Source organism: Erwinia mallotivora (genome assembly GCF_000590885.1).
In the GTDB taxonomy this organism is placed as follows: Bacteria; Pseudomonadota; Gammaproteobacteria; order Enterobacterales; family Enterobacteriaceae; genus Erwinia; species Erwinia mallotivora.
Map to the genome: position 1 here is coordinate 230,686 of NZ_JFHN01000053.1, position 57,671 is coordinate 288,356.

The following is a 57,671-nucleotide window of genomic DNA, read 5'->3' on the forward strand; positions in this document are numbered from 1 at the left end:
TCAAAGAAAGTATGGTGACGAGCGGTATAGCCAACGTTTTCCAAATCGTTATGCTTGCCCCCGGCACGCACACAGCGCTGTGAAGTGGTGGCCCGGGAGTAATTACGTTTGTCCTGGCCAAGGAAAACATCCTTGAACTGGTTCATACCGGCGTTGGTGAACAGTAAGGTCGGGTCATTCGTTGGTACGAGGGAGCTACTGGCTACAACCTGATGTCCCTTGCTGTGAAAAAAGTCGAGAAACGCCTGGCGAATCTCCGCAGTGCTCTTGCTCATAAATATCCTGGAATCACGCTAACGAACGTTTCGTGGGGCTGACATACCGGCAGGATTGACCTTTTACCGGTAACGCACGAACAAAAAGTGGTGAATAAGATAAATTTTCTTCGATGGGAAGTAAAATCCCATCGTTACTCAATCATCAAAATTTGAAAAAATGCTACGGATATCTTCGGCAAGAAAACCCTTTGTCATCAGCCAGCGCTGTACTTTTGCTTTTTCCTTCCAGTCTGATGGCAGTGGCAGGCCAAACTTTCGTTCTGCCGCTTCACAGGTTTTGCTGCGCCAGTCTATTTCTGCGCTGGACAACGCGGCAGTCGTTACAGCCTGATCCACGCCCTTCTGGTTCAGTTCCATGCGAATACGCTGCGGGCCGTAGCCTTTACGGCTTCGACCGGCAATATAGCGTTGTGCAAAGTGGCTGTCATCGAGATACCGGTTTTCGTAACACCACGCCACCACCTGATCGATTTGCTCTGGTGAAGGGCTTTCTGATGGATGATCATTGCTGACAGAGAGAGCAGCGCGCTCTGCTGACAATGACAGCTTGCGGCGTAATTCGGCTTCGCTGTGATCACGCATGGCAAGGATACGCATGGCGCGCTCAAGCAAACGGGGAAACGAGCTACGATCTTTTGTTTCAGGCATCTTGCTCCAAAACTTTCAGCTTAATGAAATGGCGAAGGGTAAGATTAACGAGGAACAACGGAAGAAACAAAAAAAGGAACGGGCGAACCGTTCCTTTTCGTCAGACAGGGCGGGAAGAACCGCCCATCAGGCTGCATCAAAAATTTTCATTTGCTTCGCTGATTTCACCCATCTCGCTCTCATCAGCGGTAAAATCAGGTTTACTGTCCGGATTGTTCAACAGCATGGTGCGCAGTTTGGTTTCGATTTCACTGGCCACCGCCGGATTTTCCTTCAGGAAGTTGCCCGCATTAGCTTTACCCTGACCAATCTTGTCACCGTTATAGCTGTACCAGGCACCGGCTTTTTCAATCAGCTTGTGTTTGACACCCAGATCCACCAGCTCGCCCAGTACGTTGATACCTTCACCGTACATAATCTGGAATTCAGCCTGTTTGAATGGCGCGGCGACTTTATTTTTGACCACTTTAACCCGCGTTTCGCTACCGACGACTTCGTCACCTTCTTTTATCGCGCCAATACGACGGATATCCAGACGGACAGAAGCGTAAAACTTCAGAGCGTTACCACCGGTAGTGGTTTCCGGATTACCGAACATCACACCGATTTTCATACGGATCTGGTTAATAAAGATCAGCAGGGTATTCGACTGCTTCAGGTTACCTGCCAGCTTACGCATTGCCTGGCTCATCATACGTGCCGCAAGGCCCATGTGAGAGTCACCGATCTCCCCTTCGATTTCCGCTTTTGGCGTCAGAGCAGCCACGGAGTCGACGATAATCACGTCCACCGCGCCGGAGCGGGCCAACGCATCACAGATTTCCAGCGCCTGCTCACCGGTATCCGGCTGCGAACACAGCAGGTTATCAATATCCACGCCAAGCTTTTTAGCGTAAACCGGATCCAGCGCGTGCTCCGCATCGATAAACGCACAGGTTTTACCTTTACGCTGAGCAGCCGCGATGACCTGTAGAGTCAGCGTGGTTTTACCAGAAGATTCCGGTCCATAGATCTCGACGATACGGCCCATTGGCAGGCCACCCGCGCCCAGCGCAATATCCAGCGACAGAGAACCGGTAGAGATGGTTTCCACATCCATAGTGCGGTCTTCACCCAGGCGCATGATAGAACCTTTACCAAATTGCTTTTCAATCTGGCCGAGTGCGGCTGCCAGTGCTTTTTGCTTGTTTTCGTCAATAGCCATTTCAACTCCTAATCACGCGGGGTAAAGCACACATACGCGGCTTTGTATCACATTCAAGATGACGATGATTATACTGTATAGTCATACAGTATCAAGTTTAATTTTTGAGAAAATGCGCGTACAACGTCTGTAACCCCCAGCCCGTCGCCTGACGGCGCACCGCTTCTCTGTCTCCGGAAAAGATCTGACGCTGTACCTTTGTTTCGCGGTTACGCGCCGCAAAACCAAACCAGACGGTGCCCACAGGTTTGTCATCAGAACCACCATCAGGTCCGGCGATACCACTGACTGAAATTGCAAAGTCGGCATCCGCCTCCACTCGCGCACCTTCAGCCATTTCGCGCACGACCTGCTCACTGACAGCACCGTGGCGCGCCAGCGAATCCGCAGTAACACCAATCATCTGCTGTTTAGCCTGATTACTGTAGGTGACAAATCCACGTTCAAACCAGCATGAACTGCCGGCAACATCGGTAAGTACCTTGGCAATCCAGCCACCGGTACAGGACTCTGCGGTAGTCAGGGTGGCCTGCATGCGTTGCAACTGTCGGCCAATTTCCGCACTCAATTTCATTAACTCAGCGTCCGTCATCAGCGCTCAATCCCCTAATAAAAGAAACAGCAAGATTAGCACTTTTTCATTTGGGGAAAAGAAGACACTGGCTACTTTGCGGCACGCTTTCCAGTCTTAGTCCAACTTCTGCGCCAGCCTGCGTTAACCCCTTTGTGCCACCATAAACAGGCGGGGAAAAGGCATCAGTATGCGGCCATCATGCTGGATGCGATAAGCCTGCTGCAACTCATGCAGGTAGCTGGCGATGAAAGACTGTTGATCATCTTCTGACAGCGGGGCCAGAAAAGGCCGCAGACCTGTTGCCCGTAACCAGTCCACCAGCGCCTGATGCGAAGGCATAACGTGATAGTAAGTTGTGCGCCAGATGTCCACTGAACAACCGGCTGAGCTGAGCAAATCATAATAATTTTCAGCGCTAAGTAACCGCTTACGCTCAGCCGCTTCCGCACCAATTTTGCTTTGCCAGGCGGGCATTTCACTGACCTTGCGCATCAGACTGTGACAGGGCTGGTCCAGATTATCCGGCATCTGTATTGCCAGCACACCGCGCGGCGAGAGCTGTGTAACCAGATGCGGCAGTAACTGAGCGTGATCGGGCAACCACTGAAGCGAAGCATTGGCGTAAATCAGATCCTGGGGCTTATCAGCATGCCAGCCGCGTATGTCAACCTGCCTGAACTGACAATCAGGCAGGCGTTTTAAAGCCTGTTCGAGCATAGCCTGTGAGCTGTCCACTCCGGTGATCAGCGCATCCGGCCAGGCTTCACGCAACAAAGCAGTACTGTTGCCCGGACCACAACCGAGATCAACAGCAGAATGCACCGTTTTGAGAAGAACGCGATCCAGTAACTCTTTGGCAGGGCGCGTACGTTCAGCCTCAAACTGACGATAGAGATCGGGATTCCAGTCTTTCATCTCTGCCTCACGATATTTATTAACAACATCATTCACTGTAGAAGCCGGCCAGCCACGCAGAAAGAACAATATCGCAACAAGTCGTTCAGGACAGGGAAATCGCTAAAGGCCATCCGTTTTCACGGAATGCGCCTCAGAACCGCCCCGCATCGCGCACGGCTTCACCCAGTTGCCACACCGCCATCGCATAGTGATTGCTGTTGTTATAACGGGTAATTACGTAGAAGTTTGGCAGACCATACCAGTACTGGTAATACTGCCCCATATCGAAACGTAGCAAGCTGACCTGCTGATGACCATTGAGCGGTACCTGAGGTGACAGTCCGGCAGCCGCAAGCTGCGCCGGGGTATAGCGGGTTTTGAAACCGTTTTCCAGCAGTGGTGCCTGCCCGCTGGCCGGAACCGCAATGGTGCCCCCTCTCTGCCAGCCGTGAGCGCTGAAATAATGCGCGACGCTGCCGATAGCATCAACCGGGTCCCAAAGGTTAATGTGCCCGTCGTTGTTAAAATCCACCGCGTACTGTTTAAAGGAAGAAGGCATAAACTGACCGTACCCCATCGCACCGGCGAATGAACCGCGCAAATCGAGCGGATCATCTTTCTCTTCTCTTGCCATCAACAAAAAGGTTTCCAGTTCGCCGCTGAAATATTCAGCCCGGCGCGGATAGGCAAAGGAGAGCGTTGCCAGCGCGTCAATGATTCGGGTTTTGCCCATCACCCTGCCCCAGCGTGTCTCCACACCGATGATGCCAACGATGATTTCAGGCGGCACGCCATACTGCTGCGAGGCACGATTCAGAGCATCCTGATACTGGTTCCAGAACTGCACGCCGTTTTGCACGTTATCCGGCACGATAAATTTGTTGCGGTAACGGATCCATGCGCCGTTTGGACCTGAAGGGGGCTGATAAGCCGGTGCCTGACGGTCCATCAAACGCAGCACCCAGTCCAGACGTTTCGCCTGTGCCAGCACATCATGCAGTTGCTGACGATCAAAATTGTGCTTCCGCACCATTTTCTCGATAAATGCCGCAGTAGCCGGGTTATCAGCGAAATCGCCGTCCAGCGGCGCGACATTATGCGAAGGTTCAAGTAGAAAACCGTTGTCGCCTTTAAAAGGATTACCGTGTGGCTCAGGCTGCGGAAGTGGCTTACTGCTGCTACAGGCTGAAAGCAGGGCCAGTGGAAAAAGGAGTGTGAGCAAATAACGCATTGCATATCCATAGCGCGATAGAAGTAGCCATCATGTTAAAGCATGCTCTGAGCCGATGAAAAGCATATGTTGTGTAAAGGCATTGCACGGGCAGTGTTGTTAATGCTCTGCGGCCACGGTGCGCATCTCATCAGCACCAGCATTGACAATATAAAAATAAAACGTTATTTCAATAATATTATTTAGCCATTTTATTATTCAGGAGGAATGATGACTAAAGAGGCGGCAATACTGTTAGCGCCGGGCTTTGAAGAGGCAGAAGCTTTTATCATTATTGATATTTTGAACCGGCTGAAGGTAAAAGTGACTACCGTTGCCTGTCATACCGGACGTGAGGTGGCCAGTTATCATACTGTCCCGGTTGTGGCTGATGTACTGCTGAGCGACATCCAGCATGAGGAATTTGATGCAGTGGTGATCCCAGGCGGACCAGAAGGCACGGTAAATCTGGCGGCTAATCCACTGGTAAAAGCCTTTATCAGTCGCCATGACGAGGCCGGAAAATGGATAGCGCCGATCTGCTCTGCTGCCGCCCGGGTGCTGGGCGGCAATCATTTGCTGAAAGGGCGACGCTACACCTGTTCGGGTGATCTGTACAAAGCGGTGACCGATGGCGTCTGGAGCCCGGATAATGTCGTGGAAGACGGTAATCTGATCAGTGGCAAAGGGCTGGGTAAAAGTTTTGAGTTTGCCTTTCAGCTGGCGTGGCGTTTAACCGGCGACACCGAAACCGCCGATTTTCAGGCCGATCATATTTATTTTGATTACTGGCGCAGTCATCAGGGAATGAATGCCGGATAAAAACCCACAGCGGGCCTCGCCGCCCGCTGCTCCTGCTCCTGCTCCTGCTCCTGCTTACAGCAGCGTTTGTTCACCATGAAACCAGTGAATCGCGGCCAATCTCCGCAATAGTTTTCGCCCCGGTCAGGGTCATTGCCACCCGCATCTCTTTTTCCATCAGCGACAGCAGATTTATCACCCCCGCTTCACCGCCTGTTGCCAGCGCGTAGACAAATGCTCTCCCCAGCAATACGCCGTCAGCGCCAAGCGCAATCATCCTTACCACATCAAGCCCGGTGCGGATGCCGGAATCCGCCAGAACAGCTATCTCACCTTTCACCGCATCGGCAATTGCCGGAAGCGCTCTGGCTGTGGACAATACGCCATCCAACTGGCGTCCCCCATGATTGGAAACCACAATACCATCCGCCCCAAAACCGATCGCATCCCTGGCATCCTGCGGGTCAAGAATACCTTTAATGATCATCCGCCCCTGCCAGAAGTCGCGGATCCACTCCAGATCCTGCCATGATATTGAGGGATCAAAGTTTGCCCCCAGCCAGCCAATATAATCCTCCAGCGTGGTTGGCTGCCCACGATAAGCCGAGACATTCCCCAGATCATGCGGTTTACCCTTTACGCCAACATCCCATGCCCACTGTGGATGCAGAACCGACTGCAAAATCCGTCGCTGTGTGGCATAAGGGCCACTCATCCCCGAATGCGCATCCCGATAGCGTGCGCCGGGAACCGGCATATCGACGGTAAACACCAGTGTTTTCACCCCTGCCGCCTGCGCACGTTCCAGCACATGTCGCATAAAACCACGATCTTTGAGCACATACAGCTGGAACCATATCGGGCGAGCAATCGCCGGAGCCACCTCTTCCAGAGGACAAACCGACACGGTGGAGAGCGTGAAAGGAATCCCCTTTGCCGTAGCAGCACGGGCAGCCTGTACTTCGCCACGGCGGGCATACATCCCGGTCAGTCCAACCGGAGCCAGTATCAACGGCATCGCCAGTTGTTCATCAAACAGGGTAGTTTCGAGGCTCAGTTGAGACATATTTTTCAGGACTCGCTGACGTAACGCGATATCGGCTAAATCAGCGGTATTACGCCGAAGGGTATGTTCACTGTAGGCACCGCCGTCGAGATAATGAAACAGGAAGGGAGGCAATCTGCGTTTTGCCGCTTTACGGTAGTCCGTTGATGCAGAAATGATCATTCATTGTCACCTGTCTGTAAATATTGGCTGGGATCAGAAAGCCTGTAGCGCAGCGAAATAAATTTCCTGAGCCGTGCGCGACGGCAGCAGGGCTGTGTACAGAAGTGTAGTGGATAATCAGACGGGGTTGAGGCGCAATATTTCGACACTACAAATACGCAACACGTTTGCAATATTTCGCATGACAGATAACAAAAGATACCGGGCTACGGAAGCCGGACGGCTTTAAAAGAAAGGGCATTTAGCGTTATTTTTTTGATGCAAGTCAGGACAATTAAAAAAATCTGAAAAGCCAGATGCATTATTAAAAAAACAGATCGGTTTCTACTACTGGTTGAGAAAGGGTTTAAGCAAAACGAATAAAATACCCGCACTAATTTATATCTGGACATTAAAATGAAAAAAATCACTTTAACAGCGCTGATATCATTACTGATTACCTCAACATCCGCAATGGCAATGGGTGTCAGTATGGAACAAGGTAAAAACTTTACCAATCTTAATGGTGAAATCGGTAAAGACTCAGGCGGCATATTCCTGGAGAGCAACTGGTTGAAAAATACCCAGGATGGTACTCAGGTGGGTTCAGTGGGTACGGGTTATAATCTGGAACTTGGCCCGGTTATGCTGACAGCAGGAGTCAAAGCGGCTTATCTCGGCCCCAAAAAGGGCGATAACGGCGTGGCGTTTCCTGTAGGTGGAGGCGTGAGAATCGCCTTACCTGCTAATTTCGCCCTGTATGGTGAGGGATATTCTGCTCCACGCGGCCTGACTAACAGCGTAAATAACTATGTTGAAGCCAATGGTGGTATCAGCTGGTCACCGCTGGGTCCATTGACCGTGAAAGCCGGATATCGTCACGCCAGCGTGGATGGCAAAAGTGGCCACCAGAATCATACGTTGATTGACGGTCCATTTATTGGTGCCGGTCTGACTTTCTGATTTGAACAACATTGTAGTTTGCTGATTTTGCATATCAGCAGATGCCAGGCATAACAACAATCATCAGCATGACTTTTTATCAGTGATAATTTACTGATACAAACATTGCTATTACGCCCCGATTTCTTTCGGGGCTTTTTTTAATGGCCACAAAAATAAAACCATTAACAAAGAAAAAATCGCGAAACATATTTTGATAAATGCATCCGTAATTATTTACACCGGAGAGAAAAAAAATTTAAAAAGCAGTCAAAACTGGCCGAAATTAACGTCCTGTCGGCGTCGCCAGCAGGCACATTTGCTGTGGCGGATATATCCCGGAAATAGTGCTGTATAGCGGTTATAATCCCCGAAGCTCTGTTTTCTGCACAATTGAACACCCGTTTTTATCCTGAGCTGTATTGCCATCTGTCGACTTATCAACGCCTGCCCTGCCCACATTTCAGGTCCATATTACCCTGCGAGAAATATGTCCTCTAAGCATCCCGGACACCTGTCGTAAAGCCGGTGAGCAGATGGCTTACACGCTCGGGTTTTATCGCTGGTTCTGTGTTTTTCAATAGCATTCTTCCGCATGCGGCATCCCAGAGTGAGACAGGCAGACCTCCCTGACCGCCTCGACGGAGTTCACAATGGCGATCGCCTGGTGAGAAGCGCCACCGAAAACCGTTTAAGGTTGTAAAACATTCGGCAAATGCGTTATAGCTATGAAAGCCCACTCAGGAACATCATTTGCTATTATTGATCAGGAATATCTTATGCTGGCTTTGTGCTTAGATTACTTAAAAGAAAGGATGAATCAGTCTGTCAAAAGTGTGTTTGATTTAGCCGATGACCTGGTGATTGTCTCTCCGCCAGCGGACCTTGATGGCTCAAAGTCACCTGAAAGACAAAATAAGATCCTCATTTTTATCAACAACATCGAAAAAGACACATTTTCAAAAAGTTACCGACCTGAGTTCAACCACACAAACAACAGAAAAGCGGTATCATCGCAGCCGCTTTTTATCACCATGACGGTGACCGTCGCAGCGAACTTTAGTACGAACCATTACTCTGACGGATTAAAAGTGCTATCCCATTTTCTTGCTTTCTTCAATCGCCATAACAGCTTCAATCGTCAGAACTCCCCTGACCTCCCTGAAAATATTGAACAAATTAACATGGAGATGGAATCCATACCGGGTGAACAATTAAACCATTTGTGGGGGATATTCGGCTCACACTATCTGCCTTCGTGCATTTACAGAGTGAGAGCACTGATCCCCGACAGTGAATCAGTTCTGTCTCAGGTAGGTAGCATTCATTTATCCGATACCACGATGGCAAAAAGAGAGAATTAAATGACAGGCTATCAATCAATCTTACTAATTAGCGTTATGCATGAGTATTACAATGCAAACAGCGATGGATTAGCGCCCTTTAAGATTATTCCAGACCGGGAAACAGCAGTGTTACTCCGTCAGTTCGGCATTCTGTTGAAATCAGCGCGGGGATTTACGCAGCTGATTGCTGAAACTGAACGGTTTGAGGATTTGGCGGAGTTGACTGACAAAATCACCCTGAAATTTCATCTTATAAGCACGGCCCCTGCTATCAGAAGCATCACAAAAATGCCCGGGATGTTCAATATTTCAACTGTCCATGCAGAATTTACCGATAGCCCAGCGCTGGATATTAATGCAGAAAACTGGGCTGATATAAACCCGTCGAATACAACCATCGCCAGTAATGATGTTGCCGTCTTTAATAAAAATTTAATCAGCATACTCACTATTACTCTTCCGCAGCGTCACTTAACTCTGGAGAAGAAATCTGTTACGGTCAGATTTAATGCCATCTCGGCCAACTGGAAATACTATATATTTTCGTCGGATGGTAAAAAAAACCTCGGTATTTCTCACTTATTTACCGAGCAGCCGAATGAAAAAATCGCCAATAAAACGGCAAGAGTTTTTTTATCTGACAATCCAATACCCCTGAGGGAAGTTTACACAGAATATTTCTCATTATCAGATGACAAAAAAATCATCATGAAATCCCTGCCCCTCCCTGCTCCGGATAATATTTCAACATTTATCTCCGACGGAATAAAAAAATCCATCGCTCATATTTACATCAACTGATCATGCTGTGGCACCAACTCCTCTGATTACCAGCCTTCATACGTGATGCGGTCTGAACGTTACGGTGAAAAATGGCAGGCCGGCTGAAAACGCACACTGCGCGATCAATACCAGCAAAAGCCAGATGGATTGTTTTTCGACTGCCCCGATTACTGTGGCCATTTTGATGACATGATAAAAGCCCTTAACGCCAGGTTATGATTTTCATCATAAATTTCAATGGGTTAAAAAATTAGCTCCATAAATTCCCGGCTAAACAGCACCTGCACATCCCTGTAAACAGATGGGTAATGATGAAAAATGTGATCTGACTTTTTCGACAACTTCAGTTGATAGTTGACAGAAAACTCAGAAAAAGTTATACAAACACATCAGTATTCTTAATCAGATAGTTCTTAATCTCAGGCCTTTCTTAACAGCGTTTTTTCTGTGTGCTGGCAGTCGGCATGGTTGCAATTCAATTACATGAAGGTCCAAACTATGGGCGTAATGAAAACACCTGGCGTATATATAGTTGAGCAAAATGCATTCCCGAACTCTGTTGTTGAAGTTGCCACTGCGGTTCCCGCATTTATCGGATATACAGAAAAAGCGGATAACGGCGGTAAATCGCTAAGCAATCAGGGATGGCGTATTACTTCGATGTCCGAATATCGTCAATACTTCGGTGGAGAACCCCAGCATTTATTTGAAATAGCCGAAATTGGTAAAACTGCGGATGCTAATACCCGGGAAGCATTTAAGCAGTCGGGAAAAACTTACCAGATTACGCAATCAAATACCCGCCATCATCTTTATTACAGCATGCTATTTTTCTTTCAAAATGGCGGCGGCCCATGTTATATCGTTTCAGTGGGTAATTACTCAGACGATATCGATGCCGGGATATTAAAGGCAGGCATTATGCCTTTAATTAAAGAAGCTGAACCCACCATGCTGCTTATTCCAGAAGCAATACAGCTGGCAGAAGATGATTGTATTAATGTTCAGCAGGCTATGCTTGGGCATTGCGGCGGTAAGATGAAAAACCGCATTGCGATTTTAGATATCTGGAATGGTTACAAAGATCGTCAGCATCCTGATGGTGACTGTATTGAAAACTTCCGTTCTAAACTGGGTACTAATTATCTCGATTATTCATCTGCCTATTACCCGTGGCTGAACACCTCAATCGTGCAGGACAGCGACGTCAGTTTCCTGAACATCAGCAATATCGATAAGCTGGCAGAATTGCTTAACAGCGAAGTTGCTGCGGTGTTCAGTGATTTAGAAGGTCTCACTGAAGAAGAACTCAGCACAGGCGGTAATAAGCTGAGAGCGACACGCAAACAGGCCATGCTTGATGAAATTGCTAAGTTAAGCGGCCAGCTGTCAAGACCTGATGCGGTGCTATTGCATAAGATCCTTTCGAATATGAGTGCGCTGTACCAAACCATCATGGCGGACATCAAATTCCAGCAAAATATCCTGCCACCCTCTGCGGCGATGGCCGGTATTTATACCATGGTCGACAACTCACGCGGCGTATGGAAAGCCCCCGCTAACGTCAGCGTCAACGCGGTTGTCTCGCCAACCGTTAATATCAGCGATGATGAGCAGGAAGATTTAAACGTAACAACTCAGGGTAAATCGATTAACGCTATACGCCCCTTTATCGGTGAAGGTACGTTGGTCTGGGGAGCAAGAACGCTTGATGGCAACAGCCTGGACTGGCGATATATCAACGTCAGACGCACGATGATTATGCTACAGGAGTCAATTAAGCTGGCCTCCAAAGCCTATGTCTTTGAGCCCAATGTCGCCAATACCTGGGTTTCGATGGAAAGTATGCTGGGTAATTTCCTCTACGGTATCTGGAAACGAGGCGGATTAGCCGGTTCAACGCCGGGTGAAGCTTACAATGTGAGCGTCGGTCTGGGTAAGACAATGACCGGAAACGATATCCTGGAAGGTATTTTGCGTATTACCGTGCTGGTGGCGATGGTACGACCGGCTGAATTTATCGAAATCACCTTCCAGCAAAAGATGCAGGAATCGTAGATTCTGTCCTCTGCATGGCATGTGAATAGCATTCAATATTATCGAATATAACCAATTATTCTCAGGAGATACCTATGGCAGATGACGGTTCAGCTCAATCCGAAACAGTATGGCCAATGCCGAAATTTCATTTCGAAGTGAAATGGGATGGTGGCGCTGGCGCTGGCATGGTTTCTGCATTTCAGGAAGTATCCGGTCTTGATTTAGAATCACAACCCATCGAATATCGCGCGGGAAACAGCCCGGTATTTTCCACGATAAAAATGCCCGGATTGATTAAAACCGGCAACGTCACGCTTAAGAAGGGTATTTTTAAAAGTGATAACAAGTTCTACACGTGGTATTCGAAGATCAAGATGAACACCATCGCCCGAACCGCCGTCACCATAAATCTGTTAGATGAAAGCGGGGCGCCAGTGATGAGCTGGAAACTAAAAAATGCCTGGCCGACCAAAGTTACCGGTACCGATTTAAAATCGGACAGTAATGAAGTGGCGGTTGAAACCATTGAACTTGCCCATGAAGGTCTGGAAATCTCCGTTTGATTTCTGTCATTGAGCAAAAACCTATTTCCTGAATACAGAAAGAATCACCATGGAAAGCCAAAAAGGTACGGGTGCAGTACAGGGCGATGGCGACTGGCCCCTTCCCGCTTTCTACTTCAGCGTTTCTGTCAGTGGCTGTGCTGATGACACAGCCTTTCAGGAAGTTTCCGGACTGGAGTTCCAGATAGAAACTGAAGAGTATCGCGAGGGGGGCAATAACCTGGTTTATCATCTGCCCAAAAATATAAAAACCAGCAATTTAACGCTAAAGAGAGCCGTGACGGATAAAACATCCAAATTACTAAGCTGGTGTCTTGGCATTTTGAATGATGAGCTGTCCAAACCGATTGTGACGAAAAGTGTGTCGATAAATTTGTTAAATGAGAAAGGGACAACGTGCAGAAGCTGGACTGCCTCAAATGCCTATCCGGTGAAACTGAAGATGGCCCCTTTTAACTCGACCCAAAATGATATCGCCATTGAAGAGATCGAAATTTGTTTTAATCATTTGAAAAGGAACTTATAACCGTGCCAATAGAAATAAAGCAGCTTGTGATTAAGTCAAAAACAATAAATGACGATAATAAAAACGCGTCTTTCGACTCTGAACGGCCAGATTATAATGCTGAAAAAAACCAGCCAGAGAAAACACTCCCTTATCACTTTATAAAAGCAACTGATACAGTAAGAGAAAGATAAGTGATTTGAATAAAGGGAGTCCATCATGGAAAAAATAACGATAAAATCAATCACCTCTAAAGGAAGTGTTGCGCAAACATTTTCGGCGACGTTGAATCCGGGCAGCATTAAACATAATTTTGGTATCAGCTATACCAACAGAGGTCCACAGCAGCAGGGGGACATTTCACCGACCACCACCTTTAAAGGCTATGACAGCGAAAAACTGGACTTCGAACTGCTCATTGATGGAACAGGGGTAACGGGCAATACCAGCACCAACACCGTGCAGAAGCAGCTTGCCACGCTAAAAAAAGTGACCTACGCCTATAATGGTGAGCAGCATGAACCCTATGCGGTGGTGATATCCTGGGGGACATCCGTCAGCTTTCAGGGACGTCTGACCTCTATCAGTATCAATTACTCTCTGTTTGACTCCTCCGGTAATCCATTGCGAGCGACGGTAGCGCTGAGCTTTGCAAAATATTTAACGCAAAAAGAAAAAAGCGCTTTAAAGAAACAGTCCTCTCCGGACCTGACTCACATTATTGAATTCAGGGCAGGAGATACGCTTCCAATGCTATGTCACAAGATCTATAACGACAGCAGTTACTATATTGAGGTAGCCCGGAAAAATAATTTAGCCAGCGCACGACAGATCAAGCCCGGTACAAAAATTTACTTTCCACCTTTAATTTAAACATCGGGTTAATTATGGCTATATCTCCATTAAGTGATGACAGTACCGGGGTAACCACCTGGACCATTAAAATTGATGGCAAAGCGATTGACAGCGCCATTGGCGTTATCGCTATCCATGTTCGGTACCAGATAAATCATATCGCTACTGCGGAGCTCACCATCAGCGATGGCGATATGCCTTCTCAACGCTTTGATGTCAGCGATGCCGATACCTTTAAACCGGGAGCGACTATTTCTGTTTCTGCTGGCTATGCAAGTGATGAAAAAACAATCTTCGAAGGGATTATTATCAGCCACGGACTAGAAATTACGGCGAATAACAGTTCATTCCTGAATATTGTTTGTAAAGATCAGGCAATAGCAATGACTATTGCTAAACACAGCCAGTGTTTTCTTGCTCAATCTGACAGTAAAATAATCAGCGCGCTGCTGGCTAAATACCCCAACATTACCAGCTCCGTCGGCAGCATTACCGACCCCTGGCCTGAGCTTGTCCAGTTTAACAGCACTGACTGGGACTTTATCCTTACGCGCGCCGAAGCAAATGGCTTTGTGGTCACCAACCAGTGCAATAAGGTGACGGTTGATAAACCTGCAACAAGCACTGCGGCGGCCCTCGTGGTGACCTGGGGCACAGATTTAATCTCGTTCTCGGCAAAAACAGATGCGCGAAACCAACTCAGTTCTGTCACCGCGACCGCGTGGGATTCTGCCAGTCAAAACATGGTAACAGGCTCCGGTTCAGCTCAGTCCATCGCAGGGCAAGGCACCTTCACCAGCGCAGATTTAGCGAAGGTATTGGGCATCAGTGATTACCGGCTACAAACCGCCTCAACCATCAGCACTGATGCTCTGACTCGCTGGGCTAATGGTCATCAGGTAAAAGCCATGCTGAGTAAGGTTCGGGGCAGCGTCACTTTTCAGGGAAACGCCAGCGCCACCATTAACAGCTTACTGGAGCTCTCAGGTGTGGGTGAGCGCTATAACGGTTCACACTATGTTGGTGGCATTCATCACAGTATTGAGAAAGGTCAGTGGATCACCACGGCTGAACTGGGGATGTCGCCGATGTGGTCGGCGGAACATCGTGATATCGCCGCCCCGCCAGCGTCAGGGTACTTACCCCCCGTCGATGGGCTGCAAATCGGCATCGTGACCAAATTAGATGGCGATCCGGATTCCAGTTATCGCATTCAGATAAAACTGCCGACGCTGGATAACGACTCCAGTTTAATCTGGGCGCGATTAGCCAGCTTCTACGGTTCATCAGGCTGCGGAAATTTTTTCATTCCTGAAATCGGTGATGAGATGATTGTGGGCTTTATCAATCAGGACCCCAGCAATCCCGTTATTCTTGGCTCACTGTACAGCAGTAGAAATATAATGCCTGAAGAGATTACGGCCGATAATTATATTAAAACCATCGTAACCAAAAGTAAGATGAAAATTATTTTTGACGATGAAACCAGCATCATGACCTTAATAACACCCAACGGCAACTCTGTGGTGATGAGCGATAAAGACAAATCTGTCACGCTGACCGATCAAAACAGTAATACGATAAGCATGGGTGAAAGCGGTATTGCTATTAACAGCAGTAAAGATATTACTATTACCGCGAAAGGGTCGGTCAGTATTAACTCCACACGCGATACCATCGTTAAAGCGACAGGCGATGCTAACATCTCCGCTTTAAATGTTTCAGCGCAGGCCAATACCGGGTTAACGCTTAAAGGAAATACAACCGCTGAACTTTCCTGTTCAGGAATAACGACCATCAAAGGCACGCTGGTCAAAATTAATTAGCAACGAGCGGAATTGATATATGTCCTTTGCAGCAAGAATTACGGACCTACAGATGTGTCCGATGGCTACCCCGGCGCTTCCCCCTGTTCCTCATGTTGGTGGCCCAATTGCAGGACCGGGTGTCCCGACGGTGTTAATTGGATCGTTACCCGCCGCGGTGCTGGGGGATAGCTGCGTCTGCGTTGGCCCGCCATCTACCATCATCAAAGGTTCTGCCACCGTGCTGATTGGCGGCAAACCTGCGGCAAGAATGGGTGACAGCACCAGTCACGGAGGCACTATCGCGCTGGGGTGCCCCACGGTCATTATTGGCGGTTAATTATCGCCAACGGGATAGCGTGAAATTTATGGCAAACAACAACGCATTTTTAGGAACAGGCTGGGCATTTCCCCCCAGCTTTACCGGGCCTCATCACCAGGTGGTGATGAGTTCTGATATTCAGGATATTGAACAGAGTTTAACCATTCTCCTCTCCACCACGCCTGGGGAGCGCCTGATGACGCCCGATTTCGGCTGCCGGATTAATCATTTTGTCTTTGAGGAGCTCACGCAGACGGTATTAACCCAGCTGACAGCAGAAATTCGCCATGCCATTTTATTTTTCGAATCACGCATTAATGTCGAAGATGTGCATTTTTTACCCGATCCGCTCTCAGGGAAATTACTTATTCAAATTGACTACAGCGTTATTACCACCAACACCCGTAGCAATATGGTTTATCCCTTCTATTTAAACGAAGGCACCTTAATATCGCCGCAGCTACTCCCGTTATCTGACGAGTGGGATATCGCTTAATGACCTCACGGCAACAGCGGCAGGATGAGGCGATAAACTCATCCATGTTTAATCCCCATGAACTCAGCTTTGAGCAATTAGTCGTTTGGGCGTATCAGTTTGCTCAACAGTTGCCGTTCAGAAACCTGGCGGATCAGCCTGACGGTCACTGGGGGAATTTGTTTCAACAAAGTGAAATCGTGGTCTGTGCCGCGATAGCCACCTGTAATACAAAACATATTCAGGCAGAATTTAAGCAAGCCCTGGCACGTGGTGAAAACGTGACCGTCGAGTTTTTACTCATTTTGTTAAAACGGATGCAGGAGTGGTATCAACATCTGCCAGACACCCCGGAAACCGCTTACCAGCTTAAATATCATCTGCTGCATGAATATCAGTATCACCTTTCATTACCGCTAAGCCTGGTGATAACCCGATTACCTGAGCAATTCCGTCACAGCCTGCAATCGCTTGATCCGTTATGGAATCTTGATCAACACACGCTGGATAGCGCATCGCCGGTATTGCAGCACAGCAGCTTTGGTGAACAGATGCGCCACTGCTTTGCCAAAATAGTCTATGTCATTGAACAGATAAAACAGCAAAGCCAGCAGGTATTGCAGGCCGCTTTAATGCATCAGGAAAATAACCCGCAGCAGGCGCTTTATTTTGCCTTCCTGAAGTTGTTCGAACGAGCACAACAGAGCCTGAATCAGTTCACGGAAAAACATCTGCAATTTTATTATCAGCAGGTTTTGCAACAGGATAAGAATCCGCCACCAGAGAATTCGATCTACCTGAAGCTCTCATTAAACAACCGAACCCAGAATACCCTTCTGTTTGAGCAAGGTGCCGGGTTCAGTCCAGGCGATGACCCTGACTTTAAGCCGATCGTTTATCGTAGCCTTTACCCGATTGAAGTCACGGATGCCGAGGTGTCGCACATCTTCAACCTGACCTTACAGCGCGACCCGCTGGTTTCACCCGAAAAGGAATCGGGCCTGGTGTGCGGCGTCAGCGGACAGCGTCTGCGTATAGCAGCAGCTGCCGCCGGGGACAATTTCCCGAAAGAACAGCAATTTAATATATTTAATAACAAGTACAAAACCGAAGACAGCACGCAGCCGATGGGGCTGGTCATCACCGATCCCTTATTTTCGATGCAGCAGGGCAACCGCAGCATCGATATCGTGATTCATCTCAAGGAGGTACGTTCAGGCATTGTTGCCCAGGAATTACTGGCGGTGGATGATGATGATAAAACCAGCGCAGCCCTGACGCGCGTATTCACCCATTTACTCACTCTGCATGCCCATCTGCTGGAAGACTGGTCCGCGCGGATAAGCGCTGTCAGGCTGGCAGAGCAGGTAAAAGCAGAGCAGCTCAGCAGGTTTCGGCATCTCAAACCGTCACAGCGTGTCTGGGGGGCCTGTAAATTATTTTTTCTGCAAATGCTCCAGTTTATATGTTCAACCCCGGACGAAGGGATGCAATATGGCCTTGCCAGGACAGAGCTGCTGTTTCGGGTCATCGGTCAGATAGTCAGCCGACGCGCACTGTACACGGTACCGTGGTTAACCGAATCCGAGAGCGCAGAGGTCCTCAGCGGTTTAAAACCCATTTTTGCAGAAGATTCAACGGCTTACACTACGATAAAAGCGCTGCTCTGCCACTCGGCCACGGCGACTTTTTATCAACTCTTTGAGGGTGTATTCCATATTGAAGCCTCAACCGAAAATGGTTGGGAGGTGCTTGATAATGTGGAAATTTATCCCTGCGCCCCCCACGAGTGTGAAACGGGATTCAGGGTGAAATGTCATGTGGATACCGGCTTTGCGCCCGTCATCTCCCGCCATGCGCATCTGCTGCACAGTGCATCGCTGAGAATAACCCTGAAGCGACAAAGCAACTGCTTTCCCTACGCTATTTTCCGCGATTTTGAATTAGCAAAACTGGCGATGTCGGCACAGGTCAGCGGCGTAACCCGGATGCAATTATTTAACCCTGAGGGGCAAATTGATTCCTCGCAGCCCTTCTTCTTATTTGGTTCCCAGCCTTATCCCGATGCTTATGCGGTGATAGCTAACGAAGAAATTGCCCGGAAAAACCTTAACCAGTTGCTGCTGCACCTTGACTGGGGGAATCTGCCGCGAGGTTCAGATGGCTTCAGCGAATACTATGCTGAATACCCTTATCCCTACACCAACGCCAGTTTCCAGATTCGTGCAGAAATGCTCAGTAACGGGCAGTGGGTTGAACCCGCCCCGACTACCTTACCGTTATTTACGCCAGCCAGCGGCGCACTTCACCATCACAGACATTTTCATTTTCCGCATATCAAAAACGGCTACACGCCGGTGACCCACCCCTGGCCAAAGACGCCCTACAGTAACCAGTCTGGGTTACGTAATGGGTTATTTAAGCTGAAGTTAACCGGCCCGGAGCCGGCATTTGGCCACAAAAGCTACGCCCCGTTGCTGAGTGAGACACTCACTTACAACGTCAGCAAAAAGCATAAAAGAACGCTGCCCGCTCCGCCTTATACGCCGCTGGTCACCCGGATTGCCATCGACTATTCCGCGGAGTCGACCATTGATTTATTAAGCGTCGACGGTCACAGCCAGAGTGAAATTGTGCACCTGCACCCTTTTGGCGAAAACGTCATTTATCCGCCAAAGCAGACTCACCAGCTCCACAGGCCGCGATTCTTTCCGAATTACGAAGAAGACAGCCACTGCTTTATCGGGATCACCGCGACCGAATTATCGGGATATTTAAATATTTTCTTCGTGTTTGACGGTAACTCCCGCCTGCTGACGCCCTTTCCGTCTACCGCTTATCGCTGGTATTACCTGGTGGATAATGAATGGCAGACACTTCATCCACACCAGATTATCCATGACACTACCCTTAACTTTCTTACCACCGGTATTGTCACCTTAGACCTGCCCGATGACATCAACAGGGAACACACCGTGATTCCATCGGGGCTGTTCTGGATCCGTGTCAGCACCAACCGGGGGATCGACCGCTATCCCGACTGTCTGCATGTCGCCACGCACGTTGTAAAGGTCACGGGAAAAGGCGCTCCCCTTGCCGATGACGGTATCACCCCGCTCTCATTTTCTGCATGGCGTAGCACACCACGAAAACCGAATCTGGCGGTGATAGCACAAATTAATGCGATGATAAAAATCCCCGAAACGGAGAGCGATCGGCACTTTCAGATGCGGGTGAGTGAACGCCTGCGTCACAAAGGCAAAGCCTTAACCCCGTGGGATTACGAGCATCTCATTCTGGAAAACTTCCCGGAGGTGGGTGCCGTACACTGTTTCCCTGCCCGCAGCTATTATGCTCTTAAGCAGCAGCCAGGCCGCGTACTGATCATCGTGACCCCGGTCAATACCCATTGCGATCACTCACTCTGTTCGCCAAAGCAGTTAGATTCTTCCTGTCTCCTCACCATTCGCCGTTACCTGTTGGCCGTGTCTCGCCCGCACGTCGAGATTGAAGTCCGTAATCCTGGCTACGAAAAAATCCAGATCAGATGCAAAGTCATCTTAAAAGACGGCGTCAGCCATGGCCCCGCCTTGCGAAGACTGGAATATGCTGTCAAATCACAGCTATGCCCCTGGGCAGCGGATACCCTGAACACCGGGCTGGGATTCTGCTTATCACTTGAGAAGCTCAGCGCCTTTATTCTCAGGCAAAAAGACGTGGTAAGCGTCAGTGCGCTCTCCGCACTGAAAATCAGCATGGATGAAGATGCGGAATACACCCTTCAGGACAGTGCGGCAAACAGTGAACCTGTTCGGGCTGCCTTTCCGTGGTATTTACTGATCCCGGAAGAGCATCAGTACATTCAAATTTCAGCCGATAGCCTTACCCATAAACCCGTTACCGTCGGTATTGGCGAACTGGTTATCGGGGAACAATTTATTGTCGGCACATCAACTCCCTCTCTCCCCGAAGGCGAAAAAAATAATGGCTAAACGTAACCGCAGCACGCTCAAGAACTATTTTCGTCATGGGACCATGCCGTCAGCCGAACATTTTTCAGACCTGATTGATTCATGCGTTAATCACAGTGATGAAGGCTTTATTAAGCCAGCGGAAACGGGCCTTCAGCTCAGGGCATTGGATCAGCAGCATCTGCTGAGCTTTTACCAGCAAAACAGTCCCGATACTCCGCTGTGGCAGGTCGGATTTGCCCCTCAGGGTAGCAATTTACAGATTTTCGCAAACCCCAGTGCAGATATCACCGATGAAAACCCGGCGGAGAGCGAAGCCACCCAGGCGGTCAGTCTCTCAATGACGCCCAAAGGACAGGTGGGGATCAATACCGCCACGCCGCAGCAGACGCTTGATGTCAACGGCACGATCGCCTCGCAGGCCAGAATGGGCAGCGTATTAACAGATACGCCGATCCCCGCCGACGGCGAATGGCACGATATCACCCCCGATCTGGAGGGGTGCCATATGTTGGAAATCGTCGCGGGTATTGGCATCCGCTACAGCGGCCGTTATGCGCTTGTGCATGCCATCGCCATTAATACCTGCGCACCAAACAAGCGTTGGTGGCAGCGCGGAGATAAGAACCCCATTCATCTGACTCAGGCATTCTTTCACTCGTCGGCTGACAAAATCCAGCTGCGCTGGCGGCAACATAACCACCGAGGCACCGTCCGCCCTTACGCATTACAAATTCGCACCACTACGCCATTTGGCGAAGGCCAGACCATCCGCTACCACATTACGCAACTGTGGAATGACCCCTTTATGCAGCAATGCCACTCCACGGCAACGGGGAATAAAGTCAATGATGTCTGAGGCTATTTCCAAACAGCGCCATAATGATAATCCGAACAGCTTCGAACATCTTTATCAGCTTGGCCTGACATACATCCAGCAGATGAGTGGTCGACTCTGGACTGACTACAACACGCACGATCCGGGTATGACGATCCTGGAGCAGGTGTGTTATGCCCTGACCGACCTTATCTACCGCTGTGAGTTTGAGGTGACCGATTATCTCTGTGATCCCTCAGGGAAGATTGATTACCGGGCTCATGGCTTAGCGCTGCCGCAGGATATCCTGCCGGCATACCCGCAGCAGCCAGAAGAATATGAAACATGGTTATTAGCCCGGCTGCCTGAGCTGGATAAAGTGTGGTTACGCCTGGCTGAGCATGCCCCGCAGCTGGGTATTTACACCCTTAATGCGCAGCTCAATCATTTTTACGCGTTAAGCCAGCAGCGTTCAGTGTCAGGTCAGCATTCGGTTTACAGCCAGCAACATGCCGCGGTGGATCATATTCGCCAGGCGTTTCATCGGGTACGGGCAGTGGCAGAAGATTTATCCACCATTGAATTAACCGGGCAACACCCGCTGACGCTCAACGCTGTCATTCACGTCAGTGATGATATCGAGGATGTCACCGGTTTTGCTGCCCGTATCTGCCACCGGATTGGCCTCTGGCTGGAAGCCAATGTGCAAATCACCCCTGCGACGGTGATTAAAGAATCACTGCTGGCTGAAGATGGGGTCCAGAATATCGAGCGGCTGGCGTTTATTCAGTACCGGGATAACGCCGGTTATGCTGAACCTGTGCCGCTTGATGATATTGCGCCGTTTTCATATCTGACCCTGCCGCAACCCTCTGCCCATTCAGGAATTGAGATTATTCAGTTTCAGCACCCGGTTGATATCGACTATGCCGATCTCGCCATTCAAATCGAGCAGATTCAATACCAGCAACGTTTTGCCCGGCTGAACGCGGCCACGCCTGTGGCGCTGCCCGTTGGTCACCACGTTGAGTTCAGCCACTATGAGTCCATTCAAACGCTGTTCCCGAGGAACTATCATTTAGCGCCGGGGATGCCGAATGATTACCATGCGCAACAACAGGCGCAACGGCATCAGCTTCGCAGCTACTTACTGCTGTTTGATCAACTGATGGCTAATTTTTGTGATGACATTGACGGCCTGAATACCCTGTTCTCGCTGTCATTAACGCCTGAGACCACCTATCACGCGCATCTGTTACAGGATGAAGAGTTTTATAATATCGCCAGGCATTACCCGCCGGATGCCGCAACGCGTCTGGATCAGTTACGTGCCCGGCTTGATGATTATCCTGAACGGAAAAATCGCATCTTTGATTATTTGCTCGCCCTGTACAGCGAACGGTTTCCGGCAGGATTACATCGCCAGTTCAACCCCTATTTTCCGGGCCCGATATTAGAAAAACAGCTACTGAAATATAAACAGGCCTTTATGCTGAATATCGTCACTATGACCCGTGAGCGGGGCATGGGTGATAATTTGCTTCAGCCTGAACATCAGGGGGGATATCGTCAGCGCCTTTCGCTGCTGCTGGGACTCCTGCCACAGGCATCCTCACAGGGAAATTGTACCGAGGCTATTACCCGCTACTCACTGAAGCTGGTTGCGGACCCGCTCTACTTCCCCAGCGATGCAGGCAAAAAAGTGTTGTGGTTACTCAGCCCCGGCGCACAGACAAACCTGCTGCCTTTAGCTGATAACCGTTTAACGGAATACCCGAACGAAGAGGATATTCAACATCGTCTGTTAGCCACCTCGCTGTTCCACGAGCGAATGCTGCCGGACGTGCTGATGCGGTTCGGCATTGATAACAGCAGATACCGTCTGCTCCATTGCCCGGAGCATGGTTATTACCAGCTGTTTTTTAACGCCGATATTGCAGGTCCCCGGCAGTGGTTTTATATCGCCAGCCACCCTGACAAACAGACACTCACCGGGCTTTGCCACCTGTTGCAACGTTGGCTGACCGGGCTGAACCAACGCAGCGAAGGGCTTTATGTCGTTGAACCGATTTTACTGCGTACCGGGGACGATAACGCATCGTTGAGCGACTATGCCAACCGGGTAATTGTTGTTTTGCCGGGCTACACCGCGCGCTTCAGCAACGTCAGATTTCGGGAGCGGGCGGAGCAATTAATCATCGAAAACAGCCCGGCGCATCTGCTGACGCAGTGCCTGTGGCTTGATTTCTCCGCGCTTGCCCAATTCGAAACGCTCTACAGCCAGTGGCGGCAGGCAAAATCCAGCGCGCTACAGCATAAAGAACAGCAGCCGGCGTGCGATGCCATTGCCAGGCAGCTGTATCTGTTTCTGCAACGGTCACGCAATGAAACAGATGAGGCGTTGAGTCTGTGAGCCAACTTCACAAAATCAATCACGCCAGCCTCGAATTTAATTTCAGCGGAGTTGCTGATGCAGAAGCCTTTGAGCTACGCGCCGCACAGTGGGTTGTGCAGCAATTCATCCCGGTGATGGAAGCGGTATTTGACGAGGTCTGTCCTGAGCACCAGACCCTGGTTATCGACACGCTGACGCTCGATCTTGGTGTGCTGAGCGCAGGGGCGTTTTACCAACAGGCACCAGAAAGGCTCAAACAGATACTACAAACCACACTGCGCTCACAGCTCCAGATCGCCAGGCAGACACCTCAGAGCAGACCACCGGCTGAACCTCATCACATGCAGGTGCTGAGCCAGCAGCAACAGCGCTGGAACCTGCTCTGGCAATTCCTTCGTACCGGTGCGCTTCCATGGTCTGTTGCAGGCAGGCAATTGCCGGAATCACTGGGGTTGCCGGATATGCTGACCGAGCACTCGGCCCGGCTGATTAACGCACTCAGTACCGCCAGTCGGCCTGAGCAGATAGTTCGACGGCTGGTTGAGCAATTTCCTGCCAGACACATTGCCGCGCTGTTTCCCTCGTTAGCGCCAGCCTGGCAATGGCAGATGATGTCACTGTTATTAACGCACCCGGTCAGCCGCCAGGGAGAATTAACCGATCGGCTGGCACTGGCGTGGTTCAACCGCTTCAGCCAGCTGTTAGCACAACACAACCTGACTCCGCTGCGTGCCGACTGGGAAAAGCTGATTCAGCAGTATGCACCGCAGCTGATTAACGCGCTCCGGCAACGGCACAGCGACAGCCAGCTGCCCTGGTGTCTGGTGCAGGATTTAACGGAAGCTGAGCGTTTGCTGCTGTTAAGCGTATTAACGCCGCAGGAATATCCATTTCTGAGCGCTATTCTGCAAATGCCAGACTGGTGGCAGTTTAAAAGTCGGGCCGATTTAACCTCGCGCGATGTTTACGCCACGCAGGCATCAGGCGCGGAGAAATCCGTCACGCTGTTAGCCACCTCGCAAATCCACCAGCATTTATGGCTGTTCACCCTCCAGTACCTGCTCATCGATCGTGGCAGTGCCTTTAACCGCCAGAGCTACATGGCAGGCCTGGTGACCCGGATGGCAAATGCGCAAAACCAGAAGGCAGAGACGCTGCTGGCATCGTTAATCTCAACGCTGAACAGCATCACCCTCCATAGCGCACTGCGGGAACAGTTATTGCATTTACTCCATGCCATTGCGCCCGTCATTGCTTCACCGACAAGGTTAAACGCGTCCGATAAACAGGAAATCGCTGAAATCAGCCTGGCCGCTGGCGCACCCGCTGACGAGGCACATCTGCCGATCGGTACGCTGCCATTTCTGCATATCAATGAGCTGGTTATGGCGCTCTGTGCCGGTAAAGAAAAACAGCTCCTGCTGCACTGGCCACCACCTTCGCAGCCGTTTGCCGCCTTATTACGCTGGTGTGGTCAACTGGAGTATGTGCGTCGCCATTGGTGTGAAACCTATTCTGATAAAACCTTATCAGCGCTGGTCGGGATACTGGAACCGAGTGCCACGCCTTTAATACGGATCCTCAGGGTGCAACATCGCCTGTTTACACCCCAGCACACCACGGCGATCGGCCGCACAACAACGATGAATTTATGGCGATTCACCTTTGCCTTTCTGATTGTGGAAAGCAGTGGCGCATTTAATCCCAAAAGCTATCTGCGTTATTTAATCCGCCAGATGGCACGCTGGCATCATGTCTCTTATCACCATCAGCTGGCGTCACTGAGCAACAGCGTTATCGATGCCGGTGATTTTTTACTGCACGGCGTCCCCCTGAGCCGTCTGCTTGAGGAGATCGCGCCCTCCGATTCCGCGGAAAAAACCGTTAAGGATGACGCACCATCACCTTCTTTTTTCCGGCTGTCACTCTCACCCTCGCTGATAAGCGGGCTCTCTCTGGCGCAGCTCGCCGACATCGAGCAGATCATTCTCACGCTGCAAAGTGCCCGGCTGATTCAGTGGAATAACCACATTAAGCAATGGCAGCGCGACCACGGGAAACGACTGCCGCTGCTGATTGTCAGTCTGGGAAGCTCGCAGCCCACGATTAAGCGCTGGGTAGCCCATTTTGATGACCCTGCTCTGTTCACATTAACCAGCCTCGTCACTCCACAGGCCACCGAGAGCGTGCGCACGGTGATTACCGGGCGTCAGACCATCGCCCTCGCCCTGAGTCATGGGGCAAATCCACCCGACGCCAGCAACACCAGAACTGCCCTGTGGGAGCTGACGCTGCACTACCTGATAAGCCGCCGGGGAAGTGAATTTAATCACTACCAATATTTGCTGAATATCACTGAACAGCTTTCTGCCCGCTATCAGATTAACGTTGCGCTATTAATTCATGAGTGGCTGCGTCTGAGCGATAGCGGCTTTTTATGGCGTCAGCAGTTAATCGACCTTGTTGAACATCATCAACGGCCGCCGGTCACGGCACCTCAGTTGCTCAGCAGTGTGCAGGCCGACGATCAGACAGTGGCTGTAAGCCAGCAGCAACAAACGCTTTTACAGCACTATGCCGCGATCAACGCGTCGGCAACCGCCATGCAGCTTCAGACATGGAGCCTCCCCCAGCTGACGCGCCTGATACGCATCATGCAGCCGCAATGCAGTGAGCGCCTCACCGCGTTGTTGCCTTTACTGCTTGCGATAGTCAATCAATTTCAATTGGCCCCTCACTGGTTTTACCCACTGCTGCTCAGCCATGACTGTCCTGCCACGCCAGAGCAATGGCTTCAACGGTTGCTACAACAGATAAACAGGCAAAATGCATCACCAGACCGAACGCTCCACCATCAGTTGCAACAGCTGGTGCTCAGCAGTAATGACATTCATCACCCGCTGGCGGAACGCCGGCGATGGACAGAGAACCTTCTGCCAGAAGAAGCGCTGCCTGAAAAATTACAGCTATGGCTGGAAGGTAAAGCCCCGGCTCCGACACAAAGCATCCTGGCAGGCTTATCGCCGCGCGGGCCGCAGCTCCCGCTACTGCAATGGCTACAGCGCACGCTGGCAAACCCACGCCATATGCAATGCTGGCTTGAAGGGCTGTCGGCTGAAACACACCAGGCGATTTTGTTCCCGAGACTGACCAGCACCACCCTCGCATTGCTGGCATTGCGCCAGGCATTTTGTCAGCTCTTTGCCTCGCCAAAACAGGGAGAGGTTTTTTTCTGGCAAACGCTGTATCGCCAGCACTGGCTCAGAGGGATTGCCATGACCGGCGACAGGTTCATGCAGGAAGTACTTATTGAGCTGACACAATTTTGGCGAACTCACGCCGTGCAGGACAACGCATCAGACGACAGGTCGGTTGCTGCGCTGACTGAACGGCTGGTGCCGTTGATATCCTCCACCTCACAGCGAAAAACGTTAGTACAGATAGCCCGTCAGGGGAAACAACACCCGCCGGGAAAAGCCCCCCGGGCGGCACACCTTAATCATCAGCAACCTGAAATCAGACAGCTTGCAGAGGCCATTGATATGACAGACAAAGGCATGAAAAAAAGCACGGAGAATACACGGGAAGAATCGCAGGATAATGCAGAAGTCAGCGCGGATCCCATCGTTATTCACAATGCGGGGCTGGTTCTCGCTTCAGTCTATATTCCGGTGTTATTTCAGAAATTAGCCCTGACCGACGGGCGCAATTTCGTTGACGGTCAGGCACAGTTGCAGGCACTGTTCTGCCTGCAATGGATGACGGATTACACCAACAGCGCGCCTGAATATCAGCTGCTGCTGAATAAGGTGCTCTGCGGGATTGCTCCATCTACCGCTATACCCCAGCAGGTTACCTTGCCGGAAGGGGCAGAAACGCTGATAGAGGGTTTACTCACCGCCATTATTACCCACTGGCGGGCCATAGGAAAAACCAGCATCAGCACGCTGCAAGCCTCTTTTTTTCAACGTGAAGGCATGCTCACCTCCACCCCTGAACACTGGCAGCTTAAAATCTTCCCCGCCCCCTTTGACATGCTGATCGACCAGTTGCCGTGGAGTTTTCAGACCATCAAATACCCATGGATGGATCTCCCCCTTTTTGTTTCATGGCGCTAAGGACAAAAATAATGATGAATCCTGGTTTCAGTCTGCTGTTACTCAGTCGTCAGCCGACACGCTGGTTCGCCGGACGTGTGGCCTGCTGGCTGTTGTGTGGTGGTTTGCTTGGCGCCGTGCCCGCGCATGCTGACACCGCGCAGAACGAGCTGGTCGACAGCGTCCAGCCGGTTAAAACGTGCAGCAAACAGCTAACGTGGAGCGATAAACGCAATCTGGGGAGATCGATACAAACGCAGCTTGCCGCGTTGTATCAGAACAACAGTGATTTTCAGGCCCAGCTGCAAAGAGGGCAACGGCTTAACGATGGCGTCGTCGGTCCCACTACCCGTTACTGGCTGGATTACTTCTGCGGTGAATTTGCCTTTGCCACGCCAGAGACGTCCAATGATCCGCACCAGGTTTTTGTTGAATCATTAATGATTGCGCTAAATCGCGCCGCCGAGCGCAATGCGCTGTATCCAACGTGGCGTACGGCAATTACCCCGCCCGAACTGCTTGGTTTAACCTCCGCGCAGATCGAGCAAAAACTCAGCCCCAATGGCGCAGGCTCTGCTAAAAGTGACGATGGGGCAAAACCGGCGCAGCCGCCTGTAGCGCAGAGGCCCGACAGCGATACCGCCCCCTATTATTACCAACTGACAAAAAAAGACTTCGCCAGCCTGACGTTGCGTCAGACCGTGCTGGCAACCTTTGCAAAACTGGAAAAGCAGCAGTTCGATCAGCGCAGTCAGCTTTATAATCAGCTCAGTGATTTATTTTCTCAGCTGAATATTCCGATTGCCCCACCGCTGAATATCGATAATTTGATTGATTCTTACACCATCGAGAGTTCGCAACCCAGCACGAGCACAAGTACCAGCACCAGCACCAGCACCAGCACCAGCACCAGCACCAGCACCAGCACTAATACCAGTGCCAGTAACAATACCAGTGCCGGCAACAATACCAGTGCCGGTAAAAGTGCCAGCAGTAATGCCAGCACCAGTGCCAGTCCCGGCGCAAGTCAGAATACTCCCGCTGGCGGCAGTGATAGTGAGAAAGATAAGCAAAATCCTGATGACAAAAACGGCGATATCCCTGAACCATCAACCCAGGTCATTGAAACCAACACGCAGAGCGATACACAAACATCGGCACAACAGGTCGTGTGGCAATTAAATCCGCAGGCGTTAAATGACTCCATCCGGGAATTGGGGATCACCGCCCTGTCTGAAGAGGTATTAAAAACGCTGGCACCGTTGCAGGATGAAGTCTTTCCCAGCCTCTATTTATTACAGATCGCGATTAATGAGTCGGGTATCCCGCCAGAGAGTCTTCAGGACAAGGGCGTCTTTACCTTAGCCAGGAAAAGTGGTCCCAGCCCCGCTCGCGCTGTCCCGGTCAACTGGCAGGCGCCGCCGGACTGTGGATGTCAGGACAGTGCTAAATCTATTTTTACCATGGGCACTTTTTATGGTTTCTATCCTTACTGGCAACACCTCGAAACGGGACAATCTATTGATTTCAGTCGCTTAGACCGCATTGGCTATCTTGGTGCAGTAATGAAACCGGAAGGGAGCGGCAATACGCTGGTTCTGCCACAAAACTGGCAGGCCGCCCCCGGATTCAGCCAGTTTATTCAGATTACCCACCGTTACAGGACCAAACTTGATCTGGTCGTCACCACGCCCATGGATCTTTCCCGGGAGCAGCTGGTTGGGCTGTTTACCGATGATATGGTTAAGCAGCTGGTGAAATCCGTGACCACGCCAATGGATAAGTACCTGATTAATAATCTGAAGCCGTGGGTGAGCTTCGGGCTGGAAAGCGTTCCGTCGATGGCAGACGGCATTACGCTGGATATCGACCTGTCCATCCTTGACACGCCGCAAAGCCAGCAGGCTTTTTTCACATTTCTGGACAAGCTTAAGATTGCGCTCCGTCAGAGCTATCACCCGCATGCCAGCAGCAGTGAATCAGATGGCCCTGCTACCGACGGTGATAAATATTATTTAAGCGTAATTGTTCCTGTTAAAGATGTGGTAGAGACAAAAAATGGTTTCTACAGCTTTACCAATTTCGATGCATTATCACAACGCACCAACCTGCTGATCGTCCGGCCGGGTTCACCAGCAACGCTTGATAAAGCCAGTGATGAACTCGATCAAATAAAAGCACTACAGCAATGGTTAAGCAATCAGCCAAATCAACTGGAAGTCCAGCAGGTCTACAAGCGACTGGTCCCGGTGCTGATCAGTGAGGATAACCGTAATCAGCCCTCTGCCCTGACCCAACTGGTCAATCTTTCCAGCTGGACCTTTTTGGGGGCTGGCTACTGGCCGTTACCATTAAGTGACGCCAACGAGAAGCTGATAGATAAAACGTTCTTCCCGGAAACACAGCAATATCCGCAGCCACTTAATCAGCTGACCAACGGCGTCGCCAGCCTGTTGAACTGGGTTTGTGTGCATCGCTGGGAGCTGAGAACCGGATTATTTGTATCATTCCTCTTTATTCTGCTGGTCCTGGTCATCTGTATCTGGTCGTTCCCACTCAGAAAACATTTGAGCCGCTTTCCTTTTGTGGCGCTGACGTCGCTGTCCATCAGCGGACTGATGCTGGTGTTTGTCGCCGACCCTGCGTTTCAGGATTATCAGGGACCTATTCTGCTGATCTTTATGGTGGTGATTGGCTGGATATTATTTGCGGTGCGAATGGTGAGGAAGGAGGGGGATAAGCCTTAATCGTTTTTTCAGACTGGGGATAACTGCTGAAGCCGTTATCCCCCGGTTTGTGTTGCCTTAAATATTCATGGGTATGAAATGAAGTAAAAAGCCTGATTCAATCAGGCCGATAAAAAATTACGCAGAATTTAAAAAGTTAGCCATTAATTCCATGGGATAACAGCACGCTTTTCATAACCTTCTATCCATTTTCTAAAATTCATTATGTCAGATATAACCACGTCAGCATTATACGTTAACTGTCCTCTTTTTTCAGATTCTGACTTCGAAAGTATATCTTGCAATATGACCAGAACAGTGTCCAGATAACTATTCCTTGCTGCTTCTATTTCATCAGGAGACAAATATCCAGGTTCTAAAAATGTATGGCTTATCGCATCTAAGCCCCCCCTGATATTTTCTGCTTTTGCAGTTTCCAGACCACCAATCAACCCTGATTTTCGGCTCTCAGATTTCCTGTCTAAATAAAGACCTCTGAGCGTTTTTTTTATACTTCCAATATGCATTGCATTGTTTTTGATGGTAAAGCTTAGTAATTTTAATCGCTCTTTTGACTTTCCAGCTAACACCAGAGCATCCATCAACGTTTTATATATTTTATCTGGTCTTGAGAGTCTTTGTTCCAGAGCTGATTTGGTCATGGACCAATGACTTTCATTGTTAATCACTGAAAACCGACCGGCATCGGGGGATTCCATTTCTTCTGTTCCCAATATTTTTCAGCCTTCCCATCAATATAGTGAAAGGAGTACTCCAAATCGCGGCTTTTAAAAATAATTGTTGACCCCATTGTAACAGTAGGGTTATCGACAGATAAAGTCTTTGAAATCGCCCCCAGGCTGGTAATTACGAGACCTATTTGCTCCATCACACCAGAGATTCCCGAATCATCTTTTGGTGCATACTTAGGGTCCGCTCCTTTTTTTAGCTGAAAGTCCATATCTATATCTCTCATATTATCTGAAGGTCTTCCCAACCTTCCGTCGTCAGGATGTTTAAGTGTCAGAGCGGACCCACCACCTAAAATAAAATCAAAGTTCTTTAATAGTTTATTTTTAGCAAAGGCACTGGTAAGCAACGCAACAAGATTGGGAATTTGAATTAGTCGACTTCGATGTCTGGGACTGACTGGCTCGCCACCTTTGGATTCATGCTCAGCTTCATGAGCTTTTATCTTCTCCAAATCCAGGCGAAGAGAAGGCTTCTTCGATTTAGCAAACTCTTCCCCCACAGAATTCAGTGCTGTACTGAATCGAGAAGGAATAACGCCAGCTTGATGAGCCATTGCTGCAATCCATCCTGCTTTCTTTTTATCCGTAGTGGTTGAAAGCAAATAATCAAATAGCTGACCGTTATCCATTTCATCCTGGTTTAAATCATCAAATTCCTCCTGTCTATCTTTGAGATTGACGCCTGAGGCCTTAACTCTTTCGAACATATCTTCCATATCTTTTTTAGTCCCTTTCACCATTCCATTCATGAAGTAACCCTGTAAAACATTAAGTTTAGAAACTGAAGGTGCTTTCAGGCTTTCATTTCCTCGGCTGGAGTCAATTTCCTTTAACTGAACCGCCCTTCCGCCCAGCACATCTGCCTCATGCTCCAGCGCCGGACTGTCATTCACCGCCATTCCTGCCACCGAGGTTGTCGCCGAAACCCGTCCCTGCGCCTGCTGCACCACATGCCCCAGCTCATGCGGCAGGTGTTTTTCCTGCCCGGAAGCCAGATGGATATCACTGCCCTGCGCGTAAGCGTGCGCCTGCACGGTGGCAGGTTTTGCAGAGTTATAATGCACCCGCACGTGATCCAGGCTCATGCCGCTGATATTCTCCATACCGCTTTTCAGGTTATCGGGCAGCCCGGTTTTATTTGGCTGTCTTTGAACCGTCTCCGTGCGGTTGTCCTCCAGCGTTGCCGATGCATGACTGACTTTGCGCTGCGAAACCGCCTTGCGGCTTGATTGATGTCGTGCCGTCTTTTTTGAATACATCACGAATCGTCCTCTTTCTTAATTCTGCTAAATCACCTGGTGCGTTCCGGTTATCTGATCTTCGGGCACGGACGCCGCATTCACTCAAAGAATATTTTGTTATCTTTCCTGAATTCCTGACGGATGCTGGCAATGATGTCGTCCTGCGTAACCGTGCGTTCGCCGCGCTGAACGGCGATTAAGGCACACTGGCGCAGCACGTTAATGATTAGCCCGCCGGCAACTTCATAGCGGTCGGCGAGGGCCGCTAAATTGACATCTTCTGCGAGTTCACATGTACCGTTAAAAGCGTTTTGCCAGAGTGTCAGGCGCTCTTTCGGCCCCGGAATAGTAAACTGCACCATGTTCTGAAAGCGCCGGGTAAAAGCTTCATCCATATTGTTTTTCAGGTTGGTGGCAATGATCACCGTGCCGGGGAAATCTTCTATCTTTTGCAGTAAATAACCCGTCAGCTGGTTGGCATGTCTGTCGTTGGACGAACTGCCCTCCGAGCGTTTGCCAAACAGCGCATCCCCTTCATCAAAAAACAGGATCCACTCTTTGTAACTGGCGGCGTCAAATACACGGGACAAATTTTTCTCGGTTTCACCAATATATTTAGAAACCACCATGGATAAATCGACGCGATAGACATCCCGCCCGGTAGCCTTCCCCAGCAGCGCGGCGGTCAGCGTTTTACCTGTCCCTGGCGGGCCGAAGAACACCGCCCGATAGCCCGGCTTCACCTTTTCTGCCAGTTGCCACTCATTCATCAGCGTCTGACCATGTCTGAGCCACGCATGCAGCTCTTCAACTTGTGCCATGACGTCTTTATCCAGCACCAGATCGCCCCATTCCAGTGGAGATTCCAGCAGATGGGCCGGGAAGCTGGCGCTTAATTCCGGACGAAGCCGCTCACCGGTAGTGAAATAGTGCAGCCACTCATCGTTTAACCGATAGATACCGGCCCATTTTGGCACGCCATCATCAACTGACAGCAACTGAGTAACCTGTTCAGCCATCAGCCGATGTTTGTTTGCAAGGATGCCGTGCGCGTGGAGACGCCAGTCAGGGTCATTAGCGCTGATGAGAAAGTTGAGCGTCTGCCCGGTTGGGATAAAACCACTGAAGGCTTTATCGCTGACGCCTCCAAATTCAGTGAAAGGACGATCGATAAGGCTGTTAAGTCCAAAGAAAATATCAAGCGCATCAGGTTTCACACCGGGTGCCATAGCAAGAGCCAGCGCCAGGCGTTCAAAAACAGACAGTTGCCAGTCAATATTTAAATCGGCATAAGGCGTGCCTTTAACCAGTTCCGGCGGCGCAATAGCTGACCAGTGCCGTTCATGCCCCTCTTGTTTGAGATAGCTACAAATAACCTGATTAATGACCTGCGACAGCCACCCCATTTCGCGATAAAGCACAAGAACGTTATCTGCCTGTTGATGATTTTCGACATTTGCTTGTGGGGCCATGGCACATCCTTGAATAAGGAAGCTTTATGATTCAGATTACGTTCAGCCAGTAGCGTATGCAATGATTCATTTATAATCGTTTTTATTCAACAACGCTAAGTACCGTCAGTTACAAACGGTAATCGACATCACCTCACTCACAGTGATGAATAACCTAACAAATAGTCGGTAATATAATGAATTTAAAGGCTTCAGAAAAATGTATCAATACTCAGATATCTGGGCATTTACAGGTAAATATAAGAATGAATCATTAATAATGGTCATAAACAGCTTAAAATAAGGCGTGGAGGGAAGTTGTTAATGCTGACTTAAACCCGCTTTCCAGTGACAGAACTTGTGCAATGATAAAAAAACCTGATGCCGTGTTTTGCACATCAAACATAAATACCCCGATTTGTATCGACATCAGCTTTATCACTTCTCCAGATTTTCATTGTTTCGAGCGTGCTCGAAGAAAGTGGCCTGGCCGCTGGTTTTCCTGTTATACAGACTCCGTTATCATATTCGCCACGTACTCGTGAAAGGACATCCAGGTTGTAGCCCGTGAGGCTACCCCTTAACCCAGAGTAAAATGTGGGATTTCATGAGATTCAGTGAGACATCGTGAGAACTAACAATAATGATAAAATCACTTAACTCTCTAATTTTTAAGATAATGGACATCTCAACACTATGAGTACATTAGAAAACATCGGTACACATACCCCGATGATGCAGCAGTATCTGCGCCTGAAAGCCGAGCACCCGGAAATCCTGCTCTTCTATCGTATGGGGGACTTCTACGAGCTGTTTTATGATGATGCGAAGCGCGCCTCACAGTTACTGGATATTTCGCTGACCAAACGCGGAGCCTCGGCGGGCCAGCCAATTCCGATGGCGGGTGTGCCCTATCATGCGGTGGAGAACTATCTCGCCAGGCTGGTGCAGCTGGGAGAATCCGTCGCCATTTGTGAACAGATCGGTGACCCGGCGCTGAGCAAAGGTCCGGTAGAACGCAAAGTCGTCCGTATTGTGACTCCCGGCACCATCAGCGATGAGGCGCTGTTGCAGGAGCGTCAGGATAATCTGTTAGCGGCTATCTGGCAGGATGCACGTGGCTTTGGCTATGCCACTCTGGATATCAGTTCCGGGCGATTCCGGCTGGCAGAGCCTTCTGATACCGAGACAATGGCAGCAGAACTCCAGCGTACCAATCCGGCAGAACTGCTCTATCCTGAGGATCTTGCCGCCATGTCGCTGATTGAAAACCGTCGGGGGCTGCGTCGCCGTCCTTTATGGGAGTTCGAGATCGATACCGCCCGCCAGCAGCTTAATATGCAGTTTGGCACCCGGGATCTCAGCGGTTTTGGCGTGGAACAGGCCCAGCTGGCGCTGCGTGCCGCAGGCTGTTTGTTACAGTACGTCAAGGATACCCAACGCACTTCTCTTCCTCATATTCGCTCACTGACGATGGAACGCCAGCAGGATAGTATCGTCATGGATGCGGCCACCCGGCGTAATCTGGAGATTACCCAGAATCTGTCCGGTGGCAGCGAAAATACGCTCGCCTCTGTGCTGGACAAAACTGCCACGCCAATGGGCAGCCGTATGTTGAAACGCTGGTTGCATATGCCTGTCCGGGATACCAGCACGATTGTTAATCGTCAGCAGTCGATTGGTTCGCTCCAGGATATTTGCGCAGAACTCTCTCCGCTGCTGCGTCAGATTGGCGATCTGGAGCGGATCCTCGCCAGACTGGCCTTGCGCACTGCCCGCCCACGCGACCTTGCCAGAATGCGCCATGCCTTCCATCAGTTGCCTCAGTTGGATGCAATGTTGCTGGATAGCACCACACCACACCTGCAAACACTGCGTCAGCAGATGGGGCAATTTACTGAACTGCGAGAACTGCTGGAGAAGGCGATCGTTGAAGCGCCGCCTGTACTGGTTCGTGATGGCGGGGTGATTGCGCCGGGTTACAACGCGGAACTGGACGAGTGGCGCGCACTGGCCGATGGCGCAACCGATTATCTGGATCGCCTGGAGATCCGCGAACGGGAAAAGCTCGGGCTGGATACCCTGAAGGTCGGTTTTAATGGTGTGCATGGCTACTATATTCAGGTCAGCCGTGGGCAGAGCCATCTGGTGCCAATTCATTATGTGCGTCGCCAGACGTTGAAAAATGCCGAACGCTACATTATTCCGGAGCTGAAAGAATATGAAGATAAGGTGCTCACCTCCAAAGCAAAAGCACTGACGCTGGAAAAAGCGCTGTACGAAGAGCTTTTCGATCTGCTGCTGCCGCATCTGGAGGCGCTCCAGCTGAGCGCTGCCTCACTGGCTGAACTGGACGTGCTGGCAAATCTCGCAGAGCGTGCCTGGACGCTTAATTACAGCTGCCCGACGCTCACCGACAGGCCTGGCATCAAACTGAGTGGCGGACGTCATCCGGTGGTCGAACAGGTGTTGAAAGAACCGTTTATTGCCAATCCTCTGTCGCTGTCACCTCAGCGCAGAATGCTGGTGATCACCGGTCCAAATATGGGCGGTAAAAGCACCTATATGCGCCAGGCAGCGCTGATTACATTGATGGCCTGTATTGGCAGCTATGTACCGGCTGATGAGGCTCAGGTTGGTCCGGTGGATCGTATCTTCACCCGTGTGGGGGCAGCGGACGATCTCGCCTCTGGCCGTTCAACCTTTATGGTGGAAATGACCGAAACGGCCAATATTCTGCATAATGCGACAGAACACAGTCTGGTGCTGATGGATGAAATTGGTCGTGGCACCTCCACCTACGATGGTTTGTCACTGGCCTGGGCCTGTGCAGAGAGTCTGGCTAATCGTAATAAAGCGATGACGCTGTTTGCTACTCACTACTTTGAACTGACCACGCTGCCGGAGAAAATGGAGGGCGTGGTAAATGTGCATCTGGATGCGGTTGAGCACGGCGATAGCATCGCTTTTATGCACAGTGTTCAGGAAGGGGCAGCCAGTAAAAGTTATGGTCTGGCCGTCGCGGCGCTGGCAGGCGTGCCGAAGGAAGTGATTAAGCGCGCCAGGCAGAAACTAAGAGAGCTTGAGGCTATGTCTGGCAACAGTGCGGCAACCGGGGTGGATGGGTCGCAACTACCGTTGCTGGTGGAGGAAACGTCTCCGGCCGTTGAGGCACTGGAAGCCCTGGATCCTGATTCGCTCTCTCCCCGACAGGCGCTGGAGTGGATTTACCGCCTTAAGTCTCTGGTGTGAAAAAAACTGCGCTGAACCCAGTAAAAAGCCGCCTTTAAGGCGGCTTTAATGTACTGAAAACCTGAGAACAGGCCTCAGCCCGTTTTGTTAACTTCAAATATCCGGACAATCAGGCAGGGCCAAACCCGTTTATGACCACTTTCCGGGGACAGGGTTTTCAGTTAGCAATAAAAAAAGCGGTGATCGTCAGACCACCGCTTTTTGTATCAACAATATAAAATGCCGGTTTACTCGCGGAACAAAGCTTCGATATTCAGCCCCTGTGCCTGCAAAATTTCCCGCAGACGACGAAGACCTTCCACCTGAATCTGACGAACCCGCTCACGGGTCAGACCGATCTCACTCCCCACATCTTCCAGCGTCGCCGCTTCATAGCCTAACAGGCCGAAACGACGTGCCAGCACTTCTCGCTGCTTGGCGTTCAGTTCAAACAACCATTTGACGATGCTCTGCTTCATGTCATCGTCCTGAGTACAGTCTTCCGGACCGTTGTCTTTTTCGTCAGCCAGGATATCGAGCAGTGCTTTGTCAGAATCTCCGCCCAGCGGCGTGTCAACTGAAGTGATGCGTTCGTTGAGACGCAGCATACGGCTGACATCATCAACAGGCTTATCGAGCTGTTCAGCAATCTCTTCTGCGCTTGGCTCATGGTCCAGTTTGTGGGCCAGTTCACGCGCTGTACGCAGATAGACGTTCAACTCTTTAACAATGTGGATTGGCAGACGAATTGTTCGGGTCTGATTCATAATAGCCCGTTCAATGGTCTGACGAATCCACCAGGTCGCATAGGTTGAGAAACGGAACCCTCTCTCAGGGTCAAATTTCTCAACCGCACGAATTAACCCAAGGTTACCTTCCTCAATCAGATCCAGCAAAGCCAGACCACGATTGCTGTAACGACGGGCAATCTTAACAACCAGACGTAAATTACTTTCAATCATGCGGCGACGGGAAGGAACATCACCACGCAAAGCACGACGTGCGAAGAAAACTTCTTCTTCGGCAGTTAGCAGTGGAGAGTAACCAATCTCTCCCAGATATAACTGCGTGGCATCGAGTACACGTTGGGTCGCACCTTGCTGTAGTAGCTCTTCCTCAGCTAAATCGTTATCAGCAGGATCATTTCCGACAAGAGCCTTCTCATCAAAAACTTCAGCTCCGTTTTCGTCGAATTCCGCATCTTCATTTAAATCATTAACTTTTAGCGTATTCTGGCTCATAAGCGGCTCCTACCCGTGATTTCAGGGCAGAACACCAGGGTTCTGCCGGCTTATCGCTGCGGTAAATAACGCAACGGGTTTACGGATTTCCCCTTGTAACGTATTTCAAAGTGTAATCTAACAGAACTGGTGCCTGTACTACCCATGGTCGCTATCTTCTGACCCGATTTTACTTCCTGCTGTTCGCGAACCAGCATTGTATCGTTATGGGCGTAGGCACTCAGGTAGTCATCATTATGTTTGATGATAATCAAATTACCGTAACCGCGTAGCGCATTCCCGGCATACACAACCCGCCCGGAGGCGGTTGACAGGACGGGTTGTCCTCGCGATCCCGCGATATCGATGCCTTTATTTCCGCCTTCGGAAGCAGAGAAGTTATCGATAATCTTCCCATCTGTCGGCCAACGCCAGCTTCCCACAGGGGTTGTGCTGTTTGTTGTGCTACTGACGGTCGGTACAGTAACCGGCGCTGTCGTCGTTGCAACAGTATTGGTGCCGGATGAAGGTAACATTTTGCCTTCACTTGGTTTACCTGAATCCTCAGAATACGTAATAACTGGCTGATGTGCAACCGTTACGCCTCCGATTTGTCCTGGAGAGGATTTAGTGACCACGCCACTGGCTTTATCATCTGCGGCGGTGATGGCATTACCGCCGGTCAGCGTGCCTCCGGAGCCATTACTGACCTGCAATTGCTGACCAACATTCAGGCTGTAAGGCGCAGGGATATTATTTCGCTGGGCTAAATCACGAAAGTCATTACCGGTTATCCAGGCAATATAGAACAAAGTATCGCCATGTTTAACGGTATAAGTCTGACCGCTGTAACTGCCTTTAGGAATGTTGCCGTAGGCGCGGTTGTATACAATGCGTCCGTTTTGAGTAACAACATTTTCATTTTCGCCAGCGGCAACAGGAGCCGTTACCGGCGTACTGACCATTTTAGGCTGGTTGACGGCTATAGAAGGAGGAGGTGAGATGAGTCCGCCGCCGCCGCCTGTTGCTGATTCACTGGCTATGCCAGAATTGCCACCCATGCCTGAACTGCTGTTCATACCGTCATTGTTGCCGCCGCCAACCGAACTGATGGGGGCCTGCGTGCCATTGCTGGAACAACCCGCCAGCCAAAAACTTACCAGTGAAATGGCCGCAATACGGCGCAATTTGAAAACCGGGCTTCCCGTGCTCATTTCCATCCCCCAATACGGCAAAACAGTGTTAACGCGACACCCTGCCCCGCGCCAGCAGTAATAAAAACCTTAACTTACGAGATAGTAACAATATCGCGGGCCGGGTGCCAATTCGCAGATGTATACAATTGCTAACGTCGGTCAGGCCAGATCGCCTTTGACCAGCGGCACAAATCTGACTGGCTCTACGGTTTCCACCACAAACTCATCGCCCTTACGGATGATTCGTTTCAGCTGCTGCTGCTCATCGCCTACGGGCAGCACCATGATGCCCCCTTCAGCTAACTGCGACATCAGCTCCTGGGGGATTTCCGGCGGGGCAGCGGTCACGATGATGGCATCGAAAGGCCCACGAGCCGACCAACCCTGCCAGCCATCGCCGTGGCGGGTAGAGACATTATGCAGATCAAGCTGCTTCAGACGCCGTCTGGCCTGCCATTGCAGCCCTTTAATTCGCTCTACAGAATAGACGTGTTCTACCAGGTGAGCCAGAACGGCGGTCTGATACCCCGAACCGGTGCCAATCTCCAGCACCCGTGAAGTCGGCGTTAAGCCCAGCAGCGAAGTCATTTTAGCGACCATATAGGGCTGGGATATGGTCTGACCAGAACCAATTGGCAGCGCCGTATTTTCCCAGGCTTTATGCTCGAACGCTTCATCAACAAAACGCTCACGCGGCACTTCCTCAATCACTTTTAACAATCGCTCGTCGTCAATACCCTGCTGGCGCAATTGTGCAACCAGCGTTCCGATGCGCCGACTCACCATTTGCCACTGACCTCCACACGCGCCAGCCAGTCAGCCACCACGTTCTGCGCGGCGTGGGCAGTTAAGTCAACATGTAAGGCCGTAACCGAGACATACCCTTCGTCGATGGCGGCAAAATCCGTGTCCGGCCCTGCATCCAGTTTTTCACCCGGAGGGCCAATCCAGTAAAACGTATTGCCTCGCGGATCCAGCTGAGGGATCGCCCGATCGCTGGGATGACGACTGCCACAGCGCGTGACCCGAATCCCCTTAAGCTCGGCGAGAGGAAGATCGGGAACGTTGATATTCAGTATTCGCCCGGTGTGCAGCGGTTCATGCTGTAAGGCGCGCAGGATGGAACAAGTGACGGCAGCGGCGGTGTCGTAATATTGATGACCATTGAGTGAAACGGCAAGCGCAGGCAGGCCCAGATGTCGCCCTTCCATCGCCGCAGCCACCGTGCCTGAATAGATGACGTCATCGCCCATATTGGGGCCGGCATTGATTCCGGACACCACAATATCCGGTTTTGGGGTCATCAGCGTGTTCACCCCGAGCCAGACGCAGTCGGTTGGCGTTCCCTGCTGGACAGCAATATCGCCATCAGGATAGCGAAAGGTGCGAAGCGGCGTTTCCAGAGTCAGAGAGTTGGATGCGCCACTACGGTTCCTGTCTGGCGCTACCACCTGTACATCAGCAAACTCCCGCAGCGCTTCTGCCAGCACCTGAATACCCGGCGCATGAATGCCGTCATCATTACTCAGCAATATTCGCATCTACAACTCAACCCCTTATTCTGATTCTGTTTTTCATCCCGATGTGCTCTGCCGTATCCTGCCGGGCTACCTGGCTTGTTATTGTTGCAGACTGACTGAAGGGCAATTCCAGATAACAGGCCGAAATATTCTATCGCGTGGTGGCGAACAGTGGTAGAAGCAACAGACAGTCGGATATCCTGTTGTTTTTGCTTTAGTGGCATCAACTTCGCAATAACGTTAACGCCATTCGCTTCATTTGGTCATATGACGAACATATCATAACCAACTGAAATAAAAGAAAAATAAAAAAATCCTGGATTAAAAACGCGTCCTTACGAGGAATAATATCAGCAGCAGGATTAATGCAGAGAGGCGAATTCTCTGTGGCTGTGCCTGCGGACGGCCAGGGGACACGCCGTAATGACAGGCACCGTGCGCTGCTATTCATCCACCCCGGCATCACCTTCCGTCTGTTGCAAAACTTCACGCAGAACGCTGGTCGCAAAGCTGCCAGCCGGTAACCAGAAATTCAGCTCAACGGTAACATCATCCAGCCAGCACCAGCGGAGATCTCGGGGAATCAACAGCATCGCGCGCCTTGCAGCATCAACACCTTCCCGCTCCAGCAGTGCATTAAGTTCAGCATCATCGGCCAGGCTTTGCTGCTCAAACGCCAGCGCAACGGACTCGCTTCCCCAGGGACCTCGTCCTGGCAAGGGTGCCGTAATCCGCAACTCGTTGCTCTCGACCCGTTTTTGCAACTCGTCCAGTTCGCCCTCCTGTGCCACAAACCAGCTGCCGCGACCGGTTAATTGCAACGCATCACCGGGCTGTACACGCAGTAGCGAGCCGTGGGAGGAGAGACGGTCACTGACCACCCGATTAAACAGCGCGCTGCGGGCAGCGGAAAGCAGAAAGCTGCGTTTGTTACGCTCGCGCACCACGAGGTTATTCGCCGCCCAGCGTTGTGCCATCAGCAGGTTATTGCCGTTATGACCAAAACGCTGCATACCAAAATAATTGGGAACGCCAACAACCGCGATCTGCTGCAACCGTTCTTCCACCGCAGCCCGATCGGAAATCTGACGCAGAGTCAGTCGAAACGCATTGCCCTGTAACGCGCCGGTTCGAAGCTTACGACGATGGCGGGCGCTTTCCAGTACCTCGCAACCTTCGGGCTGAAAAGCGGATAAATCAGGCGTCTGTTTGCCGGGAATACGCAGGCAGAACCACTGTTCAGTCACCGCATGACGATCTTTCATCCCGGCAAAACTGACATCACGGGGAGGTATACCGGCAAACTTCGCCAACGCTTCAGCAACAAAACGGGTATTACAACCGACCTTGCGGATGCGAACCAGCAACTGCTCTCCCTCGCCGTCAGGCCGATAGCCAAGGTCTTCAATGACAACGAAATCTTCCGGAAAAGCCTTCACCACGCCAGTGGCGGTGGGTTGTCCATGCAACCAGCACAGATCGCTGAATACCATTACTTTTCTGTCCTGAACAGCGTTGCCACAGCTTCACAGGCAATACCCTCGCCCCGCCCGGTAAAACCCAGCTTCTCGGTGGTAGTGGCTTTAACATTCACATCATCCATGTGAATGGCCAAATCTTCCGCGATATTGATTCTCATCTGCGGAACATGCGGCAACATTTTGGGAGCCTGAGCGATGATAGTGACGTCAACGTTACCCGGGCGGAAACCTTTTTTCTCAATCTGTCGCAGGGCTTCACGCAGTAGTTCCCGACTGTCTGCCCCTTTCCAGGCCTCATCGGTGTCCGGGAACAGTTTGCCGATATCGCCAAGAGCCGCCGCGCCAAGCAGGGCATCGGTCAGCGCATGCAGGGCCACATCACCATCGGAGTGGGCCAGCAGTCCCTGAGGGTATGGAATTCGCACGCCGCCTATGATCAGCGGGCCTTCGCCACCAAAAGCATGAACATCAAAACCGTGGCCGATACGCATCATGCGCTCTCCTAGTTATGTAATTGGGTCAGATAAAAGGACGCCAGTGCCAAATCTTCCGGGCGCGTCACCTTGATATTATCGCTACGTCCGGTAATCAGCTGAGGCTGATAGCCACAATATTCCAGCGCAGAGGCCTCATCAGTGATTGTCGCACCCTCATGCAGGGCTTTTTGCAGGCAGTCGCGCAGTAGCGCCAGGGGAAACAGCTGCGGCGTCAGCGCATGCCATAGCGCCTCGCGATCCACGGTGTGGTCTATTACCGATGCATCCCGGCGTCCGCGCTTCATGGTGTCGCGAACCGGAGCAGCCAGAATGCCGCCAGTGCAGCCGTCAGAAGCTATCGCCAGTAAACGTGTCAAATCGTCAGGATGCAGGCAGGGACGCGCCGCATCATGCACTAAAACCCATGGTGAGGCCGATGCCGCCTGTAATCCCGCCAGCACAGAATCTGCACGCTCTTTACCTCCCGCGACGCGGATGATACGAGGATCGCTGGCGATGGGCAGTGCGGCAAAGTAGGGATCGGTTGGGCTGACAGCGATAATAATGCGGTTAATGGCCGGATGGGCCAGCAGGCTGTCGATAGCATATTCAAGAAGGGTTTTACCCCTGATGGTCAGATATTGCTTGGGGCACTCTGCCAACATACGGCTGCCAATCCCGGCTGCGGGAACAACGGCAATCACGTCCGGAAACGAATCTGTACTCTTCATGCGTTATCGTTGCTGGCTGCTCAGATTCCCCTGCTGCGCGTTTCGTTTATTCTGATCCGGCACCAGGCGATAAAAGGTCTCACCGGGTTTAATCATCCCCAGCTCGTTACGTGCGCGCTCCTCAATTGCTTCAGAACCGCCGTTAAGATCGTCGATTTCTGCAAACAGCTGATCGTTTCGCGCTTTTAATTTGGCGTTACTGCTCTGTTGCACCGCAACATCGTCATTAACCCGTGTGAAGTCATGTATGCCGTTCTTGCCCAGCCAGAGCGAATATTGCAACCAGCAGAGTAAAGCAAGCAGCAGCAGTGTCAGTTTTCCCATCCCCGCCCCCTGAAAAACGGCCCAATCATCCCATAACTTTCCATCTGACTCCACTACGCCGTGAAATAGCTGTCAATTGACGCATCGCTGAGCAATCACCGTGATGACGGCAATCTGGCAAAATTTTGTAACCGCCGTAAGCAACCAGAAACCAGTGCCTGGCGCAGGGATGGGCCTTTTTTCAGCTCACCAACCGCTAAGCAGGGTGAATAATAGCCAGAAAAGGGCAATAACTAACAGTGCGGTGAGCAACAGCGTCCAGATCAGATGACCACGCAGCAGCGCGCTGATCGCAATGCCAATCAGCACAGAGGCCGGTAAAAGCGCGAGGAAAAAGGGCCAGGTATAGAGGAAGAAAAACAGTGTGTTAGAGCCATAGAGCAGGAACGGGATGGCGAGAGCACACCAGTAAGAGGCAAAACCGACGACGCCTCCGGGAAATGACCAGGATATCTCTTCCTGGTCTCTCTCTTCTTTGCGGGCCAGCATGGGCGTAACATTATGCATAAGGATCCTGTTGGCGCGGAAAACAGCCCGTTCAGAGGCGTTTCGTTATGGCTATCTCAGGACCTGATGATATCGCGCTGACGAAGCAGATCTAACACTTGAACCAGCAATTTTGTTACCAATTGTTGACCATCAAGATGCAGTTCAGCCGCGTCGGGAGCCTCATAAACAGCATCGATTCCGGTAAAATTACGCAATTCTCCGGCCCGCGCTTTTTTATACAGCCCTTTTGGATCGCGCGCTTCGCAAATTGCCAGCGGGGTATCGACAAAGACCTCAATAAAGCGTCCTTCTCCCAGCATATCCCGCACCATCTGGCGCTCTGCCCGATGCGGAGAGATAAAGGCACTCAGCACCACCAGACCGGCATCAACCATCAGCTTTGCCACTTCCCCAACCCGACGAATATTCTCTTTGCGATCTTCGTCGCTGAAGCCCAAATCGCGGCACAGGCCGTGGCGCACATTGTCACCATCCAGCAGATAGGTGCTGACACCCATCTGCTGAAGTGCCTGTTCCAGCGCGCCCGCCACGGTCGATTTCCCGGAGCCTGAAAGCCCGGTAAACCACAGCACCACGCCCTGATGACCGTGCTGCTGCTCACGTTCAGCCCGCGTTACCGCGTGGCTGTGCCAGACCACGTTTTCATCATGACCCGCCATTATTCACCGCCTGAAATATCGCGCGCGCCCCAGTGGGGAAAATGACGACGCACCAGCGCATTGAATTCCAGCTCGAACGCGCTGTAATTCCCGGCCGCCTGCACCCGATCCTGTCTGACTTCGCGGATCATGCCGGCACCAACGGTCACATTGCTCAGACGATCGATAAAGATCATGCCGCCGGTCACCGGATTTTGCTGGTAGCTGTCCAGCACCATCGGCTCGTCAAAAATCAGATCGACCAGACCGATGCCGTTCAGCGGCAGACTTTCCACCTTACGCTGCGTCAGGCTGTTGATCTCCACCTGATACTGAATGCTTTCCACCCTGGCGCGGGTTTTCTTACCGGCAATTTTGATGTCAAAACTCTGTCCCGGCACCAGCGGCTGTTCAGCCATCCATACCACATCCACGCTTGCGGCCTGGACCGGTTTCAGTTCTGCACTGGCATCCACCAGTAAGTCGCCCCGGCTGATATCGATTTCATCTTTTAGCACCAGAGTGATCGCTTCCCCGGCCTGCGCTTCCTGAAGGTCGCCGTCAAAGGTCACAATACGCGCAATAGCTGACTCCACACCGGATGGCAGGACCTTCACCCGCTGCCCTACCTGCACAACCCCGGACGCCAGCGTCCCGGCATAACCACGGAAATCCAGGTCCGGACGATTAACATACTGCACCGGGAAGCGCATCGGCTGCTGCTCCACCACGCGGGTCACTTCAACGGTTTCGAGCACGTCAAGCAGCGTCGGGCCGTTATACCAGCTCATCGCCTCACTGCGGGCGGCGACGTTTTCACCTTCCAGCGCAGAAAGCGGCACGAAACGAATATCCAGGTCAGCGGGTAGCTGACTGGCAAAATCCAGATAGTCCTGGCGGATCTGTTCAAAACGCGCTTCGCTGTAATCAACCAGATCCATCTTATTTACGGCGACAATCAGATGCTTAATCCCCAGCAAGGTGGAAATAAAGCTGTGACGACGGGTCTGATCCAGCACGCCTTTGCGGGCATCTATCAGCAGGATAGCCAGATCGCAGGTAGAGGCACCGGTTGCCATATTGCGGGTGTACTGCTCGTGCCCGGGCGTATCGGCAATGATAAATTTGCGTTTTTCAGTGGAAAAATAGCGATAGGCGACATCAATGGTGATGCCCTGCTCACGCTCAGCCTGAAGGCCATCCACCAACAGCGCCAGATCCAGTTTTTCACCCTGTGTACCGTGACGCTTACTGTCGTTATGAAGGGATGACAGCTGGTCTTCATAAATCTGCCGCGTATCGTGCAGCAGGCGACCAATCAGCGTGCTCTTGCCATCGTCGACGCTGCCACAGGTGAGAAAGCGCAGCAGGCTTTTGTGTTGCTGGGCATGCAGCCAGGCTTCCACGCCACCCTGATCGGCAATTTGTTGTGCAATGACGGTATTCATGTTGGCTCCTCAGAAATAACCCTGGCGTTTTTTCAGCTCCATCGAACCAGACTGATCGCGATCGATCACCCGGCCCTGACGCTCGCTGGTGGTGGAAACCAGCATCTCTTCGATAATCGCAGGCAGGCTCTGGGCCTCAGACTCCACCGCGCCGGTCAATGGCCAGCAGCCCAGCGTACGGAAACGCACCATCCGCTGCTTAATCTCTTCGCCAGGCTGTAAATCAATGCGTTCATCATCAATCATCATCAGCATGCCGTCGCGCTCCAGCACCGGTCGACTGGCGGCCAGATAGAGCGGAACGATCTCGATATTTTCGAGAAAAATGTACTGCCAGATATCCAGCTCGGTCCAGTTGGAGAGCGGGAAGACGCGGATGCTCTCGCCTTTATTAATCTGACCGTTGTAGTTGTGCCACAGCTCAGGGCGCTGATTTTTAGGGTCCCAGCGGTGAAAACGGTCGCGGAAGGAGTAAATACGCTCTTTGGCGCGGGACTTTTCTTCATCGCGACGGGCACCGCCAAATGCGGCGTCGAAACCATATTTGTTCAGTGCCTGCTTCAGCCCTTCGGTTTTCATAATGTCAGTGTGCTTTGCGCTGCCGTGCACAAAGGGATTTATCCCCATTGCCACGCCTTCCGGATTGCGATGCACCAGCAGTTCCGCACCGATCTGTTTCACCGTACGGTCACGGAATTCGTACATTTCGCGAAATTTCCAGCCGGTATCAACATGCAACAGCGGGAATGGCAACGTACCGGGCCAGAACGCCTTGCGCGCCAGATGCAGCATCACCGAGGAATCTTTCCCGATGGAATACATCATTACCGGATTACTGAATTCTGCGGCGACTTCACGGATGATATGGATACTTTCCGCTTCCAGTTGACGCAGGTGGGTGAGTCGTTTTTGATCCATAACTTTTCCTCAAGCCAAATTTACAACGGCGGAGTCGCGTCCGGCCTGCTGTGCTGAATGTTGAAACCACGCCAGCTGCTGATGAAGATTAACCACTTCGCCAATCACGATCAGCGCTGGCGTCGGTGCGCGTTGCGCCAGTTCATCGAGAGTCTCCAGCGTGCCGGTCAGCACCTGCTGGTCCTGTCGCGTTCCACGACCAATCACCGCCACGGGGGTATGCGCATCGCGACCATGAGCAATCAGCCTGGCAGAAATCTCTGCCGCTTTTACCGTGCCCATATAAATAGCCAGGGTTTGCCGGGCGCGGGCCAGGGAAGGCCAGTCCATCTCTTCGCCGCCTGCACGGCAGTGGCCGGTAATAAACAGGGCGCTCTGCGCGTGGTCACGATGGGTCAGCGGGATGCCCGCATACGCCGTCGCGCCGGCAGCGGCGGTGACGCCAGGCACCACCTGAAAGGGGATGCCAGCCTCGACGGCGGCCTGTAGCTCTTCTCCGCCGCGGCCAAAGATAAAGGGATCGCCGCCTTTCAGACGCACCACCCGTTTTCCTTTTCTTGCCAGCTCCACCAGCAGGCGATTAGTCTCTTCCTGCGGTACGCTGTGGGCATTGGCGCGCTTACCTACGCAGATGCGATCGGCATCGCGCCGGACCAGATCCAGTACCTCATCGCTGACCAGATGGTCATATAACACCACGTCTGCCAGCTGCATCACCTGTAAACCGCGCAGGGTCAGCAAACCGGCATCGCCGGGGCCCGCTCCCACCAGGATGATTTCTCCCTGGCTGGCATCAGGATTGTCGAGTTGTTGATCGAGGGTGCGTTTGGCGCCAGCAACGTTGCCGGAGGCAATCTGACTGGCAAACAGCCCGTTAAAGGCCGTTTCCCAGAACCGACGGCGCTGGGACATTTTACTGAAGCGCTGTTTGACCTTATCCCGCCACTGTCCGGCAATTTCCGCCATCTGTCCCAGATTGCCAGGCAGCAACGCTTCCAGCTTTTCACGCAGCAGACGCGCCAGAACCGGCGCGGTGCCGCTGGAAGAGATCGCTACCACCAGCGGTGAACGATCGACAATGGAAGGAAAGATAAAGGAGCATTTGGGCTGGTCATCCACCACGTTGGCAAGCAGTCGTCGTTCTCCGGCATCAGTATAGACGCGGCTGTTCAGCTCACCATTATCCGTTGCGGCAATCACCATCCAGACGTGGTCAAGCTGGCTGCTCTGATACTCTTCAGCCAGCCACTCAACGGCTCCGCTGGCGTGCAGCGCAGTCAGCTCGGCGCACAATTCGCGTGCGACGATCTGCGCCCGCGCGCCCGCACGACGTAGCAGCTCAATCTTGCGTGCGGCGACATCACCGCCGCCAACAATCAGCACAGGTTTATCACGGAGGTCGGCAAAAATCGGGAGATAGTCCACGTCAACCCTGTTGTTAATCACAAAAAGTTCACGAGACTATACGGCCCCGGCCAAAGCCTTATGAAATTACTAATTGGAATGAGTAGTTACCGAATGGAATAACAATCTGACTAAGCTAAGAAAAAAAAGTGCTTAACGGATGATATTCGGGCCATTTTGAGCTGAATCAAATGGCGCGATAGCGGTCACACTTTAATGCTGAAGCAGAAATTTTTTTGTCACCCGGAGCGGATAACTGACCTGAAACGGACGTTAACGGTCCGGATATTCCATGCCAGCGGCAGTTCCGTCACTGGCAAACTGAGCCTGAGGAGACCGAATGTACATTGTCAGCCTGAGTTACACCCGCCCCATCGTCGAAGTCGAACCCTTGCTGGAAGCTCATCTCAGCTGGCTGAATCACTATTTTGCGGCCGGGGTGTTTATTGCCGCCGGACGCAAAGAGCCGCGTACCGGAGGGGTGATCATCGTTAGCGATATGGAGAGCGATCGGCTGGATGCCATTCTGGCAGAAGATGCTTTCCAGGCGGTAGCCGACTATGAAGTCACAAAAGTTAACGTCACCGTTGCCGGCGATGAATTTGCCAGCCTGGTGGGCCGCTGATTATCGCTGTCAGAGAATAAGGATACCGCATGCCACCGATCTGCTGTGGGTGCTGAAAGAGAGCGATCGTGTGGCGTGCTGTGCAGTTAAACGGAGCTGTGGGTTATCCGGGAAGCGGAGTCTGCCTGGCGGATAACCTGAAAGCTTACAGGTGCGGGCGGCAAGAGCCCGCGTTCAGTTTGTCAGGATCGATTCAATGCCGTATATCAACGCGGGGAAATAAGACTGATCGATGATAATTCCTCCGGTCAGTTTCCAGCTGTCATATACCTGAGGCGAAGCGCTGAAGGTAAAGCCCACCGAATCACTTCCCACAATCGCATTAAATCCACAGGTAAACGTTTCAATTCTCGGTGCAAAACTTACCGGTTCAGGCGATTCATTTCGGGACAGAGAAGCATAAAAACCCGATATCATCTCCTTCAGGCTTGTAAGATCATAGGGCGTAAGTTCACACTGGCACTGGAGATTTATGCCACACCCCTCTATCTCAAGCCAGCACCTTATCTCATCTTCCTGAGGTTCCTCTGGCTCCTCAATCCGCTCAATAAATGAGAGTCGGAAGAGGGTTGCTTCGTTCTTTATTTCAAACATTTATTGTCCCGTCGCTCAATCGATATGGCAGTGCATGCCAGCAAAAAAGCGGGTAAACATCTGGCATAACACAATGCCATGCAGCAACGGGATTACTCGTGCAGGCCGCATTCACGTTTCAGGCCAAAGAAACGCGTCTCTTCTTCCGCCATCCCCGGCTCCCATTTACGCGTGGTGTGGGTATCTCCCACCGAGAGATATCCCTGATCCCACAGAGGGTGATAATCGAGGCCATGCGCTTTAAGGTACTGATAGACCTGCTTGTTATCCCAGTCGATAATCGGCAGCACCTTAAACACGCCGCGCTGAATCGCCAGCACCGGTAAATTAGCCCGGCTGCCGGATTGTTCGCGGCGCAAACCGGCAAACCAGGTCTGACCGTTAAGCGTTTGCAACGCACGGTTCATCGGCTCGACCTTGTTAATCTGGTTGTAACGCTCAATGCCTTCGACGCCCTGCTCCCACAGCTTGCCATAACGCGCCTCCTGCCAGGCGGGGCTCTGCTCAGCACGGAAAATTTTCAGATTGAGATTGAGCTGCTCAGTCAGCCGGTCAATAAACTGGTAGGTTTCCGGGAACAGATAACCGGTATCGGTCAGGATCACCGGAATGTCTGGCTTCACCTGGCTTACCAGGTGCAGGCTGACCGCCGCCTGGATACCAAAGCTGGACGAGAGCACCGCTTCACCGGGCAGGTTTTCCAGTGCCCAAATTACGCGATCGGTTGCTGACAGTTTTTCCAGCCTGTTATTCATTTCCGCCAGCACCATCACCCGCTCAACTTTAGGCAACGCGTTCAGTGCAGAGAGATCGAGTACAGCCATATCACGCCTCCGTTATTGCCAGAAATCACGAGCCGGATCGACAACCGGTTTCACAATGCCTGCCCGCACGGTGAAATCGCCAAAGCCTTCACCCGCTTCGCGCTCTGCTGCCCAGCGGCTCATTAATTCATCAAGGGTAGACAAAATTTCGTCTTCAGTAATGTTTTCACGGTACATCCGGGGGATGCGCGTACCGATACGGTTACCTCCCAGATGCAGGTTGTAACGTCCCGGGGCCTTGCCCACCAGGCCAATCTCCGCCAGCAGCGCACGACCACAACCATTCGGACAGCCGGTGACGCGCAGCACAATGTGCTCATCACCGACGCCGTGTGCGCTCATGATACCCTCCACGCGGGTAACAAACTCTGGCAGGAAACGCTCGGCTTCGGCCATCGCCAGCGGGCAGGTGGGAAAGGATACGCAGGCCATCGAATTTTCACGCTGAGCGCTGACGCTTTCCATCAGACCATGATCTCGCGCCAGTTGCTCAATGTGCGATTTATCCGCTTCCGGCACGCCCGCGACGATCAAATTCTGATTTGCCGTCAGGCGGAAATCGCCTTTATGTACTCTGGCAATCTCCGCCACGCCCGTTTTAAGAGGGCGGCCGGGATAGTCCAGTAAGCGGCCATTTTCAACAAACAGCGTCAGATGCCATTTATCATCAATGCCTTTTACCCAGCCAAACCGGTCGCCGCGCGTGGTGAATTCGTAGGGGCGAACAGGCTCGAAGGTGATCCCGGCGCGACGCTCAACTTCCGCTTTAAACGTCTCCACGCCGACACGTTCCAGGGTGTACTTGGTTTTGGCGTTTTTGCGATCGGTACGATTGCCCCAGTCACGCTGGGTGGTGACCACGGCCTCCGCCACCGCCAGGGTTTTATCCAGCGGCAGATAACCGAACTCACTGGCGGTGCGGGCATATGTCGCTTTGTTACCATGATCGATTGACAGTCCACCGCCAACCAGCAGGTTAAAACCAACCAGCTTACCGTGCTCTGCAATGGCGATAAAATTCAGATCGTTAGCATGCAGATCGACATCATTGTGCGGCGGCACCACCACGGTAGTTTTGAATTTACGTGGCAGATAGGTTTCACCCAGGATCGGCTCTTTATCGGTGGTGGCCACCTTTTCCTGATCCAGCCAGATTTCAGCATAGGCGCGGGTTTGCGGCAGCAGATGCTCAGAGATCTTTTTCGCCCACTCATAAGCCTGCTGATGCAGTTCAGATTCCACAGGATTGGAGCTGCATAACACGTTACGGTTAACATCATTAGCCGTCGCCAGCGCGTCCAGCCCCACCTCGTGCAGCATCTGATGCGCAGGTTTGACGTTGCCTTTCAGAATGCCGTGAAACTGGAAGGTCTGCCGGTTAGTCAGGCGAATACTGCCGTAAATAGTGTTTTCTTCGGCAAATTTATCAATGCCCAGCCACTGCTGCGGGGTGATAATGCCACCCGGCAGGCGACAGCGCAGCATCATGGCATGACGTGGCTCCAGCTTCTGCGCGGCACGCTCGGCGCGGATATCCCGGTCATCCTGTTGATACATACCGTGAAAACGGATCAGCAGAAAGTTATCGCCGGTAAAGCCTCCGGTGAGACCATCCTGCAAATCGTCAGTAATGGTACCACGCAGGTAGTTGCTCTGTTTTTTCAGGCGCTCGGCATCGGTGAGTTTACCTTCAACCACCAGTGGGCCGGGATGTTTGTCATTGCTCATCAGGCTGTATCTCTCAATTGTTCGTGAATGCCGCGGGTGGCTATCTTTCCTGCCAGCAAGGCGCGAGCGGGACAATCAGGCGATCTGAAGGGCAGCGGTGAATGCGCAACTGCCCCTTAAATTTTCGCCACCGTTTTAGTAAACGTCTCGCTGATAACGGCGCTCAATGCGCAGTTCACTTAAAAATTCATCGGCCGTTTCCAGATCCATCCCACCCTGTTCAGCCACTACCTCCAGCAATGCCTGTTCCACATCCTTCGCCATCCGGTTGGCGTCACCACAGACATAGATGTGCGCGCCCTGTTCAATCCAGCGCCAGACCTCATCACCTCTGGCACGAATTTTATCCTGCACATAAACCTTATGCTGCTGGTCGCGGGACCAGGCAAGATCGATATGCGTCAGCAGGCCGTCTTTCACATAGCGCTGCCATTCAACCTGGTAGAGAAAGTCTTCGGTAAAGTGTGGATTACCAAAGAACAACCAGTTTTTCCCTTCCGCCCCGTCGTTGTCACGCTGTTGCAGAAAAGCGCGGAATGGCGCGATGCCGGTGCCGGGGCCGATCATAATCACCGGCGTTTCCGGATTGGCGGGCAAACGGAAGTTATCGTTATGTTCAATAAACACCCGAATCTCGCCGTCTTCTTCCAGACGATCGGCAAGGTAGCTTGAAGCGCCGCCCGCACGGGCACGGCCTTCGATATCAAAACGCACCGCCCCGACGGTGATATGCACCTCGGTTTCATTTTCAGCCTGCGATGAAGCGATGGAGTAGAGCCGTGGCGTCAGTGGCCGCAGCAGTGCAATTAGCTGTTCCGCCTGCAATGCTACCGGTGCCTGACGTACCATATCGACGATGGGCGTGGTCTGCGCGTACTGCTGTAAATGGTTCTTGTCGCCGGTCAACGCCAGAAGTTTTTCATCGCGGGAATGTTTGCCGTACTCCGCGACAATCTGCGGTGTATTGACGGTCAGTTCAAAATGCTTTTGCAGCGCTTCAGACAGCGTCAGCGTCTGACCGTTGACCTCTGTCGTTTCGTCGCCTTTCAGCCACAGCAAGTCGAGCAGTTCCTGCACCAGAGCCGGATCGTTTTCGTACCAGACGCCCAGCGCATCCCCAGGCTGATAGCGCAAACCTGAATCACCCAGGTCGATTTCGATGTGGCGCACATCCTTATCGGAGTTGCGCCCGGTAATTTTCTGGTTAACCGCCAGGCTCGCCGTCAGCGGGGCTTCTTTGGTATAAGGACTGGTAAAAACTTCATTAACTGCACCCGCCACCGATACCGTCGGCCCTGTGGGCGCACCGTCGGGCACTCTGGCTTTGAGGATGGCAACAATCTCTGTGCGCCACTTTTCAGCTTCCGTCGCATATTCAACATCGGCATCAACGCGTGCCAGCAAACGCTCCGCGCCCATCTCTGCCAGCCGGGTATCAAAGTCTTTTCCGGCCTGACTGAAAAATTCATACGAGGTATCACCCAAACCAAATACCGCAAAGGCCGTGTTGTCCAGTTTTGGTGCCTTTTTCGACATCAGAAACTTATGCAGGGCCACAGCTTCTTCCGGTGGCTCGCCTTCGCCCTGGGTGGAGGTCACCACAATCAGCAATTTGTCCTGAGCGATCTGCTTGAATTTGTAGTCACCGGCATTAACCAGGTTGACCTTAAGCGTGGCCGCCAGCAAATCATCCCGCAGTTGTTCCGCCAGACGACGGGCATTGCCGGTTTGTGAAGCTGACAGCAGCGTAATGGTTGGCGTTTCCGTCGGAGCAGGCGCACCGGGTGCGGCAGACGCAGATGTCGACGTCTGATTCACCATGCCCCAGAAGTAACCGGAAAGCCATGCCAGCTGGGTAGTGGAAAAATCACCGGTCGCGGCTTGCAGGCGAGCGAGTTGTTCAGGAGTGAGCGGAAGCAGTGAGCCTGGAGGTGCCTGAGTCGTCATTAGCTTGAGTGTTCCAGTGAAGGCGCTGAGCCATAAAGTCAGAGATATAGCATTAGGGTAACGACTGGCATAATAACCCTTAAATAAGGGTTGGTAATAATAAATAACCAAAATGACTAAACGGTTTTATCGCTAAGATATAGCAGCAAAACAGGTTAATTAATTCCTTTATTATCATCACGTTATGCCGTGTTACATTCTGTTGCCTGCTGCTTAATATGAAAAGGCCGGGAAACGGGTGCGAAAAAAGCAATTTTCCGGTAGACTTCGCCGGTTTTTTTCAGGAAATAACCGGGACTGTGTCATGGCCACCACGCTGTTTAAAGATTTTCAATTTGAGGCTGCTCATCATCTGCCTAATGTTCCTGCTGGTCACAAATGCGGGCGTCTGCACGGGCACTCTTTTCTTGTGCGGCTTGAAATTACCGGCGAAGTGGATGCGCATACCGGCTGGGTGATGGATTTTGCCGAACTGAAAGCGGCATTCAAGCCCGTTTATGACCGTCTGGATCACTATTATCTCAATGAGATTCCGGGGCTTTCTAACCCGACCAGCGAAGTGCTGGCGAAATGGATCTGGGATCAGATGAAGCCAACCCTGCCGCTGCTGAGTGCGGTGATGATCAAAGAAACCTGTACCGCAGGCTGCGTCTACAGGGGGGAATAACGCCAGCCGCGGCCCGGTCAGGCAATATTCAGGTATTTGTGGGTCTGCATGGATAAACGCCAGTTTCGTGCGATGCAGGTTTCAATGCAAAGCTGTGTCGCGTCTTTCTTCTGACTGATAGGTTGCAACGCCACAATGCGGCTTTTCTGATCGTCCAGGGTTACCAGCAGGGCATCCAGTGCATCGATATCACGCTGACGCGCCACCGGATGTTTCACTTCATCGGCACGGACCAGCGCCTGGTTCAGTACGTCATAGCCCCCACGCATATTGACCTTTGGTGACACCGTGACCCAGGTAGCTGAACTGCAAAGCACCTGATGCGTGCCACTGGTTTCAATCTGGCAACGGTAGCCCTGCTGTTCAAGATATTCTGTCAGCGGGGTAAGATCGTAAATGCAGGGTTCACCGCCGGTGATCACCACATGTCGGGCGGTCCAGCCATGTTGCCCTATCACTGCCAGCAGAGCCTGAGCATCTGCCATTCCCCAGGCATCTGACTCTACTGTTTTCAGCAGAATATCGCCCAGCGCCGTTTCCCGACTGGCCAGCTTATCCCAGGTGTGTTTGGTATCACACCAGCTGCAACCAACCGGGCATCCTTGCAGGCGGATAAAAATTGCCGGAACGCCGGTATAAAAACCTTCGCCCTGCAATGTCTGGAACATCTCATTTATCGGGTACTGCATCACGCTCTCAACTGACCGGAAAAAAACAGGAGCGGAAGTATGACAGAAAGCCCCCTCTTAACCAAACGGCTTCGTGCGCAGCGGGTAACTTGATCTGCCACTAAAACATCGGGGCGGTGCTGGACGGCAACGCCCCGGCAGAGGGTTTACATAAAGTTATCCTGGTGCATCTCCTGCATCGCCTGCCCCATCACATCCTTCGCACCACTTAACGTCAGATGACCATAGTCATTGGAGATGGGGTGACCATCGGAAGCCAGTCCACGGCAGACATCACCGGGGCAGATAATGGCGTAGACCGAGATATAGGGTATCTGCATATCCAGCATCGCCTGCTTCATCGTCAGGTCGGTGGTTTTGATACTGCGATCGATGGAGGATGCCACCAGGTCCTTACGCCCGTCTGTCTGGTAGGCCAGCAAATCCGGCAAGGCTTCCGAATACTCAATGGTTGGTCCCAGAACAATAATGTTGTCTGATACGGTTTTCAGGTGCGCCAGCGTGGCTTTCAACGGTGCGATGTCCTGCGGTAACCAGCGGGCAGAGATAATCACACCATCAATTTTATGTTGTGGGATCCAGCTTTCGTACAGCTCATCCACCAGCTCAGTACAGGGATTGCGCAATGACTGATGATAGAGGGGTTTGCAGCCCGCCGAGGTGGCCTGAATGACATTGACGCCCTCGCCCGCCGCCAGGCTCATCGCCCGCCAGAGATGGGCCGCATGGCTGTCACCAATCAGCACATAGTTGCGGGCAGTGTCGGACATTTTCAGGCAGTATTCGCGATCGAAAGGCTTATCCTCCTGACTTTTTCCATCAACAAAACAGCGGCCCGGACGGTACTGATAGCTGAACTCCGGCATATCTTTGTACTGAGAATAGTTCGCCAGCGCCAGCGCCTGCTGGGAGAACTGCCCGGCATTATTACTCACATGGCCTTTATACAAGGTGCCAGAAGCCATCAGCACCAGGGCTGCGACCGAGGCCGCCACAATTCTGGCAGGTGGTAACACCGCCAGTTTGTAACGAAACGGGATCTCAATCAGATAACGCGAAGCCACCGCCAGTCCCAGTGTCAGGCCCGCAATCACGCCTTCACGAATGCCCGGTGCAAAGTTAAAGAACATGCGGCTGTAAACAATAATCGGCCAGTGCCACAGATAGAGGCAGTATGAAATCATACCGATATAGACTACCGGCCTTAGCGCCAGCAGTCGGGAAACCACCGCTTTCTGCCCCGCCAGAATGATTAAAAAGCTCCCCAAACAGGGCCAGAGCGCATTCCACGCCGGAAAAGGTTTGCTGGTGTCCAGCCAAAAAATCCGCCAAGGATCAGCGCCAGTCCGCTAAGACTCATCAGGTGTTTCACTCCCTGTGATACCTTCACCATTTTCGCTTCAAGGCCTGCGACAGCAATCAGCCCGCCCAGCGCCAGCTCCCATGCCCGTGTTGGCAACATATAGAAGGTGAAGGTCGGTTTTCGGGTGACGGCATAAAGGCTGAGAAGAAAAGAGATAAAGATAATCAGCAACATCGCCTGAACGACCCGCTGGCGAAAAAAACGCATCACCAACAGCAGGATTACCGGAAAA

Annotated in this window: 51 protein-coding genes (2 of these 51 only partly in view); 21 read left to right on the top strand and 30 right to left on the bottom strand. The window is 51.6% G+C overall.

The window, feature by feature from the left end; genetic code table 11:
- The 6 genes from alaS to mltB all read right to left on the bottom strand — a co-directional run.
- Positions 1-275 carry the beginning of an alanine--tRNA ligase gene (gene alaS / locus BG55_RS13545; protein WP_034938440.1) on the bottom strand. 2,353 nt of this gene lie to the left of the window's left edge, so the window shows 275 of its 2,628 coding nt (coding positions 1-275); the start codon lies at positions 273-275; the stop codon falls past the left edge of the window.
- 138 nt (positions 276-413) lie between these two features.
- The gene (locus BG55_RS13550) at positions 414-926 is read right to left on the bottom strand and encodes a regulatory protein RecX (protein ID WP_034938442.1); all 513 of its coding nucleotides are present in this window, start codon (positions 924-926) and stop codon (positions 414-416) included.
- A 136-nt stretch (positions 927-1,062) separates the two neighbouring features.
- Entirely contained in the window at positions 1,063-2,130 is a 1,068-nt protein-coding gene (recA, locus tag BG55_RS13555; protein WP_034938444.1) for a recombinase RecA, read from the bottom strand.
- Between the two features lie 97 nt (positions 2,131-2,227).
- Positions 2,228-2,722, bottom strand: a complete 495-nt coding sequence (pncC, locus tag BG55_RS13560) for a nicotinamide-nucleotide amidase (protein ID WP_034938445.1) — start codon at positions 2,720-2,722, stop codon at positions 2,228-2,230.
- Positions 2,723-2,845: 123 nt separating this feature from the next.
- Positions 2,846-3,619: a trans-aconitate 2-methyltransferase gene (gene tam / locus BG55_RS13565; RefSeq protein ID WP_034938721.1), complete on the bottom strand. Its 774-nt coding sequence runs from the start codon at positions 3,617-3,619 to the stop codon at positions 2,846-2,848.
- A 133-nt stretch (positions 3,620-3,752) separates the two neighbouring features.
- Complete coding sequence (gene mltB, locus BG55_RS13570; RefSeq protein ID WP_034938447.1) at positions 3,753-4,832, bottom strand: lytic murein transglycosylase B; 1,080 nt, start codon at positions 4,830-4,832, stop codon at positions 3,753-3,755.
- A 210-nt stretch (positions 4,833-5,042) separates the two neighbouring features.
- On the opposite strand from mltB, the gene BG55_RS13575 reads away from it, so the two are divergent.
- Complete coding sequence (locus BG55_RS13575; protein WP_034938448.1) at positions 5,043-5,633, top strand: DJ-1 family glyoxalase III; 591 nt, start codon at positions 5,043-5,045, stop codon at positions 5,631-5,633.
- Between the two features lie 70 nt (positions 5,634-5,703).
- Here BG55_RS13575 and lldD read toward each other — a convergent pair whose 3' ends face one another.
- A complete protein-coding gene (lldD, locus tag BG55_RS13580) occupies positions 5,704-6,840 on the bottom strand; it encodes an FMN-dependent L-lactate dehydrogenase LldD (protein ID WP_034938450.1) in 1,137 nt (378 codons plus the stop codon).
- Between the two features lie 396 nt (positions 6,841-7,236).
- Between lldD and BG55_RS13585 the strand changes: the two genes are divergently transcribed.
- From BG55_RS13585 to BG55_RS22870, 16 genes are all read left to right on the top strand, one after another.
- On the top strand, positions 7,237-7,782 hold the full coding sequence (locus tag BG55_RS13585; protein ID WP_034938451.1) for a YfaZ family outer membrane protein: 546 nt from the start codon (positions 7,237-7,239) through the stop codon (positions 7,780-7,782).
- Positions 7,783-8,489: 707 nt separating this feature from the next.
- Positions 8,490-9,125, top strand: a complete 636-nt coding sequence (locus BG55_RS13590; RefSeq protein WP_200871621.1) for a Pvc16 family protein — start codon at positions 8,490-8,492, stop codon at positions 9,123-9,125.
- Complete coding sequence (locus BG55_RS13595; protein ID WP_152542776.1) at positions 9,126-9,908, top strand: hypothetical protein; 783 nt, start codon at positions 9,126-9,128, stop codon at positions 9,906-9,908.
- Positions 9,909-10,388: 480 nt separating this feature from the next.
- On the top strand, positions 10,389-11,948 hold the full coding sequence (locus tag BG55_RS13600) for a phage tail sheath family protein (protein ID WP_034938456.1): 1,560 nt from the start codon (positions 10,389-10,391) through the stop codon (positions 11,946-11,948).
- Positions 11,949-12,022: 74 nt separating this feature from the next.
- On the top strand, positions 12,023-12,493 hold the full coding sequence (locus BG55_RS13605; RefSeq protein ID WP_034938458.1) for a phage tail protein: 471 nt from the start codon (positions 12,023-12,025) through the stop codon (positions 12,491-12,493).
- A 49-nt stretch (positions 12,494-12,542) separates the two neighbouring features.
- Entirely contained in the window at positions 12,543-13,019 is a 477-nt protein-coding gene (locus tag BG55_RS13610) for a phage tail protein (RefSeq protein WP_034938459.1), read from the top strand.
- A gap of 2 nt (positions 13,020-13,021) precedes the next feature.
- Positions 13,022-13,192 carry a hypothetical protein gene (locus BG55_RS22865; RefSeq protein WP_160170858.1) on the top strand — a complete coding sequence of 57 codons (171 nt, stop codon included), beginning with the start codon at positions 13,022-13,024 and terminating at the stop codon, positions 13,190-13,192.
- Positions 13,193-13,217: 25 nt separating this feature from the next.
- The gene (locus tag BG55_RS13615) at positions 13,218-13,871 is read left to right on the top strand and encodes a CIS tube protein (protein WP_034938461.1); all 654 of its coding nucleotides are present in this window, start codon (positions 13,218-13,220) and stop codon (positions 13,869-13,871) included.
- A 14-nt stretch (positions 13,872-13,885) separates the two neighbouring features.
- Positions 13,886-15,679 carry a type VI secretion system tip protein VgrG gene (gene vgrG, locus BG55_RS13620; protein WP_034938462.1) on the top strand — a complete coding sequence of 598 codons (1,794 nt, stop codon included), beginning with the start codon at positions 13,886-13,888 and terminating at the stop codon, positions 15,677-15,679.
- Between the two features lie 19 nt (positions 15,680-15,698).
- Positions 15,699-15,998: a PAAR domain-containing protein gene (locus tag BG55_RS13625; protein ID WP_034938464.1), complete on the top strand. Its 300-nt coding sequence runs from the start codon at positions 15,699-15,701 to the stop codon at positions 15,996-15,998.
- Positions 15,999-16,026: 28 nt separating this feature from the next.
- The gene (locus BG55_RS13630) at positions 16,027-16,476 is read left to right on the top strand and encodes a GPW/gp25 family protein (protein WP_034938724.1); all 450 of its coding nucleotides are present in this window, start codon (positions 16,027-16,029) and stop codon (positions 16,474-16,476) included.
- Complete coding sequence (locus tag BG55_RS13635) at positions 16,476-20,447, top strand: baseplate J/gp47 family protein (RefSeq protein ID WP_034938465.1); 3,972 nt, start codon at positions 16,476-16,478, stop codon at positions 20,445-20,447. Before BG55_RS13630 ends, BG55_RS13635 begins: the two co-directional genes overlap by 1 nt.
- Complete coding sequence (locus BG55_RS13640; RefSeq protein ID WP_052018852.1) at positions 20,440-21,285, top strand: hypothetical protein; 846 nt, start codon at positions 20,440-20,442, stop codon at positions 21,283-21,285. The genes BG55_RS13635 and BG55_RS13640 overlap by 8 nt, the downstream gene beginning before the upstream one ends.
- The gene (locus tag BG55_RS13645; protein ID WP_152542778.1) at positions 21,275-23,656 is read left to right on the top strand and encodes a hypothetical protein; all 2,382 of its coding nucleotides are present in this window, start codon (positions 21,275-21,277) and stop codon (positions 23,654-23,656) included. The genes BG55_RS13640 and BG55_RS13645 overlap by 11 nt, the downstream gene beginning before the upstream one ends.
- The gene (locus tag BG55_RS13650) at positions 23,653-27,756 is read left to right on the top strand and encodes a contractile injection system tape measure protein (RefSeq protein WP_034938468.1); all 4,104 of its coding nucleotides are present in this window, start codon (positions 23,653-23,655) and stop codon (positions 27,754-27,756) included. Before BG55_RS13645 ends, BG55_RS13650 begins: the two co-directional genes overlap by 4 nt.
- Before the next feature lie 11 nt (positions 27,757-27,767).
- The gene (locus BG55_RS22870) at positions 27,768-30,482 is read left to right on the top strand and encodes a hypothetical protein (RefSeq protein ID WP_052018854.1); all 2,715 of its coding nucleotides are present in this window, start codon (positions 27,768-27,770) and stop codon (positions 30,480-30,482) included.
- A 143-nt stretch (positions 30,483-30,625) separates the two neighbouring features.
- On the opposite strand, the gene BG55_RS13660 is transcribed toward BG55_RS22870, so the two are convergent.
- The 3 genes from BG55_RS13660 to BG55_RS13670 form a co-directional block, all read right to left on the bottom strand.
- Positions 30,626-31,180: a hypothetical protein gene (locus BG55_RS13660; RefSeq protein WP_160170859.1), complete on the bottom strand. Its 555-nt coding sequence runs from the start codon at positions 31,178-31,180 to the stop codon at positions 30,626-30,628.
- Positions 31,147-32,472: an eCIS core domain-containing protein gene (locus BG55_RS23015; RefSeq protein WP_200871622.1), complete on the bottom strand. Its 1,326-nt coding sequence runs from the start codon at positions 32,470-32,472 to the stop codon at positions 31,147-31,149. Before BG55_RS23015 ends, BG55_RS13660 begins: the two co-directional genes overlap by 34 nt.
- A gap of 80 nt (positions 32,473-32,552) precedes the next feature.
- Positions 32,553-33,926 carry an ATP-binding protein gene (locus BG55_RS13670; protein WP_052018857.1) on the bottom strand — a complete coding sequence of 458 codons (1,374 nt, stop codon included), beginning with the start codon at positions 33,924-33,926 and terminating at the stop codon, positions 32,553-32,555.
- A gap of 675 nt (positions 33,927-34,601) precedes the next feature.
- On the opposite strand from BG55_RS13670, the gene mutS reads away from it, so the two are divergent.
- Entirely contained in the window at positions 34,602-37,157 is a 2,556-nt protein-coding gene (mutS, locus tag BG55_RS13675) for a DNA mismatch repair protein MutS (protein WP_034938472.1), read from the top strand.
- Between the two features lie 227 nt (positions 37,158-37,384).
- On the opposite strand, the gene rpoS is transcribed toward mutS, so the two are convergent.
- The gene (gene rpoS, locus BG55_RS13680; RefSeq protein WP_034938473.1) at positions 37,385-38,377 is read right to left on the bottom strand and encodes an RNA polymerase sigma factor RpoS; all 993 of its coding nucleotides are present in this window, start codon (positions 38,375-38,377) and stop codon (positions 37,385-37,387) included.
- A 50-nt stretch (positions 38,378-38,427) separates the two neighbouring features.
- Complete coding sequence (gene nlpD / locus BG55_RS13685; RefSeq protein ID WP_235192766.1) at positions 38,428-39,519, bottom strand: murein hydrolase activator NlpD; 1,092 nt, start codon at positions 39,517-39,519, stop codon at positions 38,428-38,430.
- On the opposite strand from nlpD, the gene BG55_RS23265 reads away from it, so the two are divergent.
- Positions 39,416-39,631, top strand: a complete 216-nt coding sequence (locus BG55_RS23265; RefSeq protein ID WP_235192760.1) for a hypothetical protein — start codon at positions 39,416-39,418, stop codon at positions 39,629-39,631. The two genes, nlpD and BG55_RS23265, sit on opposite strands and share 104 nt — an antisense overlap.
- Positions 39,632-39,711: 80 nt before the next feature.
- Here the strand turns inward: BG55_RS23265 and BG55_RS13690 are convergent, their stop codons facing one another.
- The 11 genes from BG55_RS13690 to cysG all read right to left on the bottom strand — a co-directional run bounded on the left by BG55_RS13690 (position 39,712) and on the right by cysG (position 49,023).
- Positions 39,712-40,338 (bottom strand): protein-L-isoaspartate(D-aspartate) O-methyltransferase, encoded by a 627-nt coding sequence (locus BG55_RS13690; protein WP_034938474.1) that lies wholly within the window; start codon positions 40,336-40,338, stop codon positions 39,712-39,714.
- Positions 40,332-41,093: a 5'/3'-nucleotidase SurE gene (gene surE / locus BG55_RS13695; protein WP_034938476.1), complete on the bottom strand. Its 762-nt coding sequence runs from the start codon at positions 41,091-41,093 to the stop codon at positions 40,332-40,334. The genes BG55_RS13690 and surE overlap by 7 nt, the downstream gene beginning before the upstream one ends.
- 422 nt (positions 41,094-41,515) lie before the next feature.
- On the bottom strand, positions 41,516-42,565 hold the full coding sequence (gene truD / locus BG55_RS13700; protein ID WP_034938478.1) for a tRNA pseudouridine(13) synthase TruD: 1,050 nt from the start codon (positions 42,563-42,565) through the stop codon (positions 41,516-41,518).
- Entirely contained in the window at positions 42,565-43,044 is a 480-nt protein-coding gene (gene ispF, locus BG55_RS13705; RefSeq protein WP_034938747.1) for a 2-C-methyl-D-erythritol 2,4-cyclodiphosphate synthase, read from the bottom strand. Before ispF ends, truD begins: the two co-directional genes overlap by 1 nt.
- 11 nt (positions 43,045-43,055) lie before the next feature.
- Complete coding sequence (gene ispD, locus BG55_RS13710; RefSeq protein ID WP_034938479.1) at positions 43,056-43,760, bottom strand: 2-C-methyl-D-erythritol 4-phosphate cytidylyltransferase; 705 nt, start codon at positions 43,758-43,760, stop codon at positions 43,056-43,058.
- Between the two features lie 3 nt (positions 43,761-43,763).
- Positions 43,764-44,084: a cell division protein FtsB gene (ftsB, locus tag BG55_RS13715; RefSeq protein ID WP_034938481.1), complete on the bottom strand. Its 321-nt coding sequence runs from the start codon at positions 44,082-44,084 to the stop codon at positions 43,764-43,766.
- Between the two features lie 186 nt (positions 44,085-44,270).
- The gene (locus BG55_RS13720) at positions 44,271-44,591 is read right to left on the bottom strand and encodes a DUF3561 family protein (RefSeq protein WP_034938482.1); all 321 of its coding nucleotides are present in this window, start codon (positions 44,589-44,591) and stop codon (positions 44,271-44,273) included.
- A gap of 56 nt (positions 44,592-44,647) precedes the next feature.
- Entirely contained in the window at positions 44,648-45,253 is a 606-nt protein-coding gene (cysC, locus tag BG55_RS13725; protein ID WP_034938484.1) for an adenylyl-sulfate kinase, read from the bottom strand.
- Entirely contained in the window at positions 45,253-46,680 is a 1,428-nt protein-coding gene (gene cysN / locus BG55_RS13730; protein ID WP_034938485.1) for a sulfate adenylyltransferase subunit CysN, read from the bottom strand. The genes cysC and cysN overlap by 1 nt, the downstream gene beginning before the upstream one ends.
- Before the next feature lie 9 nt (positions 46,681-46,689).
- Positions 46,690-47,598, bottom strand: a complete 909-nt coding sequence (cysD, locus tag BG55_RS13735; protein ID WP_034938487.1) for a sulfate adenylyltransferase subunit CysD — start codon at positions 47,596-47,598, stop codon at positions 46,690-46,692.
- A gap of 9 nt (positions 47,599-47,607) precedes the next feature.
- A complete protein-coding gene (gene cysG, locus BG55_RS13740) occupies positions 47,608-49,023 on the bottom strand; it encodes a siroheme synthase CysG (RefSeq protein ID WP_034938749.1) in 1,416 nt (471 codons plus the stop codon).
- A gap of 319 nt (positions 49,024-49,342) precedes the next feature.
- On the opposite strand from cysG, the gene BG55_RS13745 reads away from it, so the two are divergent.
- The gene (locus BG55_RS13745; protein WP_034938488.1) at positions 49,343-49,627 is read left to right on the top strand and encodes a YciI family protein; all 285 of its coding nucleotides are present in this window, start codon (positions 49,343-49,345) and stop codon (positions 49,625-49,627) included.
- Between the two features lie 174 nt (positions 49,628-49,801).
- Here the strand turns inward: BG55_RS13745 and BG55_RS13750 are convergent, their stop codons facing one another.
- The 4 genes from BG55_RS13750 to cysJ all read right to left on the bottom strand — a co-directional run bounded on the left by BG55_RS13750 (position 49,802) and on the right by cysJ (position 54,720).
- Entirely contained in the window at positions 49,802-50,221 is a 420-nt protein-coding gene (locus BG55_RS13750; protein WP_034938490.1) for a hypothetical protein, read from the bottom strand.
- Between the two features lie 92 nt (positions 50,222-50,313).
- On the bottom strand, positions 50,314-51,045 hold the full coding sequence (gene cysH / locus BG55_RS13755; RefSeq protein WP_034938491.1) for a phosphoadenosine phosphosulfate reductase: 732 nt from the start codon (positions 51,043-51,045) through the stop codon (positions 50,314-50,316).
- 12 nt (positions 51,046-51,057) lie between these two features.
- Positions 51,058-52,773, bottom strand: a complete 1,716-nt coding sequence (cysI, locus tag BG55_RS13760) for an assimilatory sulfite reductase (NADPH) hemoprotein subunit (RefSeq protein WP_034938493.1) — start codon at positions 52,771-52,773, stop codon at positions 51,058-51,060.
- A 135-nt stretch (positions 52,774-52,908) separates the two neighbouring features.
- On the bottom strand, positions 52,909-54,720 hold the full coding sequence (cysJ, locus tag BG55_RS13765) for an NADPH-dependent assimilatory sulfite reductase flavoprotein subunit (protein ID WP_034938494.1): 1,812 nt from the start codon (positions 54,718-54,720) through the stop codon (positions 52,909-52,911).
- 304 nt (positions 54,721-55,024) lie between these two features.
- Here cysJ and queD point away from each other — a divergent pair, with 304 nt between their 5' ends.
- A complete protein-coding gene (gene queD, locus BG55_RS13770) occupies positions 55,025-55,387 on the top strand; it encodes a 6-carboxytetrahydropterin synthase QueD (RefSeq protein WP_034938496.1) in 363 nt (120 codons plus the stop codon).
- Between the two features lie 17 nt (positions 55,388-55,404).
- On the opposite strand, the gene queE is transcribed toward queD, so the two are convergent.
- The 3 genes from queE to BG55_RS23275 all read right to left on the bottom strand — a co-directional run.
- Positions 55,405-56,076 (bottom strand): 7-carboxy-7-deazaguanine synthase QueE, encoded by a 672-nt coding sequence (gene queE, locus BG55_RS13775; protein WP_034938498.1) that lies wholly within the window; start codon positions 56,074-56,076, stop codon positions 55,405-55,407.
- A gap of 146 nt (positions 56,077-56,222) precedes the next feature.
- Positions 56,223-57,344, bottom strand: a complete 1,122-nt coding sequence (locus tag BG55_RS23270) for an acyltransferase family protein (RefSeq protein ID WP_235192761.1) — start codon at positions 57,342-57,344, stop codon at positions 56,223-56,225.
- Positions 57,329-57,671 carry the 3' portion of an acyltransferase family protein gene (locus BG55_RS23275; RefSeq protein ID WP_235192762.1) on the bottom strand. Its footprint extends 437 nt past the window's final position, so the window shows 343 of its 780 coding nt (coding positions 438-780); its start codon lies beyond the right edge, outside the window; it ends in the stop codon at positions 57,329-57,331. The genes BG55_RS23270 and BG55_RS23275 overlap by 16 nt, the downstream gene beginning before the upstream one ends.

Coding starts and splice junctions, on each gene's coding strand:
- BG55_RS13550 (WP_034938442.1), bottom strand. CDS start 926: ATGCCTGAAACAAAAGATCGTAGCTCGTTTCCCCGTTTGCTTGAGCGC.
- BG55_RS23265 (WP_235192760.1), top strand. CDS start 39,416: ATGCCTGAACTGCTGTTCATACCGTCATTGTTGCCGCCGCCAACCGAA.
- queD (WP_034938496.1), top strand. CDS start 55,025: ATGGCCACCACGCTGTTTAAAGATTTTCAATTTGAGGCTGCTCATCAT.
- cysN (WP_034938485.1), bottom strand. CDS start 46,680: ATGAATACCGTCATTGCACAACAAATTGCCGATCAGGGTGGCGTGGAA.
- cysI (WP_034938493.1), bottom strand. CDS start 52,773: ATGAGCAATGACAAACATCCCGGCCCACTGGTGGTTGAAGGTAAACTC.
- cysD (WP_034938487.1), bottom strand. CDS start 47,598: ATGGATCAAAAACGACTCACCCACCTGCGTCAACTGGAAGCGGAAAGT.
- ftsB (WP_034938481.1), bottom strand. CDS start 44,084: ATGGGAAAACTGACACTGCTGCTGCTTGCTTTACTCTGCTGGTTGCAA.
- pncC (WP_034938445.1), bottom strand. CDS start 2,722: ATGACGGACGCTGAGTTAATGAAATTGAGTGCGGAAATTGGCCGACAG.
- queE (WP_034938498.1), bottom strand. CDS start 56,076: ATGCAGTACCCGATAAATGAGATGTTCCAGACATTGCAGGGCGAAGGT.
- cysH (WP_034938491.1), bottom strand. CDS start 51,045: ATGGCTGTACTCGATCTCTCTGCACTGAACGCGTTGCCTAAAGTTGAG.
- BG55_RS13720 (WP_034938482.1), bottom strand. CDS start 44,591: ATGCATAATGTTACGCCCATGCTGGCCCGCAAAGAAGAGAGAGACCAG.
- ispF (WP_034938747.1), bottom strand. CDS start 43,044: ATGCGTATCGGCCACGGTTTTGATGTTCATGCTTTTGGTGGCGAAGGC.
- lldD (WP_034938450.1), bottom strand. CDS start 6,840: ATGATCATTTCTGCATCAACGGACTACCGTAAAGCGGCAAAACGCAGA.
- cysC (WP_034938484.1), bottom strand. CDS start 45,253: ATGGCGGGTCATGATGAAAACGTGGTCTGGCACAGCCACGCGGTAACG.
- BG55_RS13610 (WP_034938459.1), top strand. CDS start 12,543: ATGGAAAGCCAAAAAGGTACGGGTGCAGTACAGGGCGATGGCGACTGG.
- BG55_RS22870 (WP_052018854.1), top strand. CDS start 27,768: ATGATGAATCCTGGTTTCAGTCTGCTGTTACTCAGTCGTCAGCCGACA.
- vgrG (WP_034938462.1), top strand. CDS start 13,886: ATGGCTATATCTCCATTAAGTGATGACAGTACCGGGGTAACCACCTGG.
- BG55_RS13605 (WP_034938458.1), top strand. CDS start 12,023: ATGGCAGATGACGGTTCAGCTCAATCCGAAACAGTATGGCCAATGCCG.
- rpoS (WP_034938473.1), bottom strand. CDS start 38,377: ATGAGCCAGAATACGCTAAAAGTTAATGATTTAAATGAAGATGCGGAA.
- BG55_RS13690 (WP_034938474.1), bottom strand. CDS start 40,338: ATGGTGAGTCGGCGCATCGGAACGCTGGTTGCACAATTGCGCCAGCAG.
- cysJ (WP_034938494.1), bottom strand. CDS start 54,720: ATGACGACTCAGGCACCTCCAGGCTCACTGCTTCCGCTCACTCCTGAA.
- BG55_RS13745 (WP_034938488.1), top strand. CDS start 49,343: ATGTACATTGTCAGCCTGAGTTACACCCGCCCCATCGTCGAAGTCGAA.
- recA (WP_034938444.1), bottom strand. CDS start 2,130: ATGGCTATTGACGAAAACAAGCAAAAAGCACTGGCAGCCGCACTCGGC.
- BG55_RS13575 (WP_034938448.1), top strand. CDS start 5,043: ATGACTAAAGAGGCGGCAATACTGTTAGCGCCGGGCTTTGAAGAGGCA.
- mutS (WP_034938472.1), top strand. CDS start 34,602: ATGAGTACATTAGAAAACATCGGTACACATACCCCGATGATGCAGCAG.
- BG55_RS13585 (WP_034938451.1), top strand. CDS start 7,237: ATGAAAAAAATCACTTTAACAGCGCTGATATCATTACTGATTACCTCA.
- truD (WP_034938478.1), bottom strand. CDS start 42,565: ATGGTATTCAGCGATCTGTGCTGGTTGCATGGACAACCCACCGCCACT.
- ispD (WP_034938479.1), bottom strand. CDS start 43,760: ATGAAGAGTACAGATTCGTTTCCGGACGTGATTGCCGTTGTTCCCGCA.
- BG55_RS13615 (WP_034938461.1), top strand. CDS start 13,218: ATGGAAAAAATAACGATAAAATCAATCACCTCTAAAGGAAGTGTTGCG.
- BG55_RS13630 (WP_034938724.1), top strand. CDS start 16,027: ATGGCAAACAACAACGCATTTTTAGGAACAGGCTGGGCATTTCCCCCC.
- BG55_RS13640 (WP_052018852.1), top strand. CDS start 20,440: ATGGCTAAACGTAACCGCAGCACGCTCAAGAACTATTTTCGTCATGGG.
- BG55_RS13590 (WP_200871621.1), top strand. CDS start 8,490: ATGAAAGCCCACTCAGGAACATCATTTGCTATTATTGATCAGGAATAT.
- BG55_RS13660 (WP_160170859.1), bottom strand. CDS start 31,180: ATGGAATCCCCCGATGCCGGTCGGTTTTCAGTGATTAACAATGAAAGT.
- BG55_RS13750 (WP_034938490.1), bottom strand. CDS start 50,221: ATGTTTGAAATAAAGAACGAAGCAACCCTCTTCCGACTCTCATTTATT.
- BG55_RS13595 (WP_152542776.1), top strand. CDS start 9,126: ATGACAGGCTATCAATCAATCTTACTAATTAGCGTTATGCATGAGTAT.
- BG55_RS23015 (WP_200871622.1), bottom strand. CDS start 32,472: ATGTATTCAAAAAAGACGGCACGACATCAATCAAGCCGCAAGGCGGTT.
- BG55_RS13600 (WP_034938456.1), top strand. CDS start 10,389: ATGGGCGTAATGAAAACACCTGGCGTATATATAGTTGAGCAAAATGCA.
- mltB (WP_034938447.1), bottom strand. CDS start 4,832: ATGCGTTATTTGCTCACACTCCTTTTTCCACTGGCCCTGCTTTCAGCC.
- BG55_RS13670 (WP_052018857.1), bottom strand. CDS start 33,926: ATGGCCCCACAAGCAAATGTCGAAAATCATCAACAGGCAGATAACGTT.
- BG55_RS13645 (WP_152542778.1), top strand. CDS start 21,275: ATGATGTCTGAGGCTATTTCCAAACAGCGCCATAATGATAATCCGAAC.
- tam (WP_034938721.1), bottom strand. CDS start 3,619: ATGAAAGACTGGAATCCCGATCTCTATCGTCAGTTTGAGGCTGAACGT.
- surE (WP_034938476.1), bottom strand. CDS start 41,093: ATGCGAATATTGCTGAGTAATGATGACGGCATTCATGCGCCGGGTATT.
- BG55_RS13635 (WP_034938465.1), top strand. CDS start 16,476: ATGACCTCACGGCAACAGCGGCAGGATGAGGCGATAAACTCATCCATG.
- BG55_RS13625 (WP_034938464.1), top strand. CDS start 15,699: ATGTCCTTTGCAGCAAGAATTACGGACCTACAGATGTGTCCGATGGCT.